This is a genomic window from Pseudoalteromonas sp. SWXJ133 (assembly GCF_015864365.1).
Taxonomy (GTDB): Bacteria; Pseudomonadota; Gammaproteobacteria; order Enterobacterales; family Alteromonadaceae; genus Pseudoalteromonas; species Pseudoalteromonas arctica.
Genome location: NZ_JADYXJ010000005.1, coordinates 57,672 through 115,342, shown reverse-complemented (window position 1 = coordinate 115,342; position 57,671 = coordinate 57,672). Strand labels below are relative to the sequence as shown.

General features: G+C 39.3%; 53 protein-coding genes (1 of these 53 only partly in view). 27 read left to right on the top strand and 26 right to left on the bottom strand.

The genetic code is table 11. The annotated features are described in order from the left end of the window. Positions 1-396, bottom strand: the 5' portion of a protein-coding gene (gene deoD / locus I6F40_RS05570; protein ID WP_002959109.1) for a purine-nucleoside phosphorylase. 309 nt of this gene lie to the left of the window's left edge; 396 of the gene's 705 nt are visible here — the first part of the coding sequence; it begins with the start codon at positions 394-396; its stop codon lies off the left edge, out of view. Then, positions 396-1,628, bottom strand: coding sequence for a phosphopentomutase (locus tag I6F40_RS05565; RefSeq protein ID WP_197192611.1), 1,233 nt, complete (start codon positions 1,626-1,628; stop codon positions 396-398). Before I6F40_RS05565 ends, deoD begins: the two co-directional genes overlap by 1 nt. 192 nt (positions 1,629-1,820) lie before the next feature. Here I6F40_RS05565 and udk point away from each other — a divergent pair, with 192 nt between their 5' ends. The 3 genes from udk to I6F40_RS05550 all read left to right on the top strand — a co-directional run bounded on the left by udk (position 1,821) and on the right by I6F40_RS05550 (position 4,714). After that, positions 1,821-2,453, top strand: coding sequence for a uridine kinase (gene udk / locus I6F40_RS05560; protein WP_007583533.1), 633 nt, complete (start codon positions 1,821-1,823; stop codon positions 2,451-2,453). A gap of 17 nt (positions 2,454-2,470) precedes the next feature. Continuing rightward, complete coding sequence (locus I6F40_RS05555; protein WP_007583535.1) at positions 2,471-3,697, top strand: NupC/NupG family nucleoside CNT transporter; 1,227 nt, start codon at positions 2,471-2,473, stop codon at positions 3,695-3,697. A 306-nt stretch (positions 3,698-4,003) separates the two neighbouring features. After that, the gene (locus I6F40_RS05550; protein ID WP_197192610.1) at positions 4,004-4,714 is read left to right on the top strand and encodes a substrate-binding periplasmic protein; all 711 of its coding nucleotides are present in this window, start codon (positions 4,004-4,006) and stop codon (positions 4,712-4,714) included. 839 nt (positions 4,715-5,553) lie between these two features. Here I6F40_RS05550 and I6F40_RS05545 read toward each other — a convergent pair. From I6F40_RS05545 to I6F40_RS05495, 11 genes are all read right to left on the bottom strand, one after another. Beyond that, on the bottom strand, positions 5,554-5,763 hold the full coding sequence (locus I6F40_RS05545; protein ID WP_002959120.1) for a cold-shock protein: 210 nt from the start codon (positions 5,761-5,763) through the stop codon (positions 5,554-5,556). Between the two features lie 235 nt (positions 5,764-5,998). Next, positions 5,999-6,715 carry a hypothetical protein gene (locus tag I6F40_RS05540; protein WP_197192609.1) on the bottom strand — a complete coding sequence of 239 codons (717 nt, stop codon included), beginning with the start codon at positions 6,713-6,715 and terminating at the stop codon, positions 5,999-6,001. Beyond that, complete coding sequence (locus tag I6F40_RS05535; protein WP_165728801.1) at positions 6,712-7,452, bottom strand: iron transporter; 741 nt, start codon at positions 7,450-7,452, stop codon at positions 6,712-6,714. The genes I6F40_RS05540 and I6F40_RS05535 overlap by 4 nt, the downstream gene beginning before the upstream one ends. Next, the gene (locus tag I6F40_RS05530; RefSeq protein ID WP_024591521.1) at positions 7,439-7,792 is read right to left on the bottom strand and encodes a cupredoxin domain-containing protein; all 354 of its coding nucleotides are present in this window, start codon (positions 7,790-7,792) and stop codon (positions 7,439-7,441) included. Before I6F40_RS05530 ends, I6F40_RS05535 begins: the two co-directional genes overlap by 14 nt. Next, positions 7,785-9,098, bottom strand: coding sequence for an ATP-binding protein (locus I6F40_RS05525; protein ID WP_166377544.1), 1,314 nt, complete (start codon positions 9,096-9,098; stop codon positions 7,785-7,787). Before I6F40_RS05525 ends, I6F40_RS05530 begins: the two co-directional genes overlap by 8 nt. Before the next feature lie 26 nt (positions 9,099-9,124). Then, positions 9,125-9,784, bottom strand: coding sequence for a response regulator (locus tag I6F40_RS05520; protein ID WP_024592427.1), 660 nt, complete (start codon positions 9,782-9,784; stop codon positions 9,125-9,127). A 7-nt stretch (positions 9,785-9,791) separates the two neighbouring features. Then, positions 9,792-10,439: a hypothetical protein gene (locus tag I6F40_RS05515; RefSeq protein WP_165740510.1), complete on the bottom strand. Its 648-nt coding sequence runs from the start codon at positions 10,437-10,439 to the stop codon at positions 9,792-9,794. 23 nt (positions 10,440-10,462) lie between these two features. Further along, complete coding sequence (locus tag I6F40_RS05510; RefSeq protein ID WP_165740509.1) at positions 10,463-11,233, bottom strand: SDR family oxidoreductase; 771 nt, start codon at positions 11,231-11,233, stop codon at positions 10,463-10,465. Further along, positions 11,230-11,919: a TenA family transcriptional regulator gene (locus tag I6F40_RS05505; RefSeq protein WP_166377543.1), complete on the bottom strand. Its 690-nt coding sequence runs from the start codon at positions 11,917-11,919 to the stop codon at positions 11,230-11,232. The genes I6F40_RS05510 and I6F40_RS05505 overlap by 4 nt, the downstream gene beginning before the upstream one ends. Further along, a complete protein-coding gene (locus I6F40_RS05500) occupies positions 11,912-13,381 on the bottom strand; it encodes an AMP-binding protein (RefSeq protein WP_166377542.1) in 1,470 nt (489 codons plus the stop codon). Before I6F40_RS05500 ends, I6F40_RS05505 begins: the two co-directional genes overlap by 8 nt. Next, positions 13,378-14,031 (bottom strand): thermostable hemolysin, encoded by a 654-nt coding sequence (locus I6F40_RS05495; RefSeq protein ID WP_166377574.1) that lies wholly within the window; start codon positions 14,029-14,031, stop codon positions 13,378-13,380. Before I6F40_RS05495 ends, I6F40_RS05500 begins: the two co-directional genes overlap by 4 nt. Before the next feature lie 274 nt (positions 14,032-14,305). Here I6F40_RS05495 and I6F40_RS05490 point away from each other — a divergent pair, with 274 nt between their 5' ends. The 5 genes from I6F40_RS05490 (at position 14,306) to I6F40_RS05470 (ending at position 18,541) form a co-directional block, all read left to right on the top strand. Beyond that, a complete protein-coding gene (locus I6F40_RS05490) occupies positions 14,306-14,929 on the top strand; it encodes a fused MFS/spermidine synthase (protein ID WP_007583564.1) in 624 nt (207 codons plus the stop codon). After that, complete coding sequence (locus tag I6F40_RS05485) at positions 14,922-15,806, top strand: spermidine synthase (protein ID WP_166377541.1); 885 nt, start codon at positions 14,922-14,924, stop codon at positions 15,804-15,806. The genes I6F40_RS05490 and I6F40_RS05485 overlap by 8 nt, the downstream gene beginning before the upstream one ends. Positions 15,807-15,940: 134 nt before the next feature. After that, positions 15,941-16,396, top strand: a complete 456-nt coding sequence (locus I6F40_RS05480; RefSeq protein WP_166377540.1) for a MarR family transcriptional regulator — start codon at positions 15,941-15,943, stop codon at positions 16,394-16,396. A gap of 20 nt (positions 16,397-16,416) precedes the next feature. Beyond that, on the top strand, positions 16,417-17,481 hold the full coding sequence (locus I6F40_RS05475) for an HlyD family secretion protein (protein WP_166377539.1): 1,065 nt from the start codon (positions 16,417-16,419) through the stop codon (positions 17,479-17,481). Positions 17,482-17,491: 10 nt separating this feature from the next. After that, complete coding sequence (locus tag I6F40_RS05470) at positions 17,492-18,541, top strand: DUF2955 domain-containing protein (protein ID WP_166377538.1); 1,050 nt, start codon at positions 17,492-17,494, stop codon at positions 18,539-18,541. 137 nt (positions 18,542-18,678) lie between these two features. On the opposite strand, the gene I6F40_RS05465 is transcribed toward I6F40_RS05470, so the two are convergent. Next, positions 18,679-19,836 carry a benzoate/H(+) symporter BenE family transporter gene (locus I6F40_RS05465; protein WP_166377537.1) on the bottom strand — a complete coding sequence of 386 codons (1,158 nt, stop codon included), beginning with the start codon at positions 19,834-19,836 and terminating at the stop codon, positions 18,679-18,681. Positions 19,837-20,215: 379 nt separating this feature from the next. On the opposite strand from I6F40_RS05465, the gene I6F40_RS05460 reads away from it, so the two are divergent. From I6F40_RS05460 to I6F40_RS05435, 6 genes are all read left to right on the top strand, one after another. Next, on the top strand, positions 20,216-20,920 hold the full coding sequence (locus I6F40_RS05460; RefSeq protein ID WP_166377536.1) for a hypothetical protein: 705 nt from the start codon (positions 20,216-20,218) through the stop codon (positions 20,918-20,920). 126 nt (positions 20,921-21,046) lie between these two features. Beyond that, positions 21,047-21,790: a zinc-dependent metalloprotease family protein gene (locus tag I6F40_RS05455; RefSeq protein ID WP_024592420.1), complete on the top strand. Its 744-nt coding sequence runs from the start codon at positions 21,047-21,049 to the stop codon at positions 21,788-21,790. A gap of 182 nt (positions 21,791-21,972) precedes the next feature. After that, on the top strand, positions 21,973-23,289 hold the full coding sequence (locus I6F40_RS05450; RefSeq protein ID WP_166377535.1) for a DUF5666 domain-containing protein: 1,317 nt from the start codon (positions 21,973-21,975) through the stop codon (positions 23,287-23,289). 105 nt (positions 23,290-23,394) lie between these two features. After that, complete coding sequence (locus I6F40_RS05445) at positions 23,395-23,928, top strand: PepSY domain-containing protein (RefSeq protein WP_197192608.1); 534 nt, start codon at positions 23,395-23,397, stop codon at positions 23,926-23,928. Further along, complete coding sequence (locus I6F40_RS05440; RefSeq protein ID WP_197192607.1) at positions 23,928-24,620, top strand: response regulator transcription factor; 693 nt, start codon at positions 23,928-23,930, stop codon at positions 24,618-24,620. Before I6F40_RS05445 ends, I6F40_RS05440 begins: the two co-directional genes overlap by 1 nt. Beyond that, positions 24,610-25,947 carry a sensor histidine kinase gene (locus I6F40_RS05435; protein ID WP_197192606.1) on the top strand — a complete coding sequence of 446 codons (1,338 nt, stop codon included), beginning with the start codon at positions 24,610-24,612 and terminating at the stop codon, positions 25,945-25,947. Before I6F40_RS05440 ends, I6F40_RS05435 begins: the two co-directional genes overlap by 11 nt. A 65-nt stretch (positions 25,948-26,012) precedes the next feature. On the opposite strand, the gene I6F40_RS05430 is transcribed toward I6F40_RS05435, so the two are convergent. From I6F40_RS05430 to I6F40_RS05420, 3 genes are all read right to left on the bottom strand, one after another. Next, positions 26,013-27,233, bottom strand: a complete 1,221-nt coding sequence (locus I6F40_RS05430) for an alkaline phosphatase family protein (protein ID WP_197192605.1) — start codon at positions 27,231-27,233, stop codon at positions 26,013-26,015. Between the two features lie 288 nt (positions 27,234-27,521). Beyond that, entirely contained in the window at positions 27,522-29,840 is a 2,319-nt protein-coding gene (locus I6F40_RS05425) for a carboxypeptidase-like regulatory domain-containing protein (RefSeq protein ID WP_197192604.1), read from the bottom strand. A gap of 17 nt (positions 29,841-29,857) precedes the next feature. Beyond that, the gene (locus I6F40_RS05420; RefSeq protein ID WP_197192603.1) at positions 29,858-31,261 is read right to left on the bottom strand and encodes a glycerophosphodiester phosphodiesterase; all 1,404 of its coding nucleotides are present in this window, start codon (positions 31,259-31,261) and stop codon (positions 29,858-29,860) included. Between the two features lie 171 nt (positions 31,262-31,432). On the opposite strand from I6F40_RS05420, the gene dgt reads away from it, so the two are divergent. Together dgt and I6F40_RS05410 are read left to right on the top strand one after the other, a co-directional pair. Continuing rightward, on the top strand, positions 31,433-32,899 hold the full coding sequence (gene dgt / locus I6F40_RS05415; protein WP_197192602.1) for a dGTPase: 1,467 nt from the start codon (positions 31,433-31,435) through the stop codon (positions 32,897-32,899). Positions 32,900-32,971: 72 nt separating this feature from the next. Next, positions 32,972-34,543 carry a cell surface protein gene (locus I6F40_RS05410; protein WP_197192601.1) on the top strand — a complete coding sequence of 524 codons (1,572 nt, stop codon included), beginning with the start codon at positions 32,972-32,974 and terminating at the stop codon, positions 34,541-34,543. Positions 34,544-34,861: 318 nt separating this feature from the next. Here the strand turns inward: I6F40_RS05410 and I6F40_RS05405 are convergent, their stop codons facing one another. The 3 genes from I6F40_RS05405 to I6F40_RS05395 all read right to left on the bottom strand — a co-directional run bounded on the left by I6F40_RS05405 (position 34,862) and on the right by I6F40_RS05395 (position 36,924). Further along, entirely contained in the window at positions 34,862-35,740 is an 879-nt protein-coding gene (locus tag I6F40_RS05405) for a bile acid:sodium symporter family protein (RefSeq protein ID WP_101216036.1), read from the bottom strand. 95 nt (positions 35,741-35,835) lie between these two features. Continuing rightward, positions 35,836-36,417, bottom strand: coding sequence for a uracil-DNA glycosylase family protein (locus I6F40_RS05400; protein WP_197192600.1), 582 nt, complete (start codon positions 36,415-36,417; stop codon positions 35,836-35,838). A gap of 150 nt (positions 36,418-36,567) precedes the next feature. Continuing rightward, the gene (locus I6F40_RS05395) at positions 36,568-36,924 is read right to left on the bottom strand and encodes a VOC family protein (RefSeq protein ID WP_007583589.1); all 357 of its coding nucleotides are present in this window, start codon (positions 36,922-36,924) and stop codon (positions 36,568-36,570) included. A gap of 343 nt (positions 36,925-37,267) precedes the next feature. On the opposite strand from I6F40_RS05395, the gene I6F40_RS05390 reads away from it, so the two are divergent. From I6F40_RS05390 to I6F40_RS05380, 3 genes are read left to right on the top strand one after another with little or no spacing between them, the layout of a single operon-like run. Next, positions 37,268-37,609 carry a hypothetical protein gene (locus I6F40_RS05390; RefSeq protein ID WP_007583591.1) on the top strand — a complete coding sequence of 114 codons (342 nt, stop codon included), beginning with the start codon at positions 37,268-37,270 and terminating at the stop codon, positions 37,607-37,609. Then, positions 37,606-39,207: a PepSY-associated TM helix domain-containing protein gene (locus tag I6F40_RS05385; protein WP_197192599.1), complete on the top strand. Its 1,602-nt coding sequence runs from the start codon at positions 37,606-37,608 to the stop codon at positions 39,205-39,207. The genes I6F40_RS05390 and I6F40_RS05385 overlap by 4 nt, the downstream gene beginning before the upstream one ends. After that, a complete protein-coding gene (locus I6F40_RS05380) occupies positions 39,204-39,539 on the top strand; it encodes a DUF3325 domain-containing protein (RefSeq protein WP_197192598.1) in 336 nt (111 codons plus the stop codon). The genes I6F40_RS05385 and I6F40_RS05380 overlap by 4 nt, the downstream gene beginning before the upstream one ends. A gap of 209 nt (positions 39,540-39,748) precedes the next feature. On the opposite strand, the gene I6F40_RS05375 is transcribed toward I6F40_RS05380, so the two are convergent. Next, positions 39,749-40,270 (bottom strand): lipocalin family protein, encoded by a 522-nt coding sequence (locus tag I6F40_RS05375; protein WP_197192597.1) that lies wholly within the window; start codon positions 40,268-40,270, stop codon positions 39,749-39,751. Positions 40,271-40,400: 130 nt separating this feature from the next. Here I6F40_RS05375 and I6F40_RS05370 point away from each other — a divergent pair, with 130 nt between their 5' ends. The 3 genes from I6F40_RS05370 (at position 40,401) to I6F40_RS05360 (ending at position 42,032) form a co-directional block, all read left to right on the top strand. Continuing rightward, the gene (locus I6F40_RS05370; protein ID WP_007376692.1) at positions 40,401-40,856 is read left to right on the top strand and encodes a YaiI/YqxD family protein; all 456 of its coding nucleotides are present in this window, start codon (positions 40,401-40,403) and stop codon (positions 40,854-40,856) included. A 1-nt stretch (position 40,857) separates the two neighbouring features. Beyond that, complete coding sequence (locus tag I6F40_RS05365) at positions 40,858-41,421, top strand: DUF6942 family protein (RefSeq protein ID WP_166377523.1); 564 nt, start codon at positions 40,858-40,860, stop codon at positions 41,419-41,421. A gap of 218 nt (positions 41,422-41,639) precedes the next feature. Continuing rightward, positions 41,640-42,032, top strand: a complete 393-nt coding sequence (locus I6F40_RS05360) for an ACT domain-containing protein (RefSeq protein WP_166377522.1) — start codon at positions 41,640-41,642, stop codon at positions 42,030-42,032. A gap of 182 nt (positions 42,033-42,214) precedes the next feature. Here the strand turns inward: I6F40_RS05360 and I6F40_RS05355 are convergent, their stop codons facing one another. The 4 genes from I6F40_RS05355 to I6F40_RS05340 form a co-directional block, all read right to left on the bottom strand. After that, entirely contained in the window at positions 42,215-42,871 is a 657-nt protein-coding gene (locus I6F40_RS05355; RefSeq protein WP_166377521.1) for a class I SAM-dependent methyltransferase, read from the bottom strand. A gap of 28 nt (positions 42,872-42,899) precedes the next feature. Further along, on the bottom strand, positions 42,900-46,550 hold the full coding sequence (locus tag I6F40_RS05350) for an SbcC/MukB-like Walker B domain-containing protein (protein WP_166377520.1): 3,651 nt from the start codon (positions 46,548-46,550) through the stop codon (positions 42,900-42,902). Beyond that, positions 46,547-47,794, bottom strand: a complete 1,248-nt coding sequence (locus I6F40_RS05345) for an exonuclease SbcCD subunit D C-terminal domain-containing protein (RefSeq protein WP_166377519.1) — start codon at positions 47,792-47,794, stop codon at positions 46,547-46,549. Before I6F40_RS05345 ends, I6F40_RS05350 begins: the two co-directional genes overlap by 4 nt. A 78-nt stretch (positions 47,795-47,872) precedes the next feature. After that, positions 47,873-48,109 carry a hypothetical protein gene (locus tag I6F40_RS05340; RefSeq protein WP_002959190.1) on the bottom strand — a complete coding sequence of 79 codons (237 nt, stop codon included), beginning with the start codon at positions 48,107-48,109 and terminating at the stop codon, positions 47,873-47,875. 579 nt (positions 48,110-48,688) lie between these two features. On the opposite strand from I6F40_RS05340, the gene I6F40_RS05335 reads away from it, so the two are divergent. From I6F40_RS05335 to I6F40_RS05320, 4 genes are all read left to right on the top strand, one after another. Continuing rightward, a complete protein-coding gene (locus I6F40_RS05335) occupies positions 48,689-51,136 on the top strand; it encodes a M1 family metallopeptidase (RefSeq protein ID WP_166377518.1) in 2,448 nt (815 codons plus the stop codon). Further along, on the top strand, positions 51,136-51,630 hold the full coding sequence (locus I6F40_RS05330) for a DUF6702 family protein (protein WP_024609288.1): 495 nt from the start codon (positions 51,136-51,138) through the stop codon (positions 51,628-51,630). Before I6F40_RS05335 ends, I6F40_RS05330 begins: the two co-directional genes overlap by 1 nt. A 322-nt stretch (positions 51,631-51,952) precedes the next feature. After that, positions 51,953-52,570, top strand: coding sequence for an HAD family hydrolase (locus tag I6F40_RS05325; RefSeq protein WP_007583617.1), 618 nt, complete (start codon positions 51,953-51,955; stop codon positions 52,568-52,570). 133 nt (positions 52,571-52,703) lie between these two features. Then, positions 52,704-53,429 carry a YebC/PmpR family DNA-binding transcriptional regulator gene (locus I6F40_RS05320; RefSeq protein WP_024591562.1) on the top strand — a complete coding sequence of 242 codons (726 nt, stop codon included), beginning with the start codon at positions 52,704-52,706 and terminating at the stop codon, positions 53,427-53,429. A 200-nt stretch (positions 53,430-53,629) separates the two neighbouring features. On the opposite strand, the gene I6F40_RS05315 is transcribed toward I6F40_RS05320, so the two are convergent. Then, positions 53,630-55,819, bottom strand: a complete 2,190-nt coding sequence (locus I6F40_RS05315) for a malate synthase G (protein WP_197192596.1) — start codon at positions 55,817-55,819, stop codon at positions 53,630-53,632. Positions 55,820-56,060: 241 nt separating this feature from the next. Here I6F40_RS05315 and I6F40_RS05310 point away from each other — a divergent pair, with 241 nt between their 5' ends. Beyond that, positions 56,061-57,662, top strand: coding sequence for an isocitrate lyase (locus tag I6F40_RS05310; protein ID WP_010552885.1), 1,602 nt, complete (start codon positions 56,061-56,063; stop codon positions 57,660-57,662). The last annotated feature ends 9 nt before the right edge of the window (positions 57,663-57,671 follow it).

Genomic DNA, 57,671 nt, shown 5'->3' with positions numbered 1-57,671 from the left:
AAAGTTAGCAATAGCAGCAAAATCGTAGCCACGTACGCGTGCACGGTTTACGTTTGAATCTGTGCTTGCACCTTGTGCAAAAATTACGTCACGAATTTTGATATCTGTGCCAATACCGCCACACGTACCAATACGTATAATATTTTTAACGCCAAAGCTTACAATTAGCTCACGTGCATAAATAGACATTGATGGAATGCCCATGCCTGAACCCATGATACTTACTGGCTTACCTTTGTAAGTACCAGTGAAACCGTACATGTTACGAACGCCTGTAACTTGTACTGCATCATCTAAAAAGTTTTCAGCAATATATTGCGCACGTAGCGGATCGCCTGGCATTAATACTGTTTCGGCGAAATCACCAACGTTTGCACTGATATGCGGAGTACTCATTAATTGTTTTCCTTTTTATTTGGCGTTTTTAGCTCATTTAAAAAGCTGTCGCCGTAATCAAGCGCAGATAAGCTAAACCACTGTGCCAGTGTTTGACCTATATCTGCAAAGCTGTTGCGTTCACCTAATGGTGTGTTACTCATACCTGGTTGGTATGCAATAACAGGTACGTATTCACGAGTGTGCTCAGAGCCTGGAAAGGTTGGGTCACAGCCATGATCTGCAGTGATCATTAATACATCATCTGCGTTTAACTGATTTAGTATAGTTGGTAAATAGTCATCAAATTCTTTTAATGCTTTTGCGTATCCTACTGGATTACGGCGATGACCAAATTTTTCATCAAAATCAACTAGGTTAGTAAAGATTAAGCTACGATCTGGCGCACTTTCCATTACTTCGCTGGTTTTTTCTAGCAAGTTCATAAGTCCAGGTGCTTTATGCTTTTGGGTTATGCCCTGATGCGCGTAAATATCTGAAATTTTACCAATACTAATTACTTCGCCGCCGTCTTTTGCTAGTACATCTAGCAATGTTGGTGCTGGCGGAAGTACTGAATAGTCACGACGATTACCCGTTCGAGCAAAGTCTTGGCTATTTGAACCCAAAAATGGCCGCGCAATCACTCGTCCTATATTCATTTCATCAAGTAGCGCCCGTGCGATTTCGCAAACTTGATAAAGCTTCTCTAGGCCGAATGACTCTTCATGCGCGGCTATTTGAAACACGCTATCAGCTGAGGTGTAACAGATTGGTTTACCTGTTTTTACGTGCTCTTCACCTAGCTGTTCTAAAATGGTAGTTCCTGATGCATGGCAATTGCCTAATATGCCAGGAATACCTGAACGAGCAATAAACTCGTCTATAAATTCTTGTGGGAAACTTGGCTGTGTTTTTGGGAAATATCCCCAATCAAATAACACAGGTACGCCTGCCATTTCCCAATGACCTGATGGCGTGTCTTTTCCGCTAGAGATTTCTTTAGCGTAACCCCATGCACCTTGAGGAGCTTGGCGGTCTGAAATTAAACACGGTTCGCCACCGGCAGCTTCACATGCATCCACTAACCCAAGTTTTGATAGGTTAGGAAGCGACAGTGCAGTGCCTGTTTCGTCGTAATATGCTTTTAGTAAGTGAGCGAATGTATTAGCCCCAAGATCGCCGAATTTATCTGCATCTGGTGCTGCACCGATTCCTAGGCTATCTGCCATTAAGATAATTGCTCTTGCCATTTTGACCTCACTTTGATTCTAGGTGGTTACTTTATCCGCTGATCGAATTTTCCGTACAGGACAAAAGTCCTGTTTCATAAAACCTAAACATTATAAATTTGCACCCTTGAGCGAAGCAAAAGAGATTAATCGTGTCTTTTTTGCTATTGTGATCTACCAACAATATATCTTTCTGTGTGGATGAGAACTTTAGTGACACGAACTACTATTATAGCCATTGCAGGCGCATCAGCGTCGGGCAAATCTCTTTTTAGCCAAACAATTTACAATGAATTGGTTAATGAGCTTGAACCAGGCGCTATCGCCATTATTGAAGAAGATGCTTATTACAAGGATCAGTCGCATTTGCCGATGGCTCATCGTACGCAAACAAATTACGACCATCCAGATGCATTTGAACACGCATTAATGCTTGAGCATTTAACGCAACTTCGTTGTGGTAACTCAGTAGAAGTACCAACGTATGATTATGCACAGCACACGCGTAGCGCAACCACACGCCGAGTGCCAGCTGCTAAAATACTCATTGTTGAAGGTATTTTACTATTGAGTGATAAAGCGCTTAATAAAGAATTTGATATTAAGGTGTTTATAGATACACCTTTAGATATTTGTTTAATGCGTCGTATGCAACGTGATATGGAGCAACGAGGCAGAACATTACAATCTGTTGTTGAGCAATATCAGGCAACTGTTAGACCGATGTTTTATCAATTTATTGAGCCTTCTAAGCATAACGCTGATTTAGTTGTGACTCGAGGCGGCATGAACCGCGTTGCGATTGATATAATAAAAAGTAAAATTAAATATTTACTACAAGAATAACAACGGGAAACATTTGTATGACAACATTTATGAGCTTAGTAGGCATGTGTGTGCTACTAAGCATTGCCTTTGCTGCGTCAACTAATCGCAAGGCAATTAATTTAAGAACCGTTGGTATAGCATTTGCGATGCAAATTGTTATAGGCGGTTTTGTTCTGTTTTTCGAAGCAGGAAAAAATGTGTTAACTAGCATGTCATCAGCCGTCTCGTCGGTTATTGGTTATGCTAATGATGGTATTGGGTTTTTATTTGGTCCACTCGCCTCACAAGACACATTAGGTTTTATTTTTGCAATTCAAGTTTTGCCAGTTATCGTGTTTTTCTCAGCGCTTGTTGCTGTGTTATATCACCTTGGCATTATGGATTGGATAATTAGGATTTTAGGCGGCGGTTTACAAAAATTACTGAAGACCTCTCGCACAGAATCGCTTTCAGCAACTGCAAATATTTTTGTAGGCCAAACTGAAGCACCGTTAATAGTTAAGCCATTTATAGCAACGATGACAAAATCGGAATTGTTTGCAGTAATGGTAGGTGGCTTAGCCACTGTAGCAGGCTCTGTAATGGCCGGTTACGTAATTATTGGCGTAGATCTTAAGTATCTTATTGCTGCGAGCTTTATGGCTGCACCAGGTGGTTTCTTAATGGCCAAGATGATTGTGCCAGAAACTGAAACGCCTAGAGATAACTTAGCTGATTTAGATTTAGATGACGAAGATAAGCCTGTAAATGTAATTGATGCAGCTGCATCAGGTGCTGCAAACGGTATGCATTTAGCACTTAATGTAGGTGCAATGTTACTTGCTTTTGTAGCGCTAATTGCACTATTAAACGGTTTATTAGGCGGTATTGGTGGGTGGTTTGATTACCCAACATTAACGCTTCAAGAAATATTAGGTTATGTATTTGCTCCAGTTGCATGGTTACTAGGTGTGCCATGGGATGAAGCGATTATAGCCGGCAGCTTTATTGGTCAAAAGATAGTAGTAAACGAGTTTGTTGCTTACTTAGACTTTATAAATTATCGCGATACGTTAAGCGCGCACACACAAGCAATCGTTACTTTTGCTTTATGTGGGTTTGCTAACTTATCATCGATAGCCATTTTACTAGGTGGGTTAGGCGGTATGGCGCCTAGTCGGCGGAAGGATATCGCACGCTTAGGGCTCAGAGCAGTGTTAGCAGGATCTATGGCTAACCTTATGAGCGCAGCAATTGCTGGGTTTTTCCTCTCGCTAGCTTAGAAACTTATTGAGATGAACACCGGTGTTGCAAAACAAGAGGATAGCGCTTTAAGGGGTTAAAGCTCTATCTGACTTGAACGATACTTCACCAAGGGCCGCAAGGCCCTTTTATCGTTTTAGGCCTTAATTTTTAGCCTCAACTACTTCAAACCCCAAGCCACTTATCTATCTAGCCCCCTTTATAGTTATACATAACTCAAATAAACCAATATCTTAGTAACAAGTTCACATAAATAATTTTTGTGTTTTTCATATTTTCAGCCACACTTATTATTACTTAAGCTAACCGAATGACGATTCGCTATTGTGAAATATATTCTTTATTCTCTTTTTTTAATTTGCTCTGTGTATGTTCAAGCAAAGGAAGCCCTGCTTGTTGTTACAGAGTTAGCACCACCAAACCAAGTATTGATTAATGGCGAGGTAGCAGGTGAAGGTACTCAGTTTATTAGAGATATATTTGCTGAGGCTGATCTCACACCTAACATTCAAATGTATCCTTGGGCACGTGCTTATAAAATTGCAGATGAGTTAAAAAACACCTTTATATACAGCCTTGCACGCACTGTAGAGCGAGAAAATAAATTTTATTGGATTGGACCAGTTGGACGATTTGAGCTGGGCTTTATCGGCTTATCAGAGCGTTATGATCTTATTATAAATAATACTGAACAAGCAAAAGTGTATAAAATTGCAATGCAACGCAATGACTTTTCAACACAAACCCTCACGAAACTTGGATTTGAAGTTGTTTTAACCTCTGATATTCAAAAATCATACTCTTTACTATTAGCTAAAAAAGTAGATTTAATAGTAGACGATCCATTATATATGCAGCAGATGAGCGACTACCTAAAGCTCAAACCAACACACTTAAGGTTTATCTATAAAATAGATGAGCTAACAATTGATGCTTATTTAGCTGCGAATAAAAAAACAGATATGCGTTTAATTGAAGCACTGCAAGCTGCATTTTTAAAAATAAAGCAAAATAAAGGGCTGCCTTACGAAAGATAAATCATTGAAGATAAGTATGCTTATGGGCGACAAAATCATCTTTCATTTTTAACTTTTTATATTCTTTGTTAAATCGCTTTATGACACGCACAACTACTTACTTATTAAATGCGATGCAATTGCTAGCAAGCGCACAAAGATATAATTTTTACAGCCTTTCAGCACCTTCCCCACTTTATAGTCAAAGGTTCCAGCTGATGCATTATTGTCATTATGAGCCCAAAATTAGATCTATTTTTCTTTTTAAAAACAAATCCATATATTGTTTTTGCCTCCAAACATTAGTAAGTTTTCGCCCGCTTTAAAACCAATTTTATTTACGCCTAGAGCTGAATTTTTTTTTCGGCGTAAAATTTAGACCGCATACTTAATGGAATTGGTATAACTTACTTATCAGCTTTGAGCTTATAAAAGAAAGTTTGACTCGCGCCAGCGGCCAATTGGTGGGTCACGTTCGATGTTTTTAATTATTGAAACAATGCCAAAGTAAGGGGCTTTTAAACTAAGTTATAAGCACGCTTCCAAGGAAGCAATTTAAACTCGCAGGTTATATCAATAGCTGTGCAAATATCTTTTACAATATCGAGAGTACTACTAACAAGCTGGTCTTTGTCGTTTTGAATTTATAAGGGAGAAATGTTCGGTATAAATTACAAGCTTAAACTCATTTGCATTTGCACAATGGCTAAGAAGAATAAAAAAATATTAAGAGAGGCTTGGTAAGAGCAATACTATTTGGTTAATTTTCATTAATAATAGATATTACTTGGTTTGAGTCAAATTTCAGACACAAAAAAAGCGCCTTAAGCGCTTTTTTTCATTTTACTTAAAAAGTAAAATTATACAGCTGTGATGTTATCAGCTTGTGGACCTTTTTGACCTTGTGAAAGAGTAAACTCTACACGTTGGCCTTCAGCTAAAGTTTTGAAACCTTCGCTTTTGATTGCTGAGAAATGTGCGAAAACGTCTGGGCCATTTTCTTGCTCGATGAAACCAAAACCTTTAGACTCGTTAAACCACTTAACTGTACCTGATACGATGTTAGACATTGTAATATCCTGAAATAAAAATAAAAATATGCTCATAAGAGCGGGTGTAGCAAAAAATGAGATGGTACTTTAAAAACTTCAGGACGGTACTACAAGTATTACTTATATCGAAATGGAGATTTATAGCTTACATGCTTTCTTTCTAGCTGCGGCTTACTATATAGAGTTTAAATAATATGTCAAGTACACATTTATGATCAGAGTGATAAACAACCAAAACAGCTATCATTGGTTATTAAAATTCAAATTCTAATGCGAGCCTAAAACTATGGTTTTTTTCTGATTGGCTTATCTCAGTGATGAAACCCGCTTCCCATTTTAATTGCTTTTGCCCATCAAAGCGCTGTAAACCTATAAAGCCAGGCCCTATGCCAATAAAGTCTTCACCTACGTAAACCTCTATAGAAGGCTGAAAAGCAGAACGATACCGGTAGCGATATTGCGCTCTAAACTCACTTTCCCATTCGTTTTTAATGTCTTGCCCCCACTCATAAACCAAAAAAGCGTTTAATGTTAGGCTTGTTTTTCCAAATTCTTTTTCGATAACAAAACCCGAGGTTGCCTCAAATACATCTTCGTTATATTTTTTTTCAAGCTCAAATAATGCGCCCCAATCAGCCCATAACTTACCTTGCTCAATTAATTGCCAACGTAGCTCAAGCTCGTACGCTTCTAAGCCAAAATCGCCGTTATCGTCTCGCTCACCAACTATGTAACCTTCTAGTGCCATTGTATCGTTAATAGCACCACCGCCACCCAAACGCTGCGCTAATATATTGCCACTATCAGTTTGATGCGACACTAAGCGCCACTCAAACTCACGCTCAAAAGGCAAAACATAGGGGTGATATACCTTATCAACAACAATACCATCAGCATTCGCTTGGGTTGGGAGTAACAACACACAAAAAGCGGTAAAACTAAGCGCTAAATATAGGTTAAGTGCTTTCATACACGTTCCTTAGTTATTGAAGCCGGAATAACATAACAAAGTAATAAAAATAACACGCTGCTTGTACTATATATAAGTACACTCATTAAATCAGGAGTGGCCTCGTAACCAACAAGCGCACGCAGTACGCGCCCAAGCTCAGAATTTTCACTTAATACATCGCGTAAATCCCACACTGTTGAGGTGTTTGTAATTAAATCTATTTGGCTTGCCAAATCCAATGCAACTAATAACTTAGCCGCGCTGTTAAAAGCAAGCAAAGTAAAAAGCGGGTACATACCAAAACGGTGCTTAATTGCATTCATTAAAAAGTACAGCAATACGCTAAAACTTAAACAAATTCCAACACCTAATAAAGTGCCAATAAATAAGCTTTGCCCTGCATCACTATTTTGCCAAAAACTGGTGAGGTAAATAATATAATGGCTTAAATAGAGCGTTATTGTGCTTATAACTGCGATATAAAATGCCGCTGACTTTTGCTTTAGTGCAAATACCAATACAGCAATAAATATAGTGATACATAGCCCTATTTGTGAGTACTCTAACCCTTGGTGTTCAAACCACTGGCTCACCCACGACGCACTTTGCATGTACAAAAACGACATTACCGCGCCTATTAATAAAGCAGAATATATTCGCAAAGAGCTCTGTTTTTTAACTACTTGTAGTAATACTAATAAAATAGCCACAGGTAGTAATTGGTTAAGGCTCATGACTAAACTAGTTATTAGCATGCTGCGCCCCTTCATCGCTAACTATAACAACGCCCCTTGCTGTATTTGGCGAAAACTCACCAAAAAACTCGTAATGCCCTTTACTTAGCGGTCCTATATAAATAATGCTTTTACGATTTGGGTAGAGTACTTTTTCTCTGTTTAGATCAAAGCTATCAAACTCTTCTGGTGTGCTGTCTTGGTTTTCTATCAATAGTTTTACTTTTTTATTTGCGGGAATAATTATTTGCGAGGGATAAAACAAATGATCTTTTAAAATAATAAGGTACTCTTTACTCGCCGCGTTAAACGACAAAAATAGCAAACAACAAAGACATTGATTGAATAAACGTTTAGTCACTTTTTACTCCTGTAAAAGTAACCTTAACGGTTAATCCACCTAAAGAGCTATTCGCTAAATGAATTTTTGCGTCATAAATAGCAATAATGTGTTGAACAATCGCCATACCTAAACCGGCACCTTGCTCGCCTGATGGATGTTGATCGCCACCTACGCGATAAAAGCGATTAAATATTCGGTCTTTTTGCTCTTCAGTCATCCCCGCACCAGAATCATCAATTTGCCAACTATAGTCATTATTACTTGATGCTAATTTAATTATAATTTGACCGTTACTAGGTGTGTATTTAATCGCATTACTGAGCAAGTTAGAGATAAGGGTCGTTAATGTAAACTCATCACCATTAATTACAAAATCATCGCCTTCGAGGCTAATCGTTTGGTTTTTTTCGTCTATTTTATCGTATTGCTCCGACACGGCTTGTTGGGTAATGGTTAGCAATGATTGCTCGCTAAACTGCTTCTGCCATTGCTCAGGCTGGGTGCGCCCTAAAATTAGCATTTGTTCAACAATATTACTTAAGCGGTTAATGCCCTGCGACATGGCTTGTAATTCTTGATGGTCTTGCAGATTACTTTGTTTATTAGCCAAATTATGTACATTAATTTTTAAGCTACTGAGCGGGGTACGTAATTCGTGAGCTGCATCTGAGGCAAAAAAGCGCTCTCGTAAGTAAGCGGTTTCTACGCGTTTAAATAAGTCGTTTAAACGATTAATAACCGGTTTAATTTCTTCGTCGGTTACTTGCCAGTTAATTGGCGTAAAGTCGTTAGCTTGGCGAGACGCCAACTGCTTAGATAATCGGGTAAGAGGGGCTAATGCGTATTTAACAAAAAAGCTAATAAAAATAGCAAGCAGAGGGACTGCCCATAGCATAGGTAACATTGCAGATAAAATAACGGCTTCAGCTAATTCAAAACGCTTTGCCATAGGTTCAGCAACAATGACTTTACGGGTGTTTTTACTCATCACAAATACCCGCATACGCTGCCCTGCTACATTGGCTGTTTGAAAGCCCTCGCTAAAACTAATTTGGTTATTCGTTAAACTCGATGAGCCACTAAGTAAATTATTATTTTGCCAAATTTGATACAACAACTGAGCGCTATTATTACTTACTTGTACTGCATTTGTGCTCAGTGTCAATGGTTGCTCAATTAAAACGCCAGCCACTATTTTAAGTTCATTATCAAGCAAGTTTTCACCGTGGTGCATGCTTTTTTGATAGCCTTTTACTAAAGCTAAAAAGCAAGTTAGCACCATCATTGAAAGTAAAATTAAGGTCAGACGTTTACGAATAGACATTTTCAACCTCGAAATATAAACACACTCTAACGCTTACCAACCACGTAGCCAATGCCACGTAAGGTTTTAATAAAATCGCTAGGGAATTTTTTACGAAGATGATGAATATGGACCTCTATGGCATTAGAGCCAACTTCTTCACCCCATTGGTAAAGTTTGTTTTCGAGTTGTTGTTTTGATTGCACCCTTCCCTGATTTTCCATCAGCGCTTTTAAAAGCATGTACTCTTTTCGCGGCAGTGTAAGTGATTGCCCACTTAGTGTAACTGTATGAGCAGATGTATCCATTACCACATCACCACAGCGTAATAAGCTTGATTGTGTTTGGTTAATGCGCCGACTTGCTACACGTAAACGGGCAAATAGCTCCGCGGGGTCAAACGGCTTTGCAAGGTAATCGTCAGCGCCCATGTCAAGCCCTTGGACTTTGTCATCAATACTGCCGCGAGCAGTTAAAATAACCACCGGTATTACTTTTTTTTGCGCTTTAATATGCTTTAAAACTTGCGAGCCATCGCCGTCAGGTAATCCTAAATCGAGAATAACAAGCTCAATTTCACCACTAGAAAGGCACTCTAAGGCATGCTTAACTGTGCCACTATGCTCTACACTGTAGCCCTCTTGACGCAAAGAGCGAATAAGCCCTTGCGCCACTAAATGATCATCCTCAACGAGTAATAAATGCATTATGTGTTTATCTTTTTAGTTTTTTATCTACTTTTACCAATAGCTGGCTTATTGCTTGTTGGCGATATTCATCTGCTTTTGCACGAGTATCACGAATGCCCGCAGCTTGTGCTACGAGTAGTCGTGCTTTAGCTTGTTTATAATCGCCTTCGTCATACAAATATTCACCGTATAAGTAATTAGTATCAATGCCTTCGAGATTAAAAGCGAGCGCTTGTTTAAATAATTTTTCAGCTTTGTCGTCATCACCAAAACCAATTGGCCAACCAGGTACTTTACTGTAAAGCGTTGCAAGGCTTGCGTAAGCTGAGCCATTTAATGCAGTGCCATCTATTGAGAGTGCATTTTCAAGTGACACTTTTGCCTCTTTTGCCAAACCAAGTGCACCCAAGCCCCCTTTTGCACCTGCAAAGCTAGCTAACACAATTCCATTCCAAATATGTGTTTGTGCTGAGCTTGGGTAGTTTTTAACAAATAACGCGCTTTGCTCACTTAGTTGCGTAAACGCGTCTATTTGCGCATCGTCTTCAAGTTCGTAGTTGGCAATTGCCCACTTTTGTTGAATTGAGGTTAAGTCTTGCGCTTCATCTGCCTGTACTGCGGTCGTAAATACAGCCGTTAATATTAAATATAATGCGAGTGTAAATTTATACATAATTTTGCCCTTGTATGTGTTTGTTAACTTAAAAAGCGTTTGATTTTAGGAAGTTGTTTTGCAATAGCGTTATCAACAACGCTTGGGAATGCGCCATTTATGCGTGCAAATAATTTTTCAGGAAAACCAATAAAGCGCCTTGTTTGGTTCGAACTTATAAGTGCTAATAACTCTTGAGCAACTAATTCTGGCGAGTCCATTTTATTACCGAGCTCTTTATTCATTGCCCGCGCTTTACTGCTATTAATAGAGGTATCTGTTGCTCTTGGTGCTAAATAGGTCACTTTAACGCCTGAACCATTCAACTCACGCGATAACGCTTCTGTAAAACCACGTAAACCAAATTTACTGGCGCAATAAAGTGTTTGAAACGGGTAACCAATACTGCCAAACGATGATCCCACGTTAACAATGGTGCCTTTGGTATATTGTAACTGCCCTAAAAATAGTTGGCATAATTTAATAGGTACCGACAAATTAGTAGTCAGCATATTATCTATTTGCTCATTACTTGTGTGCTCAAGGCTTTGCATCGTATTTACGCCAGCGTTATTAATAAGTAATTTAACGCCACCGAGTTGCTTGGCTTTTATGGCTAAGTTAATGCGTGTTGTATCGTCGGTTAAATCGCCAGTAAATGTTTCACTGTCTGGGCATTCACGGCTCAGTTTTTCAAGAGCTTGCGTATTACGCCCTACAAGCAGTAACGTCCACCCTTTTGCATATAGGGCTTTAGCAATTGCTTGCCCTATTCCGCCTGTTGCACCAGTTAGCACACATAAAGAGCTGCTCATGCCGATTTGCCTTGTGCACTTGCTTTAAAAAACGGTTCATCATCGAGTCCACGAAATATATCGCCGTATAAACGATAAAAGCGCTTTGCACCATGAAGTATGGCTTCTTGATCCGCCTCATCTGTTATTTGGTTCATTAGGTTTTCAAAAAACTTTACATGCTCTATATCAAGCGCGCCGTGAGAGGTTAAATAACTAAATGCTTTTTTAGGTAAGTCCACAGCATTTGCAATGTTTGAAGCTGCGCCATCAGCAAGCGCTATAGAAGTGCCTTCAAGCACATGCACCATGCCAAAAAAGCTCAACGGATTTTTACGTGCAATGGAGTCGTACGCATACGACACCATCATTTCGGTAGCGTATTGCGGCTGACTACACCGCACTATCTCTTTGTCAAAACCACAGGCTGCAATATCATTAAGTACCCACTCTTGATGACCAATCTCTTCTTCAATGTATTCTGCGATGGCTTCGCGCAGCCATTCTTGATTGTCGGTTAATCGTGCACCAACCGACATCATTAATGGCACTGTGTGTTTAACATGGTGATACGCTTGTGCTAAAAACGAGGCGTATTCTTCAAGTGATGCTTCGCCTTTAAAAACACGCTGGATAATAGGCGCTGCAAGCAGATAGTTTTGTTCTTGTTTAGTTTGCTCTTTAAGGGTGTTAAAAAAATCACTCATTAATTACTTCTCCAAGTCGGTAAAATTGCTCAAACACAGCATGGTACTGCTTACTTATGGCATCTCGTTTTGGACGATTATTTGTTGTTAATAATCCTTGTTGCACACTTAATGGGGCAGTTAAACGATGCCATTTTTGAATTCGTGCATAGTCGGGTAGTTGTTTATTAATTGCGTTAATGTATTGCGCTAACACTGGGTTACTTAGCTTTGTATCGGCGTAAATAATGGCACTCAGAAAAGGTTGCCCCTCACCAAATACAACCGCTTGTAAAATACCGCTTTGACTTAGTAATAGTGACTCAGGCCACTCGGCACTAATGTTGCGCCCCATACTGGTAATAATTAGGTTTTTTAATCGGCCTTTAATAAATAAGGTGTTTTGATGCTGATCGACCAGATCGCCGGTTGCATACCAGTGGTTTTTGTTGTGAGGTTGATGGTTTAAGTAACCTAAAAACAAATCGCCTTTTATAAAAAGCTGACCATTTTCAATTTTAGTTTGAATATGAGGTAACACAGAGCCGGCACTGTGGAGGTTATCGTTTGTGGGTGTATTTAAACTAACGACAGATGCCGCCTCAGAAAGCCCATAACCTTGGTACACTGGTAAGTTTAAGCTACGCGCTTTAACTATTAGCATTTCGCTGACAAGCGCACCACCCACAGCAAGAAACTGTAACGAACTAGGCGGTTGCCATCCATCTTCTGCAAAAGCAACTAAGCATGCTAATAGTTCTGGCACTAAAATAAGCGTATTTGGCTTAACTTTATCAATAGCAGCAATAAGTTGTGCGGGCTGTTTTAATGCTGTTCCAATAAAGCCTAATTCATTTAACGGCATTAAATGCACTGTACCGCCACTTTTTAAAGGCGCATATACACCGGCTATATTTTCAAGTAACACAGCAAGCGGCAATAAACATAAATGCACAGGCTTTTTAATATTAATTTTATCGCACAGAGATTGAGCTACCTGCATTTGGCTCTTTGCAGATAAACACACGCCTTTTGGTTGTCCAGTAGAGCCTGATGTAAACGTTACTTTTTGAGTTTCTGGAAAATAACTGACGGGTTTAGCTGCAACAATTTCGTAAATATATAATGTGTAACACTCAAATAAATTGATTGATGCGGTCGGCTCCCCAAATAAAGGGTTTAGCGTGTCGCTCATAAATACATTAGCGCCGCATTGCGCTAGTACATATTGAGTTTGTTGTTCACTAAAAAAGTGAGCAATTGGCACAGCCACTTTATTAGAAACCGCAGTAGCGGCATCAATAACAAGCCAAGCTGGCGTATTATCGAGCTTATAAGCGACACATTTGCCGTTAAAGCTTTGTAGTATTTTTACTACTTTTTGTATTTGCTGGTTAAACTCATCACCGTTAATTTCACGTGTTAGATCTTTATTATGGGCAATAATTAATGGCGATACTGAATGAGTATTATAGTAGTTCATACATTCACCAATGCGTTTACCAAAGAATTGATATTTGAGTGGTTTTGCTGCATCAAACTATAAAGCATTGGGGTATTTAATACTTGTTGGTGAGCTTGCTCTAGGCTCACAATGCATACTGTTGGTTGGTTGGCGTAATAGCTGCCCCACTTTAATGGGTTCTCAACTACAAAACTGCTCGCAAGTGCAATTTCGGTACACGTAACACCAAGTAAGCGCAATAAAGCACGCACTTTGTTGGTTGCACAAAACACTAAATGTTTTGCCCCCACACTTTGCAGAGCTTCGTTAACAATAATAAAATGTGCAAGTGTTGCTCTTCGATTTGTAGAGCAGAGATTACCAAGTTCAAAAATCTTATTGCGAGAAATGCTCTCATCTAAAAAATCTTCAACGGGTGATGCTAAATATTGCTCAATAAACAATGGCGAAGTTGCTTGCCTTAGCCCTAACGTGCACTTTCCTTGCTCGGTAACGTATTGGCAAAGTAGTGGCATAAAAGAGGTAAGCTTAGCGTTATACGCAACTAAAAAACCTTCTTTCACTGTGTTTTCGAGATTTTTTCGATGCACATCATTAATACGAGCACTAATAAATTGACTGTTATTTTGTGTTAAACCTAATGATGTAGAAGTGTGGGCTAATTGCATAAGCTCGCTCATTTAAACCTGTTTATATTTCAGGGTTTAAACTTAACGAGTGAAACTTAAAGAAAACTTAAGAAAATTAATTTAAATGAAAAAGCGTCTTAAGTGTTAAATCGCGAGGGCCTAGGCAAGCTAAATAGATCAGAATTCAACTAACTAACAAATTGCTATAACAAAACTTCTTTTTTAAATTAAACTTAGGTTAATTATTACCCTAGCAGCTTTGTATGCATCACGTTAGTATAGTGTTCTACTTAAGTTACATAACGATAATTACATGAGCATAAAAACAAACGCGTTAATTTACTTTTTAGCTTTTTGCAGCGGCTTTTGCATAATGGGCATTGAGCTTTTAGGTGGGAGAATTCTTGCCCCCTTTTTTGGCAGTAGCGTGCATATTTGGGGCAGTATAATTACTGTGTTTATGCTTAGTTTATCTTTTGGGTATTTACTTGGTGGTAAACTCAGCACTAAAAATGCATCCCTTACCAAATATGGTCTAATATTTTTAATTGCCAGCATTATGGTTGTGCCTATTACATTATTTTCGCAGCCTATAATGGAATTTATATTTACCCATATTGAAGATAGCCGCTACGGCTCACTCTTAGCGTCAACTGCTTTATTTTTTATACCTACCGTTATTTTAGGCATGATCTCGCCCTACTCTGTGCGCTTACTGGTAACAGATAGCGATAAAAGCGGCCAAGTGGCTGGGCGTTTATACTTTGTAAGTACGCTTGGCAGTGCCCTGGGTACTATAATTACCTCTTTTTACTTTGTACTCGCGTTTGACGTGAATACAATTATTAGCGCCTTTGCTTTAACACTTGGGGCACTGGGTTTAGTCGCGATTGTTATTAATACCTTGGTTAATAATAAGGGGCTTGCTCATGCTTAAATATTTGCTACTGCCATTAATTGTGTTTTCAGGTTCTGCGTTTAGTAAGGTTATTCATGAAGAACGCTCGCTTTATCGCAATATTATTGTTGAAGAAACAAGCGACTTACGTTGCCTTAAATTTAATACTAAAAGTAGCCAAACAAGCCAAAGTTGCATGTATAAAAGCAATCCCGACAAACTTGTTTTTAATTACACAAAATTGACGTTTGCGAGCCTTTTAGTAACCGACAACCCTAAAAGTGTACTTATTATAGGATTGGGTGGCGGTACACTTTCTAACGTTATTCATGAGCTATACCCCACTGCAAATATTCATAATGTTGAAATAGATCCTGCAGTAACTAAAGTTGCACGCGATTACTTTAACTTTATAGAAAACGACTTAGTGACATCAAGCGTGCAAGATGGCCGTATTTTTATAAAGCGCGCCGCTATTAAAAAGAAAAAGTACGATTGGATTATTTTGGATGCGTTTAACGGTGACTATATTCCGGAGCATTTGCTCACTAAAGAGTTTTTTGAAGAAGTACAAAGCGTATTAGCCGATGGTGGCGTTATTGCCGCAAATACGTTTTCAAGTAGTAAACTTTATGAGCATGAGTCGGCAACTTACCACGCTGTATTTGGCGACTTTATAAATGTAAGCCGCGAAAATCGCAGCAACCGTATTATTTTAGCGGGACTTAAATCAATACCGAGCGAAGCGCAAATTAACACGCGTGTTAATGCTCTCGCCCCTAAATTAGTAAAATACGGTGTAGATATAAAAGCGATTAGCCAACTTATGCACTTTACTAAAGACGGCCAAGATTGGCCTGCAGATACAAAAGTACTTACCGATCAATACTCCCCAGCTAATTTACTTAACTTTTAAAACTCCCTAAACCTCACCATTTTTTTACAGGTGAGGTTTAGCAAATATTTTGCCACTTCTCGCACTTACGCATATTTACTTAGCTTGCTAAGTAATGATAAAATAGTTAGCTTGCTAACTATGTTGGGATGGCTATGCCTACACAAAAACCTTTTCACGAGACGCTCGATTTAACCGTTATCGGTAATATGGGCCGAGTTCATCGCTTATGCCGCGAAGCAGTAACCATTGCTGTTGAGCCTTTGGGGCTTACTCAGTCGCGCTGGACTGCACTAATGCATATAAATATGCGTGGTGAGGGACTAACACAACTTGAACTTGCTAATAGCTTAGGGATAGAAATGCCTTCACTGACTCGCACGCTTAAGCAATTAGAGGAGCAATCGTTAATCGTTCGCCGTGTAGACAAACATGATAAGCGCAGTAAAAGACTCTATTTTACTGAACAAAGTGATGCCATTTTACATTCATTGCAAGAGACCATTTCCGATATAAAAAATCAGTTATACAGCGGTTTATCTGTTGAGCAGCTAGATGCCATTGCATTTGGTTTGATCAAAATAGAGCAAAACGCCCTTAAATGTATTTAAGTTAATAAGTAAGGCTAAAAATGACACCGGATCAAAAGTTTGCACGCTATGTAAGGTTTTCTCTCATAGGATTTATCTTAGTATTTATTTACTATTTAGTGGCCGATATGGTTTTACCTGTGACACCACAGGCACGTGTATACCACCCTGTTGTGCAAATATCACCGCAAATTAGTGGCCGAGTCACTAGTGTGCAAGTTAATAATAACCAACCAGTTAAAGCGGGCGATATATTATTTAGTATCGATGAAGGCCCATATAATTTAGCCAAAGAGCAAGCTCAACTCGCGCTTGATGATGCCAAATTACAAAATAAGCGTCTTGATACCAATGTTAAAGCCCTTGAAGCACAAATTAGTGCTGCAAATGCTAAGCAGCATGAGCAAAAGCTATTAAAAAGCAGAGGCGAAAAACTCTATACTCAAAAGTCTATATCGGAGCAAGAGCTTGAAAGCATTCGTGCTAACTTTGAAGCCAGTAAAGCAAATGTTGCGGCTCTAGAAGCGCAGTTAGCTGAAGCAGTTTTAGCTAGAGGTGACTCAGGTAATAAAAACTTAGCTATGCGTCATGCTGCTAACCAGTTAGCGCTGGCTGAGTTAAATTTATCCTACACGCAAGTACGTGCACTAAGTGACGGCGTAGTTGCTAACTTACAGTTATTAGACGGCGCGTATGCTGTTGCAGGTAGCCCATTATTAGCTATTGTCGCTAAAAAAGCCGATTTAGTTGCCGACTTTAGAGAAAAGTCACTCTCAAATATGAAGCAAGGCACTCAAGCGCGCGTAGTATTTGATAGCCGCCCAGGTGAAGTTTACGACGCAATACTAGAAACATTTGAAGCAGGTGTTAGCAACGGTCAACTTAGTGCAAATGGTTTACTAAGTACAACAGAAACCAGCAATCGTTGGGTACGCGATGCACAGCGTCAACGCATTCATTTAAAGCTCGTAAATCATCAAGACTTAATAGCAAACATGCCGAGCGGGTCACGTGCAACAGTACAATTATTACCAGAATCGACAATTGGGCAATGGTTTGGCTCTGCACAAATTAGGTTTATTAGCTGGTTACACTACATTTATTAATGGAGACTTTATGACTCAAATTGTTAGCCAAGGCCCACAATTAGACTCTAATGGCCTTCGCCAAGCACTACGCATTGCAGGTGGATGCACCCTTGGCTTTACTATTAGTAAATTAATGAACTGGCCAAATGGTATATTTTTTACCGTTTATCCTATGTTGATATTGGGCATGGTACCTACGTTAAGTCGTGGGCTTATAAATCAATTTATAGCATCTGCTGCATTTAGCGCGCTTATAGTGCTGATAATGCAGGGATTGTTTTCTCACTTACCAGTCGTTATGACATTATTAGTGTTTGGTGTTTTTTGCTTTTTATTTTACCAAATGAGTAGCGGTAGTGCCTTTTTATTTGGCGCTTTAGGCGTGATAAGCCTTTCTATTCAGCTACATTTTTCGAGCTATGTTGATGAAGAAAGTAGTATTTATCCGTTAATTTTAACTAATGGTTTGGCTATATTTTTAACCGTTGTTATTGGAGCATTAATGCATGGCCTATTTCCTGATGTAACCGCAAGGCCCGGGCGAGTAATGCCAGCTAAAGCAAAAGAAAGTATTCGCCATGAGGTATTGTTATGCTCAACCGTGGCTACGCTCTCTTTTGTGGTTTTTCAGGTTCTTGATTTACAAGACTCAATATCTGCGCAGGCAGCTTCTGTGCTTATTTTGTTTTCATTATGCTGGAAAGCCGCAGGTATGGCTGGTTGGCAGCGAGCAATTGGAACGCTTATAGGGTGTAATGCAGCGTTACTATCGCAACTATTTTTGTATAGTCACTCTGATTTTTTACTTTTTCCGATGGCTATTTTATGGATACTTTCGTTTCTTTTTGCGCGTTTTCATATTTTAGGCGGAGGCATACCTGGTATTGGTTTTGGTGTGTTGACTACGTTTGGTATTTTATTTGGGAACTCACTCGGACCAGGCCAAGATCTTGTTTATAGCGCAATGTACCGGTTTAGCTCGGTATCGGTGGCTATAATATTAAGTCTGTGCGTTGTGTATATTATGCACCATATACTTAATCGGTTTAGTGTAACTCGCCATCATACTTTTGATTAGGTAAATCTTGTTTTATAAAACTAAAGGCTGCAATTGCAGCCTTTTTTATAAGCTTAGTTAAGTTATTTTAATGATATAAATAAACTATAATTTTGTTTTAAATACTCACCAACGGCTCTTTGTACACAATAAAGCTTTTAGTCTTTTTGGGTGATAAGAATAGTAAGCACACCCCCTATAATTCCCCAAAAAGCAGACCCCACTGATAGCAATGTTAAGTTAGATGCTGTTACTAAAAAAGTAACAATTGCGGCCTCCGTATATTTAATACTACTAAGGGCTTGCTGCAAACTATTAGCAATAGTGCCAAATAGCGCAATGCCCGCCAAAGCTAAAATAAGTGCCTGCGGTAAACTTGCTACCAACCCAACCAATGTAGCCGCGCACAGCGCCATTAAAATATAAAATACGCCCGCCGCTATACTCGCCCAATAACGTTTATCATGATTTTCATCCGCTTCATCACTCATACAAATAGCAGCGGTAATAGCGGCTAAATTAATAGAGTAGGCTCCAAACGGGGCACTAAGCATATTTACAAAACCAGTCACATTAAGAGATGCAGATATAGGCGCTTTATATTTGTGCGCTTTTAAAACAGCAATGCCCGGTAAATTTTGCGAGGTCATGGTAACTATATAAAGTGGTAAACCTATGCTAATGCATGCTTGCAAGTGAAAAACGGGTTCAATATAAGCAAATTCGCTCATTTTCCAGTGCAGTGCGCTGGTATCAATATGGCCCATTTGCCAAGCGAGTAGTACACCTATAATAAGCACGCTTAACATAGCAAAGCGGGCAAAAAAGCGTTTACCAATAAAGTACATAACGACCATTAAGCCAATTACTAAAGGCATGTCGTTCATAAAATTAAACACATCGATACCAAAGGTAACAAGCACGCCGGCCAACATGGCGCATGCAAGCTCACTTGGAATACGGTTCATTATTTTTTCAAACCAGCCCGTCACCCCCGACAAAAAAACGAGCAATGCACTGAGCATAAACGCGCCAATAGCCTCGTTTAAGTTATACCCTTGTGCACTTGAAATCAGTAATGCAGCCCCCGTGGTAGACCACGCAATTAAAACAGGCACTTTGTAATAGTACGACAAACCTATTGACGTTGTGCCCATCACTAAACCAAGCATTAAAATCCAACTAGCTACTAAATCGGGCGTGCCTCCAAGGGTTATCACCACCTGATAAATCAATGCAATAGAACTCGAAAAACCAATAATTACAGCCACAAGTCCTGCTGTAATTCGGTTAAGCAACTGATCAGACACCTTCATAAATCCCTCGTAATGCCATTTATGCAGCACACAACATACGTGCCCGATAAATGCATTGCAATTAGCGATTAGTTTACAAAGAGTGAAAAAAATTCACTTTTTATTTTTCATTGTAATTAACGTCAAAAAGTCACTTTTAACCATTGTATTTAACTAAACAAACAAGTACCCACAAACGCGCCAAAGGCCGCATAAACCCTACAAAAAACCAATACTAAAAAGAGTGAAAAACATACCAAAAATAAATATCCTTATATTTTATAAGGAATTATGAAATTTAGAATTAATTCTTTTCGGTTACATTTATTATCTTGATCTAATCCATTTAATAATATAAAACGTAACAAACAGTTAACCAAAAACACTAAAAGAGAAACAAATGAAGAGATCTGTCGTCTTACTAATTGCTATACCATTATCGGCATTTGCAGTTTATGGGCTATTTTTTAATGCAGATGAAACGGGCGAACCTATCGCGCCTGTTGCTATTGATTTTGTTCCTATTGATTTACAAAAAACGCGCAATACACATCCCCCTGCACCTATTGATATGAGTAAAGATCCAATTACAGTTAAACCTATTGTTGCCCCTGACAACAGCTTACCGTTTGAAGAATTTGATGCCGTAAATCGCCAATCCGACAAAGCAAAGCAAGTGCTTATAAACGCAAAAGTTTTACCTACCGACTTACATAACGAAGCCTACATTGAGTTTGATTTAAATTCTTTACAGGCTTTAGAAACTGGCGAAAATTTTGATTTAGCTATTCCGCAAACAGCCGAAACATTCACCGCAGAAGTGACTAATGTGGTTGAGTCTGAAAATGGCGATAAGAGCATATTTGGCAAAATAGTGGGTGTTGATGGCCGCATGCATAATACCGTTTTAACGGTAGGTAAAGATGCCGTGTATGGTCAATTTACTGCGCCTTCTGGCAATTATGTATTCGAAAGTAAAGGTAAGTACGGATGGATTGCAGCAAAACGCGATTTATATAAAAGCCACATAGAGCATGATGTAACCGCACCAAAACCCAAATCAGATAAAAGCATCGATATATTTGCACCAAAAATTGATGGCTAACCAATAATCAAAATATAAAAAACAACTAAAGCCGCACTATAGGGCAGCTTTAGTGTGTCTGCTTTTTATGAGCTCAACCAAGTTAAAAACAAGTTCCAACCACAACAAGAGTAAGGAAATACAATAATGAAAAAAGTAATCACAACAACCGCACTGGCTGCGGCATTATGTGCAGCAAGTGTTGCACAAGCAGAAACAATCGATATCGGTATTTTATATACCGACCAATCAGCTGCTGCAACTAGCAATATTGACACTAAAATAAATCAACTAATTGCTTTTAGTAATCAGGTATATAGCCAAAATGGCGTTGATATAACACTACGCTTAGCTGGCAAACAAAACTTAGGTGACTACGCAGTAACGCCGTCCGAGGATTGGTTAGATTCGGTTACAAATAGCAGCTACGTAGATGGTTTACGCAGCGATTGGAAAGCCGACATGATTGCCGTATTAGGTACTGGCCAAAGTGCTGGCAATGGGCTTATTTCATGTGGTTTAGCATGGGTTGGCCAAGGCACTAATGGAAATCTATACAGCTCAATGAGCAGCCGTATGTACTCAATCACTGCAATTGATTGTGGTGCAACTACATTTGTACACGAACTTGGTCATAACCAAGGTTTAGCGCACTCACGCAAACAAGGTGACACATCTGGCGGTGTATATGTAGATGGCATGGGTCATGGCGTACAAAACGAGTTTGCAAGTATAATGGCTTACCCGCACGTTTACGGTAGCGCAACTCAGTACGATTACTTCTCTAACCCTGGCTGGAGCGTAAATGGTATTGCATTTGGTATTACAAACCAAGCGTATGCAATTCGCACAGTTACTGCTACAAAAACAAGTATTGCTAACTTCAAATAAGCTGCCCAATAAAAAAGTGGACTAAATAGCCCACTTTAAAGTTTTAACATGTTCTTCCCTTAAGAGCGCCTCGGCGCTCTTTTTTGTAACATTAACAAAAATTAATGTTCTGTCCACCTTATTGATATACATGGTTAAGTACACTTACTCCATCAGCAATAGTTATTATCTAGGAGTTCCCCATGACCAACCAATCAATTAAAAATACAGTAAAACTAATCTCATTAAGTGCTATTACACTTGCGTTAAGCGCATGTGGCAGTAGTTCGTCAAATAACGATAACAATAAGCAAATAACTTCAGCTAACTTACCGAGTGTGATCATTGGACAAGTAACAGGTGTAACGTCGGATTCAATTACTGTAAACGATCACACTATTGCGGCAAGTTCGGCTGAGATAGAAATAGATGGCAATAACGCAACTCTTGCTAACATTAAACAAGGCATGATGGTAGAAGTAGAAACAAATGGTACAAGCGCGACCGAAATAGATTATGACCCTGTATTTAAGGGCCCTATTAATATACAAAATGACCAGGTGAGTATTGCAGGTGTGACGCTTAGTAACTTAAACAGCAGCGACTTTAGTCAAGGGCAATTATTTGAAATAAGTGGCTACAGTCATTCATTAAACTCACTAACGGTTACCTACCAAGCTCCTATTACTAACAGCCAATCAGAGCTTGAAGTGCAAGGCAGTATTACCAATTTAAACCAGCAGTTGCGCACATTTAATTTAGGTGATTTAGTTATTAACTACCAACAAGCTGATATAGACGGCACACTAAGTAATGGTCAGCTTGTTGAGGTTGAAGGTTTTTATAATAATGCAATATTTACCGCAATCGAGGTTGATGCAGAGCAAAGCCTTAGTTTTATCGATAATATAGACACCGAGCTTGAAGGCGTAATCACCTTTGTAAATAACAATATGAGCTTAATAACATTAAACTCGCAGTGGCAAGTTAGCATTAATGATCAAACTCAATTTGAAGATGGCACCACCGCTAATCTTGTTGTTGGTCAAGTTATTGAGGTAGATGGTGTATGGCAGCAAGCCGATAATAAATTACTTGCTCAAGAAATAGAATTTGAATCAATAAACATCAAACCAAATACAACCAACCAGCAGTTTTCGGTAGCCGGCGTTGTTAGTTACGAGCAAAATATGGCGACAATAAATGGCATTGAATTTACATTTAATAGCCAAACTGTATTTGAGGATGGATTATCGGTTAATACTCTAGATGGGCAGTGGGTTGAGCTTGAAGGCAGTTATAACAATGAGCAAAACACCGTAAGCGAAGTTGAACTAGAGGACGATACAAGTGAGATTAACTTAACCGGTTTAGTGTCGGCAAATCAAAATCAGCAAGCAACGCTTTGGGGCTATATAAGTGAAGATAACTCATTAACGCAATATTTAAATCAAACTGTAGAATTAGAATGCCAATGGGTTGCAAGCAACCAAGTAAGAGCATGCGTTTTAGATGACTAGTAGTAATATAAAGCGCTGATATAAAGAATAAATCATACGACTAAATAAATGTGTTTAGCTCTCTTATTTGGTAGGCTAAACACATTAAAACAAGAGCATACTTACATGAAACATATTTTTTTGAGCGCCTTATTTTTTTGCAGCGGGTTGTGCCATGCAAGCAGTTCTGCAATTTTTGACAAACTTAATAATGCAAACGAGCCATCACCACAAAGTATTTTAAAAAATATAGAAGCCGAATACCTAAATACAGCCGTTATTGTAGAGTTTGAGCTAGAGTTCGAAAAAGGACAAACCACCTACGAGGTAACACTTTTTGAGCAAAAAAATAATCGCTTTATTGAATTGCTAGTTGATGTAAAAGGTAAACTAATTGAGCTTGAATATGCCCTGCCAGAACTTGATGAAGACGACGAAGTTGCAGCCGCTAAATTAATGCGTAAAAAAAATTACCGCATGTATCAACTTGTCCAGTCGTTAGATTCAACACAAACACAATACTTAATAGAAGCTCAGCTTGAGCAAGATATGGGCGTAACTTACATGGTTGCCACGTTTGTATCGTTAAAAGGGCGTCATAAAAAAGCCATTGACCTCGCAACAGGTAAAAACCTACCACTACTGCGTTGGGGCAATTAATGAAATTACTTTTGGTTGAAGACGACAAACAAAACCGCGAGTTTTTATACAAAGCCTTTAGCGAGCTAGGCTACACCGTAGATACCGCACAAGACGGTCAACAAGCATTATTAATTGCCACATGCGAAGAACACGACGCGATTGTGCTAGACCGAATGCTACCAATGTTAGATGGTTTGCAAGTACTTGCTGCACTTAGAGCAACAGGTAAGACAACACCTGTGCTAATACTCTCGGCGTTAGATAAAGTAGACGACCGAGTTGCAGGCTTAAAAGCAGGTGGCGATGACTACCTTATAAAACCCTTTGCGTTTTCGGAATTGGCTATTCGTGTAGAGAACATAATTAAGAGACCTTTTCATAACCAACCACCGCAAACCGCATTAAGTTTAGCAAATGTAAACCTCGATTTTCGTCATCATAAAGCAGATGTAGCTGGGCAAACACTTAACTTACAACCTAAAGAATTTAAACTTTTACATTTTTTACTCGATCATAAAAATAAACTTGTTACGCGCACTTTGTTGTTTGAGTCGGTATGGGAATATAATTTTGATCCTGGCACAAATGTAATAGATGTACACATAGCAAGGTTACGTAAAAAGCTATCATTGCTTGGTGCAAAAGTACAAATAGAAACAATACGAGGCGTTGGCTACCGATTACAAGTAGAGCAAAATAATGATTGTTAACTCCAACCTTTGGCAACAATTTAACCCGCGTTTTAGTTCTGTATGGCGACTCACACTCGCGTTTGCCACCATTACATCGGTTGTTTTAGTGCTATGCGTTGTGCTTATATATCAGCTGTTATTGGGCGAGCAAACACGCCAAGTAGAAAGGCGCTTAAACGCCGAGCAAGTTCGTATTGAAGGGCTTGCTAATGAATTTGATAAAACGTCTTTTTTTCAGCAACTAGCAGTATTTCGTAACGAGGGCGAAATTTTAATATTTTGGCAAAGTGATGACGAGCAATTCCAGCAATTAAGCTTTTTACCCAACGACATTCCAAAGTTGCCAAACACCCTTGAGTTTCCTGTGCTCGACACCCAACGTGGGCAAATTAGGCTACTTACCACCGGTATTGTAAACACCAAACATGGCAATATTGTTATTGCCACAGCCACCGAGCATTTAAGCCGCTTAATTACTGAATTTAAAACCATTGCAACCTGGGCTTGTTTGGTCAGCTTGTTACTTACCTGTGTGTTTGGCTATATTTTTGCGCGCAGGCATTTAAGGCGTGTAAATTATTTTAATGACGTAGTAGAACAAGTTCAAAAAGGCGATTTATCGGCGCGTGTAGTTCACAAACAACAAGGTGATGAGTTTGTAAAACTAGCCAAACATATTAATACCATGCTCGACACCATCGAAGAAAACTTTGCCTTAGTGCAAGGCATTACCGATAACATAGCGCACGATTTAAAAACCCCACTTACTCGATTGCGCTTACAACTAGAGCAACAAGCTGTAAAACAGCCAGAACTGGGACTTGAAATAGAGCAGCTTGATACCGTATTACATACCTTTGACGCTATGCTTAAATTGACTCGCCTTGAGCACGGGCAATTTCCGTTAAAGTTAGAGCCTATAAACTGCCAAACACTTATTAACGATCTAATAGAAATACTAGAGCCAAGTGCACAGCAAAATCAGCAGCATATAAGTGTAATTAATCAGGGTAACTTAGTACTTCAAGGCGACAAAAACCTACTTTTTCAGGCTTTATTTAACCTAATCGAAAACGCTATAAAATATGCAGGTAATGGCGCAGCGATACATATTACACTTACCAGTAATCATATAAATATTAGCGATAATGGCAACGGCGTAAAAACCGCGCAATTATCACAACTCACCAAGCGTTTTTATAGAGGCGATCCGGCGAGGCAAAAAGAAGGGTTTGGATTAGGTTTGGCAACCGTAAAAGCAATATGCGAACGCCATCAACTTGTGCTTACTTTGCAAAGCGACGAGCTCGGTTTTACTAGTGCTATAAGTAAGGGGAGAGAGTAAATAACTAATCGATTAAACATAAAAAGCGGCTAAGTAGCCGCTTTGAACATCACAATAAAAACTACTTAGTGAACAACTATTTTTTGCTTAATTGCTGGCATTAATGTTTTACCATCGCCATCTACTTTGTTTAATAATTTTAATCCCATCACTCTTGCAAGTACCGGGTAAATATCAAGGTTACTTACTTCCTTAAGGCTTACACCTTGCTTAAACGCAGGGCCTACAGCAATAAATGATGCCGCCATATCCTCGGTATATGCATAACCGTGAGTCCCTAAATAGGTTGGTTTTTTACCATTGGTAAATACCGCTGGCGCTGTAGTTTGCACCACAATATCGCCTACGCGAGTGCCTTTATTGTAATGATACGCTGCTAATTGCTCGTCAGTTAATACTGTATAACGACCGTTTGATGCATCTCGTAGACGTGCCTTGTAACCTTCAATATCAGGGTTTTCAGCATCAGGCTGAGTATAAATAAGTAAACGTGGGCCAGTATTTTTAACTAAAAAGTTTTCATCTTGAGGCAGTGTGGTTACATCAATGCTTTTATCTGGATCTATACTCGTCATACCATGATCCGACACAATAACTAAGTTTACCTCTTGCTCTAATTTACTTAAGCGAGTTTGTAATTGCCCCATTAATTCATCAAGCTGTTTAACTGCATCACGCGTTTGTGGTGCGTCTGGCCCAAATTCATGGCCCATGCTGTCAACTAGCGAAAAGTAACTCGCAATAAAGCGTGGGCGCTGTGCTTTTGGTAAACTTAACCACTGAATAATTTGATCAACACGGCTTTGGTAATCGCTGTATTTAGAATAGTGATAAAAATAATCAGGTGTCATGCCGTTAAATAATGCATCTGACTCAGGCCAAAAATAAGTAGCCGATTTAAGCCCCTGCATTTTTGCTAAATTCCAAAGCGGAATGCCCTTTACCCATGTGCTATCGCCCAATGCTTTGCCCATGCTGTAACAGTCGTTTTTACGGGCTTTATCACAAAAGCTATTATCAACAATGCCATGGTTTACTGGCAGTAAGCCCGTAATAATAGAAATATGGTTAGGAAACGTTTTAGTCGGATAAACAGGTATTAGTTTTTGTGCGCGAACACCGCGCTCGGCCATTGCTTTTAAATTTGGCGCACCGTGTTTTTCAATATAATCCCAACGCAGGCCATCAATTGATATAAGCACCACTGTTTGCTCTTTTGCAGCAAACGCATTGTTCATCCCTAATAATAGGCAAATTGATACTGCCTTTAAAATCCACTGTTTCATTATAAACACCTATAAATGCACAACAATTACTCAAACAATTACTCAAACAATTACTCAAACAATTACTCAAACAATTACTCAAACAATTACTCAAACAATTACTCAAACAATTACTCAAACAATTATTTTAAAGCAAGTTGTTACTTTATGATACAAACTGATAGATTGGGGCTTATTTATCTAACGTTAAATAACGCATAAATTAAATCGTCCCCAGATTAAAACCTTTAATTTTAAAAGAACAACACGCCATGAGTATTTAGCAATATCATCTTCTCCCTTTCATAATCATTGCGCTTTTAGCTCAATAGAAAGAGTTTGTTCACCCGCATCAATTTGATGCCAACGGCGATACGTTTTATAACCCGTAGCTGAGATTTGAATATCATAGCGACTCGCTCTAAGTATCATACCCGAACGATATTTAGGCCCAATGTTCATAATGCGTATGTTCGCATTTGGCACATTTGTGGTAATTGTTAACTTGGTTTTTTGTTCAACCATATATTGCCTATTTTGCTGCTGTTCAGCATCAAGTGAGGTATCGCTATGGCGTAAAATATCAACGTTAGCTAACGCATTGCTCAATGGGGAAAAATGCTGATAAATTTTTAACTTATCTTCAAATGCGAGCCCTAAAGGATGCAGCACTGGTTGAGCATGCAAAGTCCAACGAATTGCGTAACTAAATACAGGGTTGCTCGACTCCTCTACTTTAGTTAAAAAGTAATTAACTGGGCTCTGCTCATCTTTTGTAAAAGTATTGCTTATAAATATCACCGGTAAAATTAAAATTAATAACGGCATTATCAGTTTTTGTAACATCGTAATCGGGTGTTTTTTATCTGTATTTTTAGGTGGAGCAATAAGGCGCCACAATTTAAGTGGTAGCTTGCTAAAAGTTAAACAGATTAAAAATAACGACAACGACATAGAAATAGGCGGAATAATAACCGAGCGCAGCGCTTGCTTACCATATTGAGCGTACTCACCACCATCTACAAACTTGCCCTTTGAACTGTTAAGCATTGCTAAATATTTATCGGTACGCTTTTCGATATTTGGATCGAGCACCTTTTCTTTGAAGCTTTTTTTATTCCAATCAGCGCGTATGTTTTTTACATATAAGTCACCCATACGGTCTGAAATTTTAGCTTGTATTTGTGGGTTTAACTGAAACGCTACCCACGACAAATTTGGTGATAAGCTTAAATTGTGCTTTGCCATCTCACTATTCCATTGTCGGTTAGCCTCTGCTTTTACTTTATTGGCAACTGCTTGGGCAAACTCAGGTCGGTCGTTAATCTTCCAATTATTATTAAGTTTTAATCCCTTTGCTAAAAAGTGTGCTCGTAGCTTTTTAGCTGTTGTGTCATGACCTCGAAAAGCGAATGAGCTATTAATATTAAACTCGTAATCCGTTTCGTTAACAAACATCTGTGTAAATTTAGGGTGCTTTAAAAATAGCATCTGGTAATGATCGGGATCGTCAGTGTACTTATAACGTTTGTCTTTTATGCCACCATCGCCACCGCTTGCAAGGCTAACGGCCTGTAACGCAGTATAAAAACCACCGGTAAGCACTCCCATTAAAATACTGCTAGTTGCGTTTTCTGCCGCCGAAATATCTTCTACAATTAACCAATAATCGGGGGGAATATAGCCAATTCCTGCTTTTAAAATATCACTGCGATAATTTGCGCCAGCTCTGTCGTAACACTTACTAAGGCGATCTTTTTGGCTACTTTTTTTATATCGGTCTGAACATTTAGCTATTTTTTCATGGTAATTATAGATTTTAGGGCCATATTTTTGTGCCCTTGCAGACGCTTTAGCAATATGTGCTTTTTGCGCTTGCTGATACTTTTCCCAACCTTCATTTACTTGCTGCTCAATTTGTTGCCAATAGCCTTGTTCGCGCTGATCAATTCCGGCTAATGTTTGGTTATATTTTTTACTCCCATTGGCATACATTTTATATTGACCAACTAACTCATTATAAAGTTGGCTGTACTGCGTGTAATGTTGGTCAAAATCTTGGTAAGCCTTTTTTTGAACAAAAGAAGCTATAATTTTGCGTTTATCTTGTTCAAGGTTGTCAGATAAAGCCGCGTCGCTGTATAACAACCCACCAAACAGTGCTAAAAAGGTTAAGTTTTCTGAGCTATGTAACTCATCAGCTTTGTAATCAAGTCCATTAATTTTAATTGAATTAATAGCTAAAGCGTCTCTAAGCGCCGCACTATAAACTGCAAACTGGCGCTGCTCTGCCGAAGAAGGCTCAATTAATGTTTTTTCTATTACATACTTTTGACCATAAAACACCACCGGCCATACTAGGCATATTAAGGCTATTAGCGAAATAATGCCTCGCCCTACTTTAGCCACCATCGCCTTTGGTAAAAAGTCAGCCAATAGCAATGCAACTCCAACTCCCGATACAGCTCGCCCGTATATTTCTAGGTGCTCTAAATCCTCTGCTGAGGGAGAGCCCTGCCCAACTAAAGACACTAACTGGGCATTAAAAATAGCCTCTGGTAATAAATACAAGGTAGATAATAGCAGCATTAAAAAATGCCACCATGATGGTTTAGTGGTTACTTTCATTATGAGTCGTCTTATTGTTATTTTTTACGAAGTTCAAGTTCAACTACAGGGTCAGTCTCAAGACTAAACTCTTCATCAGCCTCTCGTTTACCTATTTCAAGGTTTGGCGCATTTGAAATGTGTAACGCTTTTTTTGTATGCGAAACCGGTGTAAGCGACTTTAAATGCCCACCTGTGGCGGGGTACAACTGATTCTGTTGATAACTAGATAACTCATCTAAACGCGTTAAATCTAAATCATCGGGCATACTTGCTATACGCTTAGCGAAAGCATTATTACCTTGGTATGGCTTAACCGCTGGCAAGCCAAACACAGAACAAAAGCCATATACCGTGTCATCTATTATTACAGAATTAGGGCGTAGCATACTTGATTGCGCTAATAAGCTGCGTTCGTGGTAGTCGTGCCCATTAATAGAATAGGTGGCAATATTAATGCCACGCACTTTGGCTCTGGGCAATAATTGGGCTGCACTTTGTTTATAATGGCGAATATCTAACACGTAGCCAAAATTACGTTTTAACTTTTTAGTTAACGTATCTAGCTTTAGCGGTCTATCAAAACGTGTTTCGCGATGACGGCGATTACCATACGACTGTATACTTTCTAGTTGCTCTTTATTGCGCTCATAAATAGGATCGCTCCCTGCCCCGCGCTTTAAATCGGCAACCAACTTATTCATAGACACCTTTGAAGGAGATTGAATAAACATCATGTACACATCGGGATTTATTTCACGTAGGCGCGTTAAATTACGCATTTCTAAGCTGCTAAAAAAATAATTGTTTGCCCCTATATATTTATACGCCAAGTAGTCGAGCATTTTTAAATCATCGACAGATGCCCGCGATTTAATTTCAATATTTAGCTTTTGATGCGATTTACGATAACGCGAAAACGTACTCGCCAACGCTTTAAAAGACGGTGGCATATCTGCGGTTAACAGCCCCGTGTTTTGATTGCGATGACGTAAAGTCCCCCATTCTTTAGTGTAACGAATCGACTCTATTTTACGCCGTTTGTTATCAACAGTACCGGTTTCTCGCCCTGTGTGAGCATCATGATGCACAACCCACACATCGTCACGGGTAATACGTACGTCAATTTCTATCACATCAAAATTATTATCGAGAGAATCAATAACCGCCTTGAGTGAGTTTTCAGGAAAGCGAATAGCCCCCCGATGACTCTGTAAATTAAACTCACTGCATTGACGCGCATTTAAATAATTAATATTACCTAATTGAGTTTGATAAAAGCCACGAGCAGCCAGTGCATCAGCTCGCGCACTAAGTTCTTGCTGCGCTGCAACAGATAGATTATTGTTTAAAGTATTTTCAGGTGTGCTATTACACGCTGATAATGCGCAGGTTAAAATACAGACTGATAATATATAAAAATGGGATAGTGGACGCATCATGCTTATTAAGCCAAACGGCTTTAACTCCCTGAAAAAGAAATGATTTCAATAGTCCCTTAAGGCTATATGAATATGCGGTTAATATAAAGTAAAAACAACAATAAAACGAGTAAGTTTAATTTACACACTTTAGATTAAATTAAGCATTTAAGCGGGTTTAAAAGGACAAAGATGACCATAGATTTTAGTAAAAAAATAACGCCAGCGCGTATGTACCGCACCACAGCAAACTTACAAATGGCGCTAGAAAGCGATCGTGGTCGAATAATAAATAGCGCAGCTATTCGTCGTTTACAGCAAAAAACACAAGTGTTTCCGCTTGAGCGCAACGCAGCTGTACGCTCTCGCCTTACCCATTCGCTTGAAGTTCAACAAGTTGGTCGTTTTATAGTGCAACGTATTTTTGCTAATTTAAGCTACGAGCAACAAAAAGATTACGGCTTAACCGAGCTAGAGCGCCCGCTAGAAAGCCTAGTAGAAATGGCCTGCTTAATGCACGACATAGGCAACCCACCGTTTGGGCATTTTGGCGAAGCGGCTATTAACCACTGGTTTAATAACAACCTAGCAAGCGTAACACCCGAGCGCTGTAAAGAACCAAACACCGGTATAGGTGTTGTTTTTAAACACCTTGCGCTTGATATTTGTAACTTTGAGGGCAACGCCCAAGGCATACGTATAATTCATTCTTTGCAAACGCTTAATTTAACCTACAGCCAAAGTGCTGGTATTTTAAAATACACTCGCCCTGCTGGGCTTGATGTAAAAGACATACCCCAAAATAAAAACTACTTAATGAAAAAAGTGGGTTACTACTACAGCGAAAAAAACTTTGTTGAAGCGCTACAAAAAGAGCTCACTATTGAGCCTTACTGCCGCCATCCTGCAAGTTACATAATGGAAGCCGCCGACGACATTTCGTATTGCCTAGCCGACATAGAAGACGCCGTAGAAAAAGACATAATAAGCACTGAGTTGCTGTGCGAAAAACTTAAAAGTAGTTACAAAAAAGTATTAATAAACCTGTTAATCGACGACGCTCAACATCAAAATTTTGTAGACAAAGCAGTAGACTACGCACTAGAGCGTGCACAAGCACAACCCTATAATTTTAATAGTGAATTTTTTATATACTTGCGGGTTGCATTGCTACATCCGCTAGTAAATCACGCCGCAAAACGCTTTATCGAAAATATAGAACCTATTTATCATGGCGATTTTAACCAAGCGCTTTTAGAAGATAGAAGCCATCTACATGCAGTAACTAAAACACTAAAGCAGGTAGCGCTTGAGCATGTATTTTCAAACAAAGAAGTCGAAAAATTAGAGCTACAAGGGTATCGCATAATTAATGGTTTGCTCGATTGCTATAAACCATTACTGCTACTAAACAAGGATGACTTTAAGCGTGCACTAAATGGCGATTCACGTTTATTAATAGAGTCGCGACTTGTTAAAAAGCTCTCTAAAAAGCACTTAAATAGTTACCAACACGCAATAGATGCGATGCAAGAAGAGCCCGATCACTTTGCGGCATACGAGTTTTATTATCGTTGTAGATTAATCCAAGATTATATAAGCGGTATGACCGACCAATTTGCTTACGATGAATATCGCAGCCTTATGGTTATTGATTAGTTGTATTACTCTGGATAATTTTTAATTTTGCGCTTAAAATCAAACTATTAATATTTAAGCGCGCATAACTTCATGATATCAAAACTAATTAGATTTACCCTTTGCTTTGCCTTATTTTATAGTGCGCAAAGTGCTGCATACAACGAAGCTATGTGCATTTTAATTAAACAAGAAATACAGCAAAATAGTAATAATAAAGCGAGTCAAAAATATCGTAAAGCTGCGCGTGATTACAAAAATAACTGTAATAAGCCAAAAGAAATTCAAGCACAACCTAAGCTCCAAATAATAGAGCCTGAACCGACTATTATTACTCAGCCACAACCTAAAATTGTTGAACCTGCCCCTGTAATTAAACCCACTGAAGAAGCTGTTAAAGAAAGCATCAACGAGCAAACCCTTAATTTAACTAATGATCAAAAACAACAAATAAACGATCAGCTAAATACCAACAGTAACGAAATAGTAATTGATGCAGAGCCAACAAAAGCAGCACCCGAGCAAGTAGTTACAGAGCAAAAAAACGAAGCTGTGATAGAGCAAGTAAAACCGGCAACGCCAGAGCAAAACGTTCAACCTACGCCTGAAAAGCCTGTACCTGTAAAACCAGCAGCTGTGTTAACTAAACCAGCGCCAGTAATTGCGCCGCAACCTGTAGCGCAGAGCCCAAGCTCGTTACTTTTACCCACTTTAATACTTGTTATAGTGGTACTTATTGGCGCTATGATAGTCGTGCGCCTGCGCCGTGCAAAACAAAGCAAAGCGATGGCAGAACCGACTATAGCGGCTCCACCTAAAGTTAAATCAGAAAAAATTGCTACGTCAGCTAAACCTGAAACTAAAGCAACAAAGCCAGTACAAACAACAAAAGAGCCAGAGATTGAGCCTGTCGTCATCAACGAAGCAACTCAAAATAATAAAGCAGTTGAGAGCAGCGTAGCTACACAAGTGAAAACAAGCGAAATTGAGCCTACACCGCTTAACTTAACTGATACTTTAGAGCAAACAAGTACCGCTACGTTTAACGAAGTAAAACAAAAACCTGAGCCTAATACCGCCGAATTTGAAGCCGCCGCCAAAACAACCTTAGAGCGCATTAAAAATGCCAGCAGCTTTAATGAGCCAGAGGTACGCGACTTTGACCCAGATGCAAAGCCAGTAAAAAAACAACGTAAGCACTATACAGCGCAAGTAACGGAATCTGCGCCAATAGAAGCCGAACATAACACTGTAGAGCCGGTTATTACTACTCCTGAGCCAGTAACAGCGAGTGAGCCGGTTATAGATTTACACGCTCCAGAGCAAATATCTGACGCTCAATCGACTACGTATACAACCGAGCAAGACTTTAAAGAACCAGAAGTGCGTACATTTAACCCAGATGCACCATTACCTGGTGAAAAGCCGATGCCTAAAAAAGAAGACGCGATACCCGAGCAAGCACAAACAACACCGCTAGTTGATGAGCCAGTAATTGAGCCTAAAAAAGCAGACAGTAACAATCCATTTGCTAACTTATCGTTAGACTCAAGCTGGGATCCTGACTCGGCTGAAAAGCCCAAAATAGAAGAGAAAAAACGCGCGCCTAAATCGCAAGCATTAATAGATGCAGAAGAACGCGCTAAAAACATGCAAACCAAATAGTAAGTTTTAAAGTAGCGCCTCATATTTGAGGCGCAGTTTTAGTAACCAAATAATTAACTGCTTTTTTACCGTATTACTTACACTCTTATCCTATCCTAAAATGCGCCCTAGTAATTAGAAGCTTCACTCCTCGCGCAAACAAGCTCAGCGCCTAGTGCAATATTCAAGCTTAAGAGTCTTTTGTAAGCCTACAACTTGTTGACGCGATGGGTGCAGAGCATACATTTAACAGGTGGTATTTTTAGACTGGAGTTTACGGCTACGTTATCCGTAGCCTTAAATTAAAGTAACTTGGTCAACATGCCCTAATTAAAAGTCCTAGTTAACAGCCCTAGCGGTACGTTTATTTTTAAGCTTTAACCCGCCAATTAATAGCAGTGGCCCTATAAACATGGCAAGGCCATACACGCCACCGGTGACCGCGTATTCTGGTTTATTCAAAAAGCTAATAGCAATTAAAATAGCTAACGATGCATTTTGAATTCCAACCTCAATTGAAAGCGTCAGCGAATCAGTTAAATTTAATTTTGAACACTTAGCAATTAACCAACCAACAACCATTGAACCAATATTAAGTGCTATGCACGCCCAAAATACATCGTTAAATGAGCTAACTAATAAATCGCGCTCTTTTATTACTAGTGCTGCAATCATCATAAGCATAAAAAACAACGAGAAGCGTCTAAAAAACGGCTCTGCTTTAATGGCAAAATCACTTTTAAAGTGACGTAACCAAATGCCTATAGCAACTGGCACTAAGGTAATAAAAAATAGCCCTAATGAAGTAATTAAAATAGAGAAAGTAGCATCGTCTGCTGGGGCAAACTGGCTCATAGCAAAGCCAATAATAAACGGTGTGGTTATTATACTAATTGCGGTAGAGGCAGCGGTTAAACTTACCGAAAGCGCTAAATTAGCTTTAGCAAGCTGGCTTACTACATTTGACATAGTACCGCCTGGGCAGGCAGCTAATATCATTAAACCAATAGCTATAGGCGTTGGTAGGTTAAGTAAATAACACAGCCCTAATGCTAATAAAGGCATTGCTACAAGTTGGCCTATTAAACCCATAACAATGGCGAGCGGGCTTTTAAATAGACGAGTAAAATCGTTTGTTGTGAGCCCAAGACCCATACCAAACATAATAAGTGCAAGGGCGAGCGGAAGTATTACTTCAGTTAATATAGATGCATTCAAATTAGACAGCCTCGTTTGTTATTGTTTTTAATTGGAGTGTTAATTTTTAAGTTAACTGTAACGCCCCTTTACAATAAATCCTAATGCTAGAGGCATTACTTATTTAAAATAGTCGCAATGCGTTTACCCAGTTCTGGAAGTACATCTTGCTCAAACCATGGATTCTTTTTAAGCCATATATTATTACGCGGACTGGGATGTGGAAGCACTAAATAATTTGGCCAATACTCACGCCACGATTTTACTAACTCCGTAAGTGGCATTTTTTTAGTCTCCGGTAAATGATACGCCTGCGCGTATTTACCTAATACTATTGTCAGCTCAATATTTGGTAGTGCAGCCAATAATTGCTCGCGCCATGCTGGGGCACATTCTTTTCTCGGTGGTAAATCACCCGACTTACCCCTACCCGGGTAGCAAAAGCCCATAGGTAAAATTGCTATATTATTAGCGTCGTAAAATTCATCACGTGTTAGCCCAAGCCATTCTCGTAGGCTGTTTCCGCTTGCATCGTTAAACGGCACGCCTGTTTCGTGAACTTTTATACCCGGTGCTTGGCCTGCGATTAAAATACGTGCGTTTGGGTTAAATTGTATTACAGGTCGAGCCCCTAAAGGTAAATGAGGATCACAGATCACGCATTTACTAACTTGGTCTATTAATTGGTGACTATTCATGTTTATCTGGCCTTAAATGCTTAATTTTTATCCTAAATGGCCATTTAGGATAAATGAGTTGGTAAAAAATCGGTTTATTTTATCTAAAATGGCGATTAGTTAGTAAAATCCTGATCTTTAAGCTTAAATGCCCTACAGCCCTTATAGTACCTAGTGTTCTTTCGCCCATACCGCAAATTCGTTACCACTTGGTTCTGTAAAGTGAAACCGACAACCGCCAGGAAACTCAAAAATAGGTTTTAATATTACTCCGCCAAATGTCTCTACTTTTTTAAAGGTTGCGTGTATGTCGTCGCTATAAAAAATAAGTAATGCTGCCCCATGCTGAGTTAGTGATTTTAATGGAGCCTGAAAAATCCCACCATCTAACCCCTGCCCACTAAACGCCGTGTATTCTGGGCCGTAGTCAGTAAACTGCCAATTAAATACATGACTAAAAAAGGCCTTAGTTGCGGGTAAGTCGCATGCAGGAAACTCAACGTAATTTAGTTTTTCGTGATCGCTCATCGTTATTTCACTCTTTATTTTTACTCAGTTTATTAACCTTAAGCTTTACATACAGCCTGTGCAATATCATTAAACAATAACAGATCAGTATTTTACTAAGTAACCTGAACTCTGGATAATAAATCTATCTCGAGCTGCTATTTTCAGCGCTAGAGAAAATAAATTTAAATATCACCATAATTCAATACGTATAAAACCTGTTAACCAAGGTTCAGGTTAAGTAAGAAGGATAATTTACTAAAAGTTAGTCGCCGTAAATGAGAATAGCTATCTTTTGTATTTGTAACATATATAATAGCGCCTTTGTTTTATCCTCAGCTTTAAATAAAGGGATTAATTAACTATGCAGGCACCTTTGCACAGTGCGCCATTCGATAAGGTTAACGTAATTGCGCTTATAGTAAAAAGCGTAAGCAGTTATCGAGTTTTGGTATTTTTACGTTTTTTTATTGCCATAATTGGTGGCTATGCCTTTACCTCTGCAAGTACTGCGTTATTAAGTTTTGTATTGCCAATAGCTAAGCAAGACGCTGTACTGTTTAGTGTTTCAATCAGCATTTTAATTTATGCCGTCGTATTTATTTATGCCTTTAGCGTTAAATCATTAAGAAAAGTTTGGATCAGTATTTTACTAAGTACAGGTGCGTTTATCGGATTGCTTGTATTACTAAAGGGTTGGGTATGAAAGACAGCTTTTTTAGATCGATGACTTGGTTACACACTTGGGTAGGGTTACTCGTTTGTTGGTTATTATATTTAATATTTTTTGCAGGAACACTTAGCTTTTTTAGAGACGAAATAACGCTGTGGAATCAACCTGCCATACATAATGTACAAGCCCAAACACAGCGTATAGAAGCGCAAAAACAACAAATAATTACAGGGTTCGATTACTTAGCTAACCATGGAGCTAACTCATCAAGCTGGCGTATTACATTACCTGAGCCGCGTATTCCTTATTTAATTTATGGTTATGCAAAGCCAAAAGAGCCAGGCCAGCGCCGCAGCCAGTTTAAAAACACACAGTTAAACCCTAATACCATGAAAGAGCTTGAACCCTTTGTAGATACTAAAGGTGGTAACTTTTTTTATCGGCTGCACTATGATTTACATTACATGGATGCAATAACCGCACGCTGGATTGTGTGCTTTGCTAGCTTTTTTATGCTAATTGCCATTATATCGGGTATGGTTATTCATAAGCGTATTTTTAAAGATATGTTTAGTTTTAGACGTAATAAAGGTAGCCGTACGTGGTTAGATGCCCACAATTTAAGCTCTGTGCTTGCCCTGCCTTTTCATTTAATGATTACTTACACGGGCATGATTACGCTCATATTTATGTTGTTTCCCTACCCTGCGCAAACGTCTTACGATAACGGCATGCGTGGCTTTTTTAACGATGTAATCCCTCGCAACACCATGACCGATAAAGCCCAAGGCGAATCGTCAATGGTGCCGATTCAAAGCATTTTGGATCAGGTTTATACTAAGTGGCCTCATGCAGATATTACTCGCGTACAAGTTAACCAACCAAATATGGCAGCTTCAACAATTACCGTATTGGTAAGCGCAGGTAAAACACTGCGTGACCAAGCACCACGCTTAATATTTAGTGGTGCTATAGGGCAAATGGTCGCTAAAACTGATGACGAACTAACTAGCAGCAAAGCGCTTTACGAGTCGCTTAATTCAATGCATACGGGGCGTTTAGCTACGTGGTTGTTGCGCTGGTTATACGTATTAGGCGGTATTGCAGGCTGTGTAATGATTGGCTCTGGCTGTATTATGTGGGCTAAGCGAATTCGCGAGCGAACTAAAAATAACGTTAAACCTTCGTTTGGTTTAAAACTAGTTGAGGGGTTAAACCTAGCCACTATTATGGGACTACCACTGGCAACGTGTGCATTTTTTATTGCTAACAGACTACTTAGCCCAACTACCGCAGAGCGCGCCGATAAAGAAATACTCGCGTTCTTTTTAACATGGCTAGCGGTTGCTCTTTTAGCACTTATAAAGCGCGACACACTGCAATGGCGAGTTATGGCAGCTATAAATGCTGTTGCATGTTTAAGCGTACCGGTTATTAATGCACTTACAACTAACGGTAATATAGTTAGCTATTTGATGCACAAACAGTGGGCTTTATTTACTTTTGATGCACTGTTTTTGTTATTTAGTATATTATTTTTTATACAAACCGAAAAATTACGTACTGCTAAAAACAACTCAAAAATAATCAGCCCTAACCAATCTAATAATCTTAAAAGGCAAAAATCATGATTGATTTACTTGGTTTTAGTCTGTGTTTGTTTGGTTTTAATGGTTTTGCACTGGCTAAGTTTAATCATTTTAAAGATGTATTTAAAAAACGCCCTACAGAATTACAAAGTAAAAACCTGCTATTTATTGCTTGGATCAGTATTTTACTAAGCTTAGTACTTTGCGTAGCAACTCAAAGTGGTTATGGCGCGTTACTATTTTGTGGGTTTATGAGCCTAAGTGTCTTAATTATAATGGTTTTTTATAACTTTTTAGTAGGCTACGTAAAGTGGTTTAGTGTTTTAAGCGCCTTATTAATTGTACTTAGCGGTCTATTTTTAGCGTTAAACTAGCCTTAGTTAGTAAAAACGTGATCCGTTACTTTCCCATAGATTAGGCAAAAAAAATGGCAAGCTATATAGCTTGCCAACAATAGGGGATATTCAGTGTTTCCAATACTTACTGTCTCACGGCAAGTACACACAATATAACCATAATATATTTAAGTTACTTTACAGTTAGGTGACTCTTTTATTACTACTGTAAAGGGGCTTTACATTGTTTATTGCTCAACCCAAATTATTTCATCGGTAGCAAAGCCCAACTCTTTAGCTTTAGTTAAAAAGTGGTTTTTAAGCTCTTTGCTAACCGTTGGTGTACGCGATAAAAACCACAAGTAATCTTTGTTGTAACTGGTTATAAAAGCATATTGATAATCGGGTTGGTCAAGTTCAAAAATCACGTAAGCGCCATAAAATGGACCAAAAAACGAGACTTTAAAATGCCCTGTGTCGGTGCCCTCAACAAACTTGGCCAAGCCTTCGGCGTCATCCCATTTTTTATCATCCGTTAAATACCCTTTGTTAAGGATCTTTACTGTGCCGTCGTCGTTAATTGAATAAGTAGCGGTAACTTGCTCCATACCTTCTTCGAATGAGTGATTGAGCCGCGCTATTTCAAACCATTTGCCTTTATATTTTTGTATATCAAAGTTTTTAACGGGTGTTATTCCCTCAGGAGGGCTGGTGCAAGCACTAAGAAAAAATAGCCCTGTAATAAGTAAACCGTATTTAATAGCCTTCATGTAAGCTCCTTTTTAAATTACATAAATAGTACGTATTATCTAAATATAGATGGATATAAAGTTTGCTAGCCGATTAAAAAATTTTGCTATAGGATCATATTAATTCTAAAGCAATAAAAATGACCATAGCATGAAAATTTGGGTAGATGCAGACGCGTGTCCTGTTGTTATAAAAGAAATACTTTTTAGAGCTGCAGAGCGTATGAAAATCGAGACTATTTTAGTGGCTAATCACGCAATGCGTATTCCGCCGTCAAAATACATAAGCCGCGTTCAAGTATCGTCGGGGTTTGATGTAGCCGACGACGAAATAGTAAAACGTATTGAAAAAGGCGATTTAGTTATTACTGGCGATATTCCGCTAGCAAGTGAAGTAATTGATAACGGCGGGCAAGCACTCAACCCGCGTGGCGAGCTTTATACCACCGAGAATATCCGCTCAATACTTAACGTGCGCGACTTTATGGATACCATGCGCTCAAGTGGCGTAGAAATGAGTGGTGGGCCACCGCCACTTAGCCAAACCGATCGCCAAAACTTTGCAAATAACCTCGACCGTATTTTAGCGCAAAACAAGGCTAACTAACTTGAATACCCAATTAGTTGGCTTAGGTGATACGCAATTTAGCGTGGCGGTATACGTAGCAAAAGCGCCGCCAATGCCGTTTTTTGAAACACTCGAATGCCTAGAACCGGTTATAAATGAGCAAATAAATACCATAAACCAGCACTGTGGTAATGGTTGGCGTAAGGTGTTTAACGTGTACGCAAAAGTGCTATTTGCCCTGCCAAGTGAGCATTATTCATTTGCTAAACAAGCCCCTACTTGGCAACAATATCGCGATGAGTATTTACTGCAAAAAAATAGTAAAACCGCCCTGCTATTTAGCGCGCCCAACATTACTATTACGTGTGCAAATAAAGCTACTAGCAATAAAAACCAGCTACATATAATTGCTGGGCGTACGCATGCTAAAAACTTATTACAACAAGGTGAGTTACATGCACAATTTGATTGGCTCGACGACGAGTTTGCAATAGACACTAGTAACAACATAATTGTGTGCCCATATTTTGATTACAGGCAGCTAAGTAATATAAAAATAGCGAGATTAAGCGAACTAGTCGCGCAGCTAAAAATGACTAAATAACCTGAACTCTGGATAATAAATCTATCTCAAGCAGCTATTTTCAGCGCTAACTGCGTTGAATTTACTTGCAATAGGCCAGCTATTGACGCGTAAATTCGCCTTGCTTTCACTGAAAATCTCTGGCTAGAGAAAATAAATTTAAATATCAAAATAATTTAATATGTTAGTAAATATCTTAACCAGAGTTCAGGTTAAATAACACATTGTAGGGAACGACCATGGCCGGAATTTTAGAGTTAAACGAATTATTAAAATCAATGCAGCCAGCGCTTAAGCAAGGCGAGTATATTTTTTGTTGCTTAGCAGGCTCACTTGCCGATTATGTTCATTTAGAGCCACTTGCCACTTATGTTGAAGAGGAAGGGCTAACCCTTATTTTAAAAGCTGAAACCGCCGATAAAGCAGGTATTACTTACGAGGGTAAATATAATTTAATTACTCTTAATGTACATTCAAGCTTAGAGTCCGTTGGGCTAACTGCTGCAGTATCTGCAAAGCTCACTGAGCATAATATAAGTGCTAATGTGGTAGCTGCGTTTTATCACGACCATATTTTTGTACAAACAGATAAAGCACAAGCTGCAATGAAAGCGCTTGGAGAGATTGGTTAGGATTGCTGGCACAGCAATGATCTGAGTGATGTGGATATTAGAGCGTCGGGTGGCGCTTCGCTTAACCGACCTACGTATAAAATAAAAGCGTGGTGTAGAGAGGTTTATATATAAACACCGAGTTTGTTCACTCGGTGTTTTTATTGGTGCTAAATAGCGGGTGCTTGTTTAGCTTGTAAAACTTAAACTACATATCCGCTAAAACCTAGAGCTTTAAAATACAGCTTCGGAATGCCAAATTTGCACTCATTTAGCAGTTCGCTAAAGCGCATTCTATCAAGCGGGTAAAACTCATTTTCTAAGTCGTGCCCTGTTTGTGTTTTACCTGTTTCGGTTAAACCCAATTGCGCGCACGTTGTAAGCTGGGCTTCGCGCTCAAATGAAGTTTCAGGGCGCATTAAATCTGCAATATAAAGGTTTGCGTCTTTTTTAAGGCTTCCTTTAATCGCTTTTAATAACTCTTTTTTATCGCCGTTATCTTGTACAAAATGCATTACCAATAAACATAAAACGGCATCGGCTTTAACCGATAATTTATCAACTGGGCCATTATGAATATTAACGCGGCTTACTATGCCTTGCTCATCAAATTGCTGCTTCGCGATAGCAAGCATATCGGCTGATGTATCTTGCGCGGTAAATTGCCATGTAGGGTTTAGTGCAGCCAGTGCAAGCACTTCTTTGCCTGTGCCTGCCCCTACTACTAAAATATGCGCATTATCGCTTAGCGTTGTTTTTAGCTGCGCGTTAGTGAGCTGATGTAATAATTCATAACCAGGAACTAAACGGGTTATACGGCTATCGTATTGTGTTGCTTGCTCGCCTGTAAACGTTGGCATTGTATCTCCTTGTTTTCAGTAATGTTACTTATAAAACTTCAACTGTGGAATATCCACCTGGCTTTTTGGCTACATGCACTTGAGTGGCTACACGCTCGCTCATTTGTGTTACGTGCGATATAACGCCTACTTTTCTGCCTTGTGCTTGCAAAGAATCCAAAGCGTCCATTGCAATGCTTAGGGTTTCGCTGTCTAACGTACCAAACCCTTCGTCAATAAACAAAGAATTGATTTGTACTTTGTTTGACGAAAGCGATGCTAAACCAAGTGCAAGCGCGAGCGATACTAAAAATGACTCACCGCCCGAGAGTGTATTAACAGAGCGTTGCTCGTCGGCCATGTCGCGGTCGATAATCGCAATGTCGAGCGTTTGCGCTATGGCGGTTAATTCGTAGCGTTTGTTGAGTGTTTTTAAATGGCTGTTGGCATAGTGCAGTAATATTTTTAACGTTTGTGTTTGCGCTAAGTTACGCATGGTTTTACCCGTTGCATCACCCAATACTTTATTAAGCAAGTGCCATTGTTCAACCTGCGTTTTAAGCGTAGTTAACTCAGCTTGTTTGCCTTCAAGCGCTTTCGCATTTTGGTTATGTTGCTCAATAGCGGTATTAGTTGCTAGTAATGAATTTTGCAGCTGCGTTTGTTGCTCGTTTAAGCTGCTTAGTTGCGTACTTAAAGCCTCTGCACTTTGCGTTGGTTTATCGCTACTGTTGTGTTTTTCAAGCGTAAGTTGCTGCTGTTTTAATGCGGCGTTTGCATCTGTTACCGCTTGAGTTAACTGCTCGTGCTGAGTTAAATGCGCTTTAATAGTCTCGCTACTAAGCGTTAGTAAAATTTTGACCTGTTCGTGCGTTGCATTGCTGTATTGCGCTTTAAAGTCAGTAAACCACTGGTTATAACGTGCCTCAAGCGTTGCTAGCTCTTGGCTGTTTTCAAGTAAGCGTTGCTCTACATTTTTAAGCGTTATAGCGTGCTCATCTCGTTGTTTTATCGCGTCGTCATATGCTTTTTGACTAGCTTGAACCTGCGATTGCATTTGCTCTTGCGCACTTGTAAGTTTTGCTTGGTAGTCGTCTGCACTTATTTGCTCGTTATTAAATAAAGCTAAGCGCTCACTTTGCGTAGCGTTTAATAGCGCTTTAGCTTTTACAAACTCTTCATTAAGTACTTTTAACGATTGCTCGTTGTTACTTAAAAGCGGGGTAAGCTGCTTTATTTGTTCATTAGCCGTGTCTTGACGTTTTTGGCTTTGCTCAAGCTGCGTTTGAGTTTGCTGGTACTGCGTAACCTGCTCGTTCAGCTCGCTAAGTTCAAGCGTATTGGCTTGTAGTTGCTGCCAAAAATCACTGTTTTCAAATTGATTATTGAGCGTTGTACCAAGCTCGTTAATTTGCGCACTTAGTTCGCTATGCTTACTCGTTAACTGGTTTTGCTGATGTGTAAACTCAAGGTGTTTATTACTAAGTTGCTGCTGTACTTGCTGCTCTGCTTTAAGTGCTGCTAGTAGCTCATTTACTTTAGTTTGCAGTGTACGCTGGCGTTTTTGCTGCTCAAAGTATTGCGCTTTTTGCTCCGTTAACTGCTTATAAGTTACTTCAAGCTGATCAGGCGTTAAGTCGTTAAGCTCTGTGCGTGCGCCTTGCATGGTATTTTTAATGTCGAGCTGTTTAGCTTTTGCTGTTTGTATTATTTGCTCAAGTTGTCCGTGTTCAGCAGTTAATACGGCATGTTGAGTTTGGTGCTTATGCAGCTCGCTTTGTGCATGGTCAAATTGCTTTTTAGCTATATTAAAAGCATTTTCAAAATCAGTAATTAAGTTATTTAATTGCTGATTTTGATTTACCGCATACGGGTGCTCCGTTGCGCCGCACACTAAACAAGGCTCATTAGGGCGAAGCTCTGTGCGTAAATGTTCTACGTTTTCGCTAGCTCTTAAACGCGCTTGGTTAAGTGCGTACTCGCTGCCTTTAAGCGCTTGCTCGCTGGTTATTAAATGCTGATTAAGTAAAGCATGGGCTTGCTGGCTTTCATTTAACTGCTGATTAAGTACTTGTTGGCGTTGAGTGCTTTGTTTTAGTTCTGCGTTAAATTGCCCGTAACGCTCGCGCTGCTCTTTTAAGTAATCAATACTTTTTAACTGCGCGTCGCAGTGCTCTGCATTAAACTCATTAAGCTGAGTATTTAATGCCTGTAAAGTTGATTGCTCACCACTAAGTGCCACCTCGCACTGCTGCACTTTATTACTTTGCGCATTTAAAAGATCGCTCTGACTTGCAAGCTCCCTATTAAGAGTTTGGCTTTGTGCAAGGTTTGCGGTTAATTGCTGCTGTGCATTTAAGTAAGTATTAAAGCTTTGCTGATAGTAGTTCCAGTCTTTTGCTAAAACATGCAGCTGTGCATGCTCATTAAGCCATTGCTGGCTTTTAGTTGATTCGGTATTAGCGAGTTCAAGCTCGCTATTGCTTTGTTTAAGCTGCTGTGTGAACTCATCAAACTGAGATTGCTCTTTGGTTATTTGCGACTCAGTACCTTTTACAGCTTGAGTTTGCAAGGCAATATTGCTGTCGAGCTCTCGCGCTTTAGCTATAACGGGCGCTGCATTTTGTTTTTGCTCATTGGCGTTATTAAGCAGCTTGGTATGCTTAGTAAGCGCGGTATTACGCTCGTTAATTACCGCTAAATGATCAACACTTTTAAGCGATGTTATTTGCTGATCCAAAGCCGTATTTTGATCGGTTAACAAATTAAAACGGCTGCGGTTATCTTTTATTTCAAGCGCCTGCTTGGCTTGTTTTGCCTGCTCGCTTTGTGAGGTAATACTTTCAAGCGCTGAGCTTGCTTGTTGCTGGGTTTGCTGTGCTTGCAGTAAGTTTTGCTCAAGTACTGTAGCTTGCTGATACCAGTTAAGTGCTTTTTCGGTTTTGGATAGCTCTTTTTTAGTGTGTTCGGTTTGCGCTTTTAAATCGGTTAACTTGGTTTGTTGTAGCTCAAGTTCTTCTGGTGCTAGCAAAGTATAGCTTTGAAGGCCTGCTTTAAGCGCTTCAAGCTTTGCTACTTGCTCTTTATGACGTTCAAAAATACGCACGCCAATACGGCTAAATTTATCGGTACCTGTTAAGCACTCTAAAAGTTGCGCTCGCTCATCGCCAGTGGCTTTTAAAAACGCAGCAAACTCATGTTGTGCTAAAAGTACGGCACGGGAGAACTGCTCAAAGTTAAGCCCTATTTTACTCTCGACTTCTTTTATTGTGTGGCTTTTGTCAGCTATAAGGGTTTCGTCTGGCAGGGTTACTAAAGTGTGCTCTGCTACTTTAAGTTTGCCTGTTACTTTTTTATGGGTTCGTGCAATTGTATAGCGCGCACGATAAAGCTGTTTATCTTGTCCTAAAAAGTCGACCTCGGCGTAGCCTTCCCATGTACCTCTGCGTAGCAAGTTTCGTGCATCATTAAGCTTAATGCTGTCGCCGTTAAACTCAATTAAGTTACCTTTATCACCGCGCAGCCTCGCTGTTTTTGTATAAAGGGCTAAACAAATGGCATCTAAAAAAGTACTTTTACCAGCGCCAGTATCGCCTGTGATGGCAAATAGACCTGCGTCTTTTAATGGGGCTTTAGTAAAATCTATTTCAGCGTCAACTATTGAGGCTAAATTATGAATACGAACAGCGGTTATTTTCATAGTTGTTCTTGCTCCGTTAGCTCGTTTATCACGTCACTTAAAAGTGCTTTTAGCTCATCGGGTACGCTTTGCCCTGCCATGTCTTTATCGTTTGCGAACGCTTGTTCTAATAGGTTTAGTGGGTTGAGCATTTCAACTTCGCTTAAATCTTCAAATACGGTGTTGTCGTCATTTTGCGCTGATTGCTCACGTACACGTTCAATACCACAAAATTTAATATGCTTGCCTTCAAGTGCTTGTTCTATTTGTTCTCTGAAGGTGGTGTCGGTATCACTTGATTTAAGCTTTACACGTAAATAAGGCGCTATTGTATTTTGTGCAGTGTCGAGCGCTTTAATTTGCTCGCATAGTTCGCTTAATGGTACACACTCCCCTTTTGGTAAAATAATTACATCGGCAGAGCGCGGAATGTAAAGGGGGTTTACAGTTGTACTAATATGTTGTTTTTCATCAGTAATAAACTCAACAACATTTACTTGGTGCGTGTAGTTACGTTCTGAAAACGACATAGGGATAGGTGTGCCGCTGTAGCGAATAACATCACTTTTAGCGACTTGTTGCGCTTTGTGTAAATGCCCAAGGGCAACGTAGTTGGCTTGTTTACCAAATACATTGGCTGAAATAGACTCTTCACCACCTATTACTAAGTTACGCTCAGAATCACTTGAGATATCCCCGCCTTTTGCGTGTAAATGCCCCATAACTATTAATGGTGAGTTTTGCTCATTCTCATTAAGAGCTTGCTTTAGTGCAAGCTCGTAAGCTTTTGAAACGCCTTGAGCATAACTAGGGCCGCTTTCGGTTTGGCTAAGTAAACTTACATCACTTGCGCGTAAAAATGGCATAGCGACGATTACAGCGCGTTTACCATTGGTATTTATGGTAATAACAGTTTCGTCGGGTGTTGCGACATCAAAGCGCCCTACTACGTGAGTATCAAACTGTGCAAGTAATGGCTGAGCTGCCAAAATACGATTTGCAGAGTCGTGGTTACCCGCAATAATCACTACGTGTAATAATGGGCATGCTTTTTTGGCGTCTTTAATAAATTGATAAAGCTGATTTTCGGCGCTAGCACTTGGAGTCGCTGTATGATAAATGTCGCCAGCAACTAAAAGTAAGTCTATTTTTTGTTCAACAAGAGTGGCTAATAACCATGTAAAAAAAGCTTGATGTTCAACACGGCGATCGTGTTCGTAAAATTGTTGGCCAAGGTGCCAATCTGAGGTGTGGAGGACTTTCATGTCGCGCTCTTAATAAAACCGTAAGAGCGCCAATATACCCAAGGCTGTTAAAGATGCAAGCCTAAGGCATGCATTACGTTAGGTTAAACTGTACCAAGCTGAAAAAACAACCGGTAATGCTAAAAGTGCCATTAATAATGGAATTTTTAACGTTTTAGTTTGTTTTGCGTGTAGCGCCTTTAATGCATTAGTTTCGTTGCACGCTGCTACTTTATCGATATAAAAATAACCCGAATCGAGATACTGCTTACAGTTATTCTCACTTGCTGGAATCGCAATTAGTTCTTGTTGTTTTTTTAGGATGTAAAAATCCATAAGCCCACCGCATTTCTTGCTAGTAATCGATATTAATTTGAGGATAAATGTGACGAATTTATTTGCCTCAAATAAAAAGGTTGGCGATTTTAAATATAAACAGCACTAAAGATCAACCTAAAATTACACTATTTGTCATTTATCGTACAAATAGCGAATATTAATGAAGTTCGGCAATATTTGAGCCAATTATTTACTCGTTTCACTGTGTTTTTGTTCAGTAGAAAGGGCTTTTAGGCCATTTTACTTGTTGCGAATTAGTAATACTTATACGTAGGATTAATGGTTTACCTGGTAATGCCAAAGCAATACTTTTTTAGCAATATATATAAAATGAATGATATTTTTTTAAGTTCTGGAACTTTGTATTTAACCGATCAAAACCATTATTAAAACCCAATTTTGTAAACCCCCTTTACAGTTTTTATCTATTCGTATTTTGTTACAAAATAATTGTATTTTTCAATCTAAAAAACTAAGTGAACATCACCCTAAAAATACGGTACTTGGTCGCTAATTTATTGAAGCTAACTGGTATATTTGTCAAAGTACGCTCACAAAATTATATTAGGACTAAAAATGAAAAAAATAGGTCTTACGCTAAGTGCTTTTGTATTGCCGTTCGCAATATCTAGTGCAGCTATGGCGTCTTCGGTTGAGCAAACAAAAGGTTCTTTTGTTGATAAATTTCGTCAATTAGACGAAGCACTTCCTACACCCAATGTATATCGTAGTGCCGCTGGCGAACCAGGTGAAAAATACTGGCAGCAACGTGTAAATTACAATATTGATGTGAAGCTAGATGAAAAAAAGCACCGCATTACCGGTAGCCAAAGCATTGAATATAAAAATAACTCACCACATACGCTTAAATATTTATGGTTACAGTTAGATCAAAATATTTTTAAAAGTGACTCTATTGCCGAAACAACTAAAACATTTAAAAGCACTTTAGAAAGCCTACCAGCTCAAAAGCCCGCTAAATTAAGTTTAGGCGAATTACGTCGTCAGCAATTTATGAGCGACAACGAACTGGGTTATACAATCAGTGGCGTAAAAGATGAAGATGGTAAAGAGCTACGCGTAACTGTAGTTGATACCTTAATGCGCATCGATTTAAACGAGCCGTTAAAACCAGGTAAAGAAGTCGAATTTAGCATGAACTTTGCCTTCAACATTGTTGAAGAAGATGCAGTGGGTGCACGTTCTGGTTACGAGCACTTTGAAGAAGACGGCAACGACATATTCTTAATTGCTCAGTGGTTTCCTCGTTTAGCGGCTTATACCGATTACGAAGCATGGACAAACAAGCCGTTTTTAGGCTCTGGTGAGTTTACGCTTGAGTTTGGTGATTACGATGTTGAGATTACTGTTCCGGCAGATCACATTGTATCGGCAACAGGTAAACTTGATAACGCGAGCAAAGTACTTACAAGTACTCAGCGCAAACGTTTAAAGCAAGCCGAAACATCTAAGCGTCCTGTGTTTATTGTTAACGCAGAAGAAGCGCTAGAAAACGAAAAAGAAGGCACCGACAAAACTAAAACGTGGCACTTTAAAGCGCAAAACGTACGTGACTTTGCTTGGGCGTCGTCTCGTAAGTTTATGTGGGATGCAAAGGGTTATCAGCAAGGTGGTGACGTTCAGCCTTTAGTTATGGCAATGTCGTTCTTCCCTAAAGAAGGTGGTGACTTATGGGAGAAGTACTCAACTGAAGCGGTAGTACACACAATGGAAGTGTACTCTAAGTATTCTTTTGACTACCCATACCCAACTGCGCAATCGGTAAATGGCCCTGTTGGCGGTATGGAATACCCAATGATTACCTTTAACGGCCCACGTACTAAGTTACAAGATGATGGTACACGTACTTATTCTCAAGCTGAAAAGCGCTTTTTACTTGGCGTAGTTATTCATGAAGTGGGTCATATTTACTTTCCAATGATTGTTAACTCAGATGAGCGCCAATGGACGTGGATGGATGAAGGCTTAAATAGCTTTTTAGATGGCGTTGCTGGTCGTGAATGGGATCCTACTATTCCTTGGGGTGTTGAGCCTCGCGATATAGTGAGCTACATGAAGTCTGAAAACCAAGTACCTGTTATGACTCAGTCAGACAGTGTATTACGCTTAGGCCCTAATGCTTATACTAAACCTGCAGCAGCCCTTAATATTTTACGTGAAGTAATTTTAGGCCGTGACTTATTCGACTTTGCATTTAAAGAGTATGCTCAGCGCTGGAAATACAAGCGCCCTACTCCAGCTGATTTTTTCCGTACAATGGAAGAAGCCTCTGGTGTTGATTTAGATTGGTTTTGGCGTGGCTGGTTTTACACCACAGACCATGTAGATATCTCTTTAGATAAAGTATATCAACTACGTTTAGACACTAAAAACCCTGATATTGATTACAGCCGTTTACGTGATATTGAAGCAGACAAACCTACTTCATTATTTGTTGAGCGTAACCGCGCACAAGGTAAAAAAACATGGGTTGAGAAAAACTCTGATGTTACCGATTTTTATGACGAAAACGACCGTTTTACTGTAACCAATAAAGAACGTAATTCGTACAATAAGTTTTTAAAAGGCTTAGAGCCGTGGGAGCGTAAAACGCTTGAGCGTGCTTTAGAAGAAGATAAAAACTATTACGTTATGGAATTTTCAAACCTTGGTGGTTTGGTAATGCCTATTTTATTAGAGCTAACATATGAAGATGGCACTAAAGAAGAGCGCTATATTCCTGCTGAAATTTGGCGTCGTAATTATAAAAACGTTCAAAAGCTGATTGTTACCGATAAAAACAAACCGCTTGTATCAGTTACTGTTGACCCAGGCTGGGAAACAGCTGACGTAGATGTTGAAAACAATAACTACCCTCGTCGTATTATTCCTTCACGTATTGAAGTGTTTAAAAAGGAAAAGAGTAAAGCTAAAGTAAGTCGCGATATCATGCAAGATATTAAAACTGAGCTTAAAACTGATGAGAAGAAAGACGAAAAGGATGACGGTGAGGAGCAGCAATAATGCGCTTTTTGCTTATTATTGTTTGCCTTTTAGTTGCTGCGCCAAGTATGGCGCATCAACTAAAGTCGTCAGTTACAACCGTGCTTTTTAATAAACGAACGCATAATGTTGAATTAATGCATCGCTTTTATTTACATGATACCGAACACGCCGTAGGAACATTGTTTAAAGGCAAAATTGATATTATTAGTAATAAAGCCGACCAACAACGTTTTGCTAAGTATGTTGAATCGCATGTTGCTCTACAAACGTTAAGTGGCGAACCTTTACCACTTAGCTTTGTTGGGGCACAAGTTGATGGTAAGTTTTTTTGGGTTTACCAAGAAGCACCAATTCCTGAAAATATTGAAGGAATTAAAATGAGTAATGGCGCACTTCGTGATTTATGGCCATCTCAGGTAAATATGGTAAACGTTGAGGGCAAAGGTAAGATTAAAACTTTAAACTTTGCTCAAGATGATACTTGGCTCGAAGCCCGCTTTGAGCAAAATTAATATTTAAAACTTCCCCAACCGACGCGCACAGCAGTTGTTTATGTGCGCGTTTTCTTCATACGTTTAAACTGCGTTCATGTTTGATCTGTTATTTGTAAATTTACGTAAAATTTGTGAGTTCAATTTGTATATTTACCTTTTTTTGCGCATGATATATCAAGCACTTAAATTACTTTGTTATCAATAGATTGATAATGGTGCGTATTAATATTTAAATATAGTTAGTTTCATTTATCCCTTTGTATTTACCGGCCTAGGGCATAAGCAGTAGAGAATTTTATGTTTAAATTTCATTTAGTAATAACTAAATTCAGGGAATGATATGACTACTCAGGTTGAGGCAATTTTTGGAGTGATTTTTGATTTAGATGGAACATTGGTTTCATCAGAATTAGATTTTGCATTAATAAAGGCCCAAATAGGTTGCCCTTGCGAGCAGGACTTACTTGATTACATTGCTCAGTTGCCCTCACCGTATATGCGTGAAGAGGCAATGAATATAGTTCACCAACACGAATTAATAGATGCACAACATGCCAGTATATTACCTGGTGTGAGTGAAGCTATTCATGCTTTAAAGTCTAAAAATATTCCGATGGCGATTGTTACTCGCAATTTTGATAAAGCAGCGGCAATTAAATTACAAAATAATCCACTCCCTATCAGCACAGTTTTAACGCGAAGCGATGCCCCAGCAAAGCCAGATCCCAGCGCTTTAAATGCCATTGCAACACTTTGGAACATTAACGCAAGAAATTTACTTTATGTAGGCGATTACCTTTACGACATTCAAGCTGCGCACAATGCAAATATGCGCGCGTGTTTATACGCTCCAGAGTCAACGCCTGCTTATGCCGATCAGGCAGATTACGTTTTACATGACTTTGTTGAATTAGTGACATTAGTTGAGAGTTATTCTGAAAAAATAGAGTTATGTTAAATAGGGTGCTATTAAATTTATTTAAGAATAAGTGCTATGTTATTTAAATTACAAAATAACGTTTGTTCCTAGCCCAATACGTTTTGAATTGGTAAAATACCGCAAAACGTAACGTATTCATTAGGGGCACAAAATGGGCAGAGCATTTGTAGTTCGTCAAAGTTCTATGATCAAAACAGCCAATGCAAAAACAAAAGTAAACTCAAAGTATGGTAAAGAGATTTACGTTGCAGCAAAAAGTGGCGATCCCGATCCCGAAGTAAATCAAACACTACGCCGTCTAATCGAAAAAGCTAAAAAAGACCAAGTACCAGCGCACGTTATCGATAAAGCAATTGAAAAAGCAGCCGGTGGTGCAGGGGAAGATTACTCTGTTGCCCGTTACGAAGGCTATGGCCCAGGTAATTGCATGGTTATTGTTGACTGTTTAACTGACAATCCGAACCGTACAATTAAAGATGTACGTTTGCCATTTACTAAAACAGACTCAAAAATTGGTACTCCTGGCTGTGTAGCACATATGTTTGATCATTATGCGGTACTTGGCTTTGCGGGTGATGACGACGAAATAGTATTAGAAGCATTAATGATGGCTGATGTTGATGTTAGCGATGTTGAAGCCGAGGACGGTAAAATATCGGTATTTGCACCGCCAACAGAATACTTTAAAGCTAAAACAGCCCTTGAAGACGCATTTGAAGGCATTAACTTTGAAGTAGACGAAATTACGTTTATTCCTCAAGTTAATATTGAAATTGAAGACGAAGAAGTTATTGCTAACTTTGATAAATTTATAAATATGCTTGAAGATTGTGACGATGTACAAAATATTTATCACAATGCTATTGTAAAAAATTAGATTTAATTAGCTAAAAGATTTAAAAAGCGTGTTTTGTGTATGCAAAACACGCTTTTTTACGTTTGAATAAATGTTAGATATTCATGTGTATTATCTATATACCTTTAAAATGCCTTAAAAGTGATGTTATTCTAATTTTAGGCGATAAAAAACCAGCTTAAAAGCTGGTTTAGCACTTAATCTGAACTTTGCTTAAGCGGTTAAAGCGTATTCGTTTTTTGTGCTTTATATTTTATACGGTAGCTATGTAGTAGTGGTTCAGTGTAACCACTAGGTTGTGTTACACCCTCCAAAACCAGTGCAAGTGCAGCTTGAAACGCAATGCTGTTATTAAGGGTTTCTTCGTTTATTGCCATGGGTGTATACGCAGTGTCGTGCTCGTTTTGACCATCAACTACTTTGGCCATTTTAGCCATTGTTGATTTTATTTGCGCCTGTGAACACACGCCATTTAGCAACCAATTAGCCATATGCTGGCTTGAAATACGCAGTGTTGCTCTATCTTCCATTAGCCCGATATGGTTAATGTCGGGTACTTTTGAGCAACCAACGCCTTGATCAATCCAACGTACAACGTAACCTAAAATACCTTGTGCGTTGTTTTCTAGCTCACTTTGAATATCTTCTTTTGAAAGCGTTTTAGCATCTGTCATTAGCGGCGGTGTAAGCAGGTCATTAAGGCTCGCAATAGCACGTTTAGCTATACTTTGCTGCTCGGTAAATACGTTTATATCGTGATAATGCATTGCATGCAGAGTAGCGGCTGTAGGGGAGGGCACCCATGCTGTATTAGCGCCTGATTTAGGGTGAGCTTGTTTTTGCTCCATCATTAATGCCATTTTATCTGGCATTGGCCACATGCCTTTACCTATTTGTGCTTTATGACTTAAGCCACAAGCAAGGCCAATATCGACGTTGCGATCCTCATAAGCTTGTATCCATGATTGCTGCTTAATCTGTGCTTTTGGAAGCACAACGCCCGCTTGCATAGAGGTATGAATTTCATCGCCTGTGCGGTCTAAAAATCCAGTATTTATAAATACAACACGCTCTTTAGCTGCATAAATACAGGCTTTTAGGTTTACAGAAGTACGGCGTTCTTCATCCATAATACCCATTTTAAGCGTGTTTTTAGGTAAGCTTAGCGCTTCCTCTACTAAGCTAAATAAAGTGTTAGTAAACGCTACCTCTTCAGGGCCATGCATTTTTGGTTTTACTATATTAATACTTTGCGCGCTTGAGTTTTTTATACCTGTTTTTTTATTTAGGTCGTGCAGGGCAGCGGTAGCAGTAAACATCGCATCCATAATGCCTTCAAATACCGGTTGATTGTACACATCGGTAATAGCTGGGTTCGTCATTAAATGGCCAACGTTTCTAACAAACATCATGCTACGGCCTTTTAAAGTAACTGTGCCGCCATCGAGTGCGGTGTATGTTTTATCACTTTTCAGAGTGCGCTCTACGGTTTTATCGCCTTTTTTAAACGATTCAACTAGGTTACCTTGCATCAAACCAAGCCAATTTTTATAAACTTGTACTTTATCTTCTGCATCTACCGCAGCTACAGAATCTTCACAATCCATAATGGTTGTAAGAGCGGCCTCTAACACTACATCTTTTAAGCCTGCTTTATCTGCTTGGCCAATAATGTGGTGGTGATCTATATGTAGCTCTATGTGTAAATCATTGTTTTTTAATAACACTACGGTTGGGTTTTGTGCTTCACCTTGATAACCAATAATCTGAGATGGGTCAGCTAATGTGGTTTGAGAGCTATCACGTAACGTAATTAAAAGTGCGCCATCTACTACTGAATAATTAGTGCTTTCTATATGCGAGCCATTAGTTAACGGCAATGCTTTATCTAAAAACTGGCGAGCGTAGGCCATTACCTTAAAACCACGAACAGGATTGTAGGTATTGCCTTTTTCGGCTCCATCGTCTTCGCTTAACACATCTGTACCGTATAAAGCGTCGTATAACGAACCCCAACGTGCGTTAGCGGCATTAAGTGCAAAGCGTGCGTTACTTACAGGCACAACCAACTGAGGGCCTGCTGTAAGGGCTACTTCGGGTTCTACATTTTTGGTTTCAATTTCAAAGTTGGCAGGCTCTTTAACTAAATAGCCAATATCTTGCAAAAAGGCATGGTACTTAACGCTATCCCACGTTTTATTAGCAAGATGGTAGTCATCTATTTGCTGTTGAAGCAATTCTCGCTTTTCAAGCAGTGCCTTATTTGTAGGGGTAAGTGTTTGAACTATATGTGCAAAGCTTTGCCAAAATTGATGCTCACTTAAGTGAGTGCCTGGTAGTAATTGATTTTTAACAAAATCAGCGAGTTGTGTGTCTACGCTGAGTCCTGAATGTGTGAGAGTGTGGGACATAATTGCCTTCCTTAAACGGTCGCGATGTTGTTGTGTGCTTGTGCGTTAAGGCAACAATAACTCAAAAAGGCAATGTTGAGTGCTTTTTAGCCATTCACAAAATGTATAGCCACAATAACAACTATAAATTTACTAAATCTAGAAAAGGAGCCTAATGTTGAATCAAGCGAAAAGGAGCACACACTCCTAGCCACTCTCACAACATTAAAATAATTTACACACTCGTTCGAAGGATTTTATTATGACAACATATCAACGCGAAACAGACACACTCTCTACTCTTTGCCAATCACAAGGCAGCGCATGGAAAGCTATTAACCCTGAATACGCAAGCCGTATGCGTTTACAAAACCGTTTTCGTACAGGGATTGAAATTGCGCAATACACAGCAGACGTTATGCGTGAAGATATGGCTGCATATGACGCCGACACAAGCCTGTACACCCAATCTTTAGGGTGTTGGCATGGCTTTACTGCCCAACAAATGATGATGGCTATTAAGCGCCATCAAAAAACAACTAAACGCAGCTATGTATACTTAAGTGGCTGGATGGTTGCAGCACTTCGCTCTGCATTTGGTCCGCTGCCTGATCAAAGCATGCACGAAAAAACATCGGTACCTGCATTAATTGAAGAAATTTACACATTTTTAAAGCAAGCTGATGCACGTGAACTAGACCACTTGTTTAACGACCTAGATGCAGCAAAAGCGAATGGCGGCGATGTTCAAGCTGTTATTGATAAAATAGACAACTTTGAAACTCATGTTGTGCCAATTATTGCTGATATTGACGCAGGTTTTGGTAACGAAGAAGCAACTTACTTACTGGCTAAAAAAATGATTGAAGCCGGTGCGTGTGCCATTCAAATAGAAAACCAAGTATCTGACGCTAAACAATGTGGTCACCAAGCGGGTAAAGTGACCGTTCCACACGAAGACTTTTTAGCAAAGATTAACGCAGTACGTTACGCCTTTTTAGAACTTGGTATTGATAACGGTATTATTGTGGCACGTACAGATTCATTAGGTGCCAGCCTTACTCAAAAAGTACCTGTGTCGCAAACACCAGGTGACTTAGCAAGCCAATACAATGCATTTTTAGAAACGACGCCAATTAACGGTGTCGATGACTTAAATGAAGGCGACACGGCAATGAAAATTAATGGCCAGTTATGTAAACCAACTCGCCTAGATAACGGTTTATTTCAATTCCGCGAAGGCACTGAAAAAGACCGCGTAGTACTAGATTGTATTACGAGCTTGCAGTCGGGCGCTGATTTACTGTGGATTGAAACAGAAAAACCACATGTTAAGCAAATCGCTGAACTGGTAAATCGTGTAAAAGAACACGTACCAAATGCAAAACTGGTATACAACAACTCGCCTTCGTTTAACTGGACGCTTAAGTTTCGTGAGCAAGTGTATCAAGAGTGGGAAGAAGCAGGCCGTGACCTTAGTGCTTACCCAAGTATTACTGATAATAAAGGCCTTATGGCACCAGAAATGGATGCAACAGAACTTGCGCAAGCAGCCGATTTACTAGTGCAAAACTTCCAGCGCGATGGCGCACGTGAAGCCGGTATTTTCCATCATTTAATAACCTTGCCGACGTACCATACAGCTGCGCTAAGCACTGATATCTTATCAGAAGGTTACTTTGGCGATATGGGTATGCTGGCTTATGTACGTGATGTACAACGCCAAGAAATTCGCCGCGAGCAAGCTTCTGTTAAGCACCAAGACCTAGCAGGGTCTAACATGGGCGATACGCACAAAGAATACTTCTCTGGTGATAACGCGCTAAAAGCCGGTGGTGAAGATAACACCATGAACCAGTTTTAATTCCTAACT

Bases quoted from the DNA above. Each gene is read 5' to 3' on its own strand.
- I6F40_RS05435 (WP_197192606.1), top strand. From the start codon at position 24,610: ATGATTGTTAACTCCAACCTTTGGCAACAATTTAACCCGCGTTTTAGT.
- I6F40_RS05515 (WP_165740510.1), bottom strand. From the start codon at position 10,439: ATGTATAAATTTACACTCGCATTATATTTAATATTAACGGCTGTATTT.
- I6F40_RS05455 (WP_024592420.1), top strand. From the start codon at position 21,047: ATGAAAAAAGTAATCACAACAACCGCACTGGCTGCGGCATTATGTGCA.
- I6F40_RS05430 (WP_197192605.1), bottom strand. From the start codon at position 27,233: ATGAAACAGTGGATTTTAAAGGCAGTATCAATTTGCCTATTATTAGGG.
- I6F40_RS05555 (WP_007583535.1), top strand. From the start codon at position 2,471: ATGACAACATTTATGAGCTTAGTAGGCATGTGTGTGCTACTAAGCATT.
- I6F40_RS05490 (WP_007583564.1), top strand. From the start codon at position 14,306: ATGAGCATAAAAACAAACGCGTTAATTTACTTTTTAGCTTTTTGCAGC.
- I6F40_RS05345 (WP_166377519.1), bottom strand. From the start codon at position 47,794: ATGAAAGTCCTCCACACCTCAGATTGGCACCTTGGCCAACAATTTTAC.
- I6F40_RS05370 (WP_007376692.1), top strand. From the start codon at position 40,401: ATGAAAATTTGGGTAGATGCAGACGCGTGTCCTGTTGTTATAAAAGAA.
- I6F40_RS05425 (WP_197192604.1), bottom strand. From the start codon at position 29,840: ATGAAAGTAACCACTAAACCATCATGGTGGCATTTTTTAATGCTGCTA.
- I6F40_RS05540 (WP_197192609.1), bottom strand. From the start codon at position 6,715: ATGAAAGCACTTAACCTATATTTAGCGCTTAGTTTTACCGCTTTTTGT.
- I6F40_RS05450 (WP_166377535.1), top strand. From the start codon at position 21,973: ATGACCAACCAATCAATTAAAAATACAGTAAAACTAATCTCATTAAGT.
- I6F40_RS05525 (WP_166377544.1), bottom strand. From the start codon at position 9,098: ATGTCTATTCGTAAACGTCTGACCTTAATTTTACTTTCAATGATGGTG.
- I6F40_RS05445 (WP_197192608.1), top strand. From the start codon at position 23,395: ATGAAACATATTTTTTTGAGCGCCTTATTTTTTTGCAGCGGGTTGTGC.
- I6F40_RS05545 (WP_002959120.1), bottom strand. From the start codon at position 5,763: ATGTCTAACATCGTATCAGGTACAGTTAAGTGGTTTAACGAGTCTAAA.
- dgt (WP_197192602.1), top strand. From the start codon at position 31,433: ATGACCATAGATTTTAGTAAAAAAATAACGCCAGCGCGTATGTACCGC.
- I6F40_RS05335 (WP_166377518.1), top strand. From the start codon at position 48,689: ATGAAAAAAATAGGTCTTACGCTAAGTGCTTTTGTATTGCCGTTCGCA.
- I6F40_RS05360 (WP_166377522.1), top strand. From the start codon at position 41,640: ATGGCCGGAATTTTAGAGTTAAACGAATTATTAAAATCAATGCAGCCA.
- I6F40_RS05355 (WP_166377521.1), bottom strand. From the start codon at position 42,871: ATGCCAACGTTTACAGGCGAGCAAGCAACACAATACGATAGCCGTATA.
- I6F40_RS05340 (WP_002959190.1), bottom strand. From the start codon at position 48,109: ATGGATTTTTACATCCTAAAAAAACAACAAGAACTAATTGCGATTCCA.
- I6F40_RS05510 (WP_165740509.1), bottom strand. From the start codon at position 11,233: ATGAGCAGCTCTTTATGTGTGCTAACTGGTGCAACAGGCGGAATAGGG.
- I6F40_RS05495 (WP_166377574.1), bottom strand. From the start codon at position 14,031: ATGCAATTAGCCCACACTTCTACATCATTAGGTTTAACACAAAATAAC.
- I6F40_RS05400 (WP_197192600.1), bottom strand. From the start codon at position 36,417: ATGAATAGTCACCAATTAATAGACCAAGTTAGTAAATGCGTGATCTGT.
- I6F40_RS05330 (WP_024609288.1), top strand. From the start codon at position 51,136: ATGCGCTTTTTGCTTATTATTGTTTGCCTTTTAGTTGCTGCGCCAAGT.
- I6F40_RS05565 (WP_197192611.1), bottom strand. From the start codon at position 1,628: ATGGCAAGAGCAATTATCTTAATGGCAGATAGCCTAGGAATCGGTGCA.
- I6F40_RS05385 (WP_197192599.1), top strand. From the start codon at position 37,606: ATGAAAGACAGCTTTTTTAGATCGATGACTTGGTTACACACTTGGGTA.
- I6F40_RS05390 (WP_007583591.1), top strand. From the start codon at position 37,268: ATGCAGGCACCTTTGCACAGTGCGCCATTCGATAAGGTTAACGTAATT.
- I6F40_RS05310 (WP_010552885.1), top strand. From the start codon at position 56,061: ATGACAACATATCAACGCGAAACAGACACACTCTCTACTCTTTGCCAA.
- I6F40_RS05480 (WP_166377540.1), top strand. From the start codon at position 15,941: ATGCCTACACAAAAACCTTTTCACGAGACGCTCGATTTAACCGTTATC.
- I6F40_RS05500 (WP_166377542.1), bottom strand. From the start codon at position 13,381: ATGAACTACTATAATACTCATTCAGTATCGCCATTAATTATTGCCCAT.
- I6F40_RS05460 (WP_166377536.1), top strand. From the start codon at position 20,216: ATGAAGAGATCTGTCGTCTTACTAATTGCTATACCATTATCGGCATTT.
- I6F40_RS05395 (WP_007583589.1), bottom strand. From the start codon at position 36,924: ATGAGCGATCACGAAAAACTAAATTACGTTGAGTTTCCTGCATGCGAC.
- I6F40_RS05410 (WP_197192601.1), top strand. From the start codon at position 32,972: ATGATATCAAAACTAATTAGATTTACCCTTTGCTTTGCCTTATTTTAT.
- I6F40_RS05375 (WP_197192597.1), bottom strand. From the start codon at position 40,270: ATGAAGGCTATTAAATACGGTTTACTTATTACAGGGCTATTTTTTCTT.
- I6F40_RS05485 (WP_166377541.1), top strand. From the start codon at position 14,922: ATGCTTAAATATTTGCTACTGCCATTAATTGTGTTTTCAGGTTCTGCG.
- I6F40_RS05505 (WP_166377543.1), bottom strand. From the start codon at position 11,919: ATGAGTGATTTTTTTAACACCCTTAAAGAGCAAACTAAACAAGAACAA.
- I6F40_RS05325 (WP_007583617.1), top strand. From the start codon at position 51,953: ATGACTACTCAGGTTGAGGCAATTTTTGGAGTGATTTTTGATTTAGAT.
- I6F40_RS05350 (WP_166377520.1), bottom strand. From the start codon at position 46,550: ATGAAAATAACCGCTGTTCGTATTCATAATTTAGCCTCAATAGTTGAC.
- I6F40_RS05475 (WP_166377539.1), top strand. From the start codon at position 16,417: ATGACACCGGATCAAAAGTTTGCACGCTATGTAAGGTTTTCTCTCATA.
- I6F40_RS05440 (WP_197192607.1), top strand. From the start codon at position 23,928: ATGAAATTACTTTTGGTTGAAGACGACAAACAAAACCGCGAGTTTTTA.
- I6F40_RS05380 (WP_197192598.1), top strand. From the start codon at position 39,204: ATGATTGATTTACTTGGTTTTAGTCTGTGTTTGTTTGGTTTTAATGGT.
- I6F40_RS05535 (WP_165728801.1), bottom strand. From the start codon at position 7,452: ATGCTAATAACTAGTTTAGTCATGAGCCTTAACCAATTACTACCTGTG.
- I6F40_RS05465 (WP_166377537.1), bottom strand. From the start codon at position 19,836: ATGAAGGTGTCTGATCAGTTGCTTAACCGAATTACAGCAGGACTTGTG.
- I6F40_RS05320 (WP_024591562.1), top strand. From the start codon at position 52,704: ATGGGCAGAGCATTTGTAGTTCGTCAAAGTTCTATGATCAAAACAGCC.
- I6F40_RS05470 (WP_166377538.1), top strand. From the start codon at position 17,492: ATGACTCAAATTGTTAGCCAAGGCCCACAATTAGACTCTAATGGCCTT.
- I6F40_RS05520 (WP_024592427.1), bottom strand. From the start codon at position 9,784: ATGCATTTATTACTCGTTGAGGATGATCATTTAGTGGCGCAAGGGCTT.
- I6F40_RS05315 (WP_197192596.1), bottom strand. From the start codon at position 55,819: ATGTCCCACACTCTCACACATTCAGGACTCAGCGTAGACACACAACTC.
- I6F40_RS05420 (WP_197192603.1), bottom strand. From the start codon at position 31,261: ATGATGCGTCCACTATCCCATTTTTATATATTATCAGTCTGTATTTTA.